Source organism: Thermomonas sp. (genome assembly GCF_023953935.1).
Classification (GTDB): domain Bacteria; phylum Pseudomonadota; class Gammaproteobacteria; order Xanthomonadales; family Xanthomonadaceae; genus Thermomonas.
Genome location: NZ_JAMLIW010000002.1, coordinates 286,743 through 331,803, shown reverse-complemented (window position 1 = coordinate 331,803; position 45,061 = coordinate 286,743). Strand labels below are relative to the sequence as shown.

46 protein-coding genes and 1 pseudogene (1 of these 47 running past the window's edge) are annotated in these 45,061 nt (G+C 66.9%); 28 read left to right on the top strand and 19 right to left on the bottom strand.

Annotated elements, in window-relative coordinates:
* The 18 genes from M9902_RS04315 to M9902_RS04230 all read right to left on the bottom strand — a co-directional run.
* Positions 1 to 596 (bottom strand): PHP domain-containing protein (locus tag M9902_RS04315; RefSeq protein WP_297221326.1); only part of this gene is annotated, 596 nt, incomplete at its 3' end.
* A gap of 213 nt (positions 597 to 809) precedes the next feature.
* Complete coding sequence (locus M9902_RS04310; protein WP_297175707.1) at positions 810 to 1,382, bottom strand: ribonuclease HII; 573 nt, start codon at positions 1,380 to 1,382, stop codon at positions 810 to 812.
* 74 nt (positions 1,383 to 1,456) lie between these two features.
* Positions 1,457 to 2,617, bottom strand: coding sequence for a lipid-A-disaccharide synthase (lpxB, locus tag M9902_RS04305; protein WP_297175709.1), 1,161 nt, complete (start codon positions 2,615 to 2,617; stop codon positions 1,457 to 1,459).
* A 98-nt stretch (positions 2,618 to 2,715) separates the two neighbouring features.
* A complete protein-coding gene (gene lpxA, locus M9902_RS04300) occupies positions 2,716 to 3,501 on the bottom strand; it encodes an acyl-ACP--UDP-N-acetylglucosamine O-acyltransferase (RefSeq protein WP_297221325.1) in 786 nt (261 codons plus the stop codon).
* 13 nt (positions 3,502 to 3,514) lie between these two features.
* A complete protein-coding gene (gene fabZ, locus M9902_RS04295) occupies positions 3,515 to 3,982 on the bottom strand; it encodes a 3-hydroxyacyl-ACP dehydratase FabZ (RefSeq protein ID WP_297175713.1) in 468 nt (155 codons plus the stop codon).
* Positions 3,979 to 4,998 (bottom strand): UDP-3-O-(3-hydroxymyristoyl)glucosamine N-acyltransferase, encoded by a 1,020-nt coding sequence (gene lpxD, locus M9902_RS04290; RefSeq protein ID WP_297221324.1) that lies wholly within the window; start codon positions 4,996 to 4,998, stop codon positions 3,979 to 3,981. Before lpxD ends, fabZ begins: the two co-directional genes overlap by 4 nt.
* 13 nt (positions 4,999 to 5,011) lie before the next feature.
* Positions 5,012 to 7,555 carry an outer membrane protein assembly factor BamA gene (bamA, locus tag M9902_RS04285; RefSeq protein WP_297221323.1) on the bottom strand — a complete coding sequence of 848 codons (2,544 nt, stop codon included), beginning with the start codon at positions 7,553 to 7,555 and terminating at the stop codon, positions 5,012 to 5,014.
* Positions 7,556 to 7,623: 68 nt separating this feature from the next.
* Positions 7,624 to 8,982: an RIP metalloprotease RseP gene (gene rseP, locus M9902_RS04280; protein WP_297221322.1), complete on the bottom strand. Its 1,359-nt coding sequence runs from the start codon at positions 8,980 to 8,982 to the stop codon at positions 7,624 to 7,626.
* On the bottom strand, positions 8,979 to 10,148 hold the full coding sequence (gene dxr / locus M9902_RS04275) for a 1-deoxy-D-xylulose-5-phosphate reductoisomerase (protein WP_297221321.1): 1,170 nt from the start codon (positions 10,146 to 10,148) through the stop codon (positions 8,979 to 8,981). The genes rseP and dxr overlap by 4 nt, the downstream gene beginning before the upstream one ends.
* A gap of 2 nt (positions 10,149 to 10,150) precedes the next feature.
* Complete coding sequence (locus M9902_RS04270) at positions 10,151 to 11,002, bottom strand: phosphatidate cytidylyltransferase (RefSeq protein WP_297221320.1); 852 nt, start codon at positions 11,000 to 11,002, stop codon at positions 10,151 to 10,153.
* Positions 10,999 to 11,754: a polyprenyl diphosphate synthase gene (gene uppS / locus M9902_RS04265; protein WP_297171383.1), complete on the bottom strand. Its 756-nt coding sequence runs from the start codon at positions 11,752 to 11,754 to the stop codon at positions 10,999 to 11,001. The genes M9902_RS04270 and uppS overlap by 4 nt, the downstream gene beginning before the upstream one ends.
* A gap of 124 nt (positions 11,755 to 11,878) precedes the next feature.
* The gene (frr, locus tag M9902_RS04260; RefSeq protein WP_297171364.1) at positions 11,879 to 12,436 is read right to left on the bottom strand and encodes a ribosome recycling factor; all 558 of its coding nucleotides are present in this window, start codon (positions 12,434 to 12,436) and stop codon (positions 11,879 to 11,881) included.
* Between the two features lie 55 nt (positions 12,437 to 12,491).
* Positions 12,492 to 13,208 carry a UMP kinase gene (gene pyrH / locus M9902_RS04255; RefSeq protein WP_297171366.1) on the bottom strand — a complete coding sequence of 239 codons (717 nt, stop codon included), beginning with the start codon at positions 13,206 to 13,208 and terminating at the stop codon, positions 12,492 to 12,494.
* Between the two features lie 66 nt (positions 13,209 to 13,274).
* Complete coding sequence (locus M9902_RS04250) at positions 13,275 to 14,171, bottom strand: UbiA family prenyltransferase (protein WP_297221319.1); 897 nt, start codon at positions 14,169 to 14,171, stop codon at positions 13,275 to 13,277.
* A 4-nt stretch (positions 14,172 to 14,175) separates the two neighbouring features.
* Positions 14,176 to 14,889, bottom strand: a complete 714-nt coding sequence (ubiG, locus tag M9902_RS04245) for a bifunctional 2-polyprenyl-6-hydroxyphenol methylase/3-demethylubiquinol 3-O-methyltransferase UbiG (protein WP_297221318.1) — start codon at positions 14,887 to 14,889, stop codon at positions 14,176 to 14,178.
* Positions 14,864 to 16,015, bottom strand: coding sequence for a sedoheptulose 7-phosphate cyclase (locus M9902_RS04240; RefSeq protein ID WP_297221317.1), 1,152 nt, complete (start codon positions 16,013 to 16,015; stop codon positions 14,864 to 14,866). The genes ubiG and M9902_RS04240 overlap by 26 nt, the downstream gene beginning before the upstream one ends.
* A complete protein-coding gene (locus M9902_RS04235; protein ID WP_297221316.1) occupies positions 16,012 to 16,503 on the bottom strand; it encodes an S-ribosylhomocysteine lyase in 492 nt (163 codons plus the stop codon). The genes M9902_RS04240 and M9902_RS04235 overlap by 4 nt, the downstream gene beginning before the upstream one ends.
* A gap of 8 nt (positions 16,504 to 16,511) precedes the next feature.
* The gene (locus M9902_RS04230; RefSeq protein WP_297221315.1) at positions 16,512 to 17,759 is read right to left on the bottom strand and encodes a sugar phosphate isomerase/epimerase family protein; all 1,248 of its coding nucleotides are present in this window, start codon (positions 17,757 to 17,759) and stop codon (positions 16,512 to 16,514) included.
* Positions 17,760 to 17,943: 184 nt separating this feature from the next.
* Here M9902_RS04230 and aroC point away from each other — a divergent pair, with 184 nt between their 5' ends.
* From aroC to pgi, 25 genes and pseudogenes are all read left to right on the top strand, one after another.
* A complete protein-coding gene (gene aroC, locus M9902_RS04225) occupies positions 17,944 to 19,101 on the top strand; it encodes a chorismate synthase (RefSeq protein WP_297221314.1) in 1,158 nt (385 codons plus the stop codon).
* A 108-nt stretch (positions 19,102 to 19,209) separates the two neighbouring features.
* Entirely contained in the window at positions 19,210 to 20,250 is a 1,041-nt protein-coding gene (locus M9902_RS04220; RefSeq protein ID WP_297221313.1) for an aspartate-semialdehyde dehydrogenase, read from the top strand.
* 162 nt (positions 20,251 to 20,412) lie between these two features.
* Complete coding sequence (locus tag M9902_RS04215) at positions 20,413 to 22,413, top strand: FimV/HubP family polar landmark protein (RefSeq protein ID WP_297221312.1); 2,001 nt, start codon at positions 20,413 to 20,415, stop codon at positions 22,411 to 22,413.
* Between the two features lie 17 nt (positions 22,414 to 22,430).
* Positions 22,431 to 23,199, top strand: a pseudogene (gene truA / locus M9902_RS04210) (tRNA pseudouridine(38-40) synthase TruA).
* Positions 23,192 to 23,605 carry a GFA family protein gene (locus M9902_RS04205; RefSeq protein ID WP_297221311.1) on the top strand — a complete coding sequence of 138 codons (414 nt, stop codon included), beginning with the start codon at positions 23,192 to 23,194 and terminating at the stop codon, positions 23,603 to 23,605. The pseudogene truA and the gene M9902_RS04205 overlap by 8 nt, the downstream one beginning before the upstream one ends.
* A 21-nt stretch (positions 23,606 to 23,626) precedes the next feature.
* On the top strand, positions 23,627 to 24,280 hold the full coding sequence (locus tag M9902_RS04200) for a phosphoribosylanthranilate isomerase (RefSeq protein WP_297221310.1): 654 nt from the start codon (positions 23,627 to 23,629) through the stop codon (positions 24,278 to 24,280).
* A 217-nt stretch (positions 24,281 to 24,497) separates the two neighbouring features.
* The gene (gene trpB / locus M9902_RS04195) at positions 24,498 to 25,727 is read left to right on the top strand and encodes a tryptophan synthase subunit beta (RefSeq protein WP_297221309.1); all 1,230 of its coding nucleotides are present in this window, start codon (positions 24,498 to 24,500) and stop codon (positions 25,725 to 25,727) included.
* A gap of 107 nt (positions 25,728 to 25,834) precedes the next feature.
* Positions 25,835 to 26,284: a DUF3144 domain-containing protein gene (locus M9902_RS04190; protein ID WP_297174947.1), complete on the top strand. Its 450-nt coding sequence runs from the start codon at positions 25,835 to 25,837 to the stop codon at positions 26,282 to 26,284.
* Positions 26,284 to 27,090: a tryptophan synthase subunit alpha gene (trpA, locus tag M9902_RS04185; protein ID WP_297221308.1), complete on the top strand. Its 807-nt coding sequence runs from the start codon at positions 26,284 to 26,286 to the stop codon at positions 27,088 to 27,090. Before M9902_RS04190 ends, trpA begins: the two co-directional genes overlap by 1 nt.
* Positions 27,091 to 27,129: 39 nt before the next feature.
* Positions 27,130 to 28,020 (top strand): acetyl-CoA carboxylase, carboxyltransferase subunit beta, encoded by an 891-nt coding sequence (gene accD / locus M9902_RS04180; protein WP_297174953.1) that lies wholly within the window; start codon positions 27,130 to 27,132, stop codon positions 28,018 to 28,020.
* Positions 28,017 to 29,378 (top strand): phosphoglucosamine mutase, encoded by a 1,362-nt coding sequence (glmM, locus tag M9902_RS04175; RefSeq protein WP_297221307.1) that lies wholly within the window; start codon positions 28,017 to 28,019, stop codon positions 29,376 to 29,378. The genes accD and glmM overlap by 4 nt, the downstream gene beginning before the upstream one ends.
* 52 nt (positions 29,379 to 29,430) lie before the next feature.
* Positions 29,431 to 30,384 carry a 2-oxoglutarate and iron-dependent oxygenase domain-containing protein gene (locus tag M9902_RS04170; RefSeq protein ID WP_297221306.1) on the top strand — a complete coding sequence of 318 codons (954 nt, stop codon included), beginning with the start codon at positions 29,431 to 29,433 and terminating at the stop codon, positions 30,382 to 30,384.
* 75 nt (positions 30,385 to 30,459) lie between these two features.
* The gene (tpiA, locus tag M9902_RS04165) at positions 30,460 to 31,203 is read left to right on the top strand and encodes a triose-phosphate isomerase (protein WP_297221305.1); all 744 of its coding nucleotides are present in this window, start codon (positions 30,460 to 30,462) and stop codon (positions 31,201 to 31,203) included.
* Between the two features lie 137 nt (positions 31,204 to 31,340).
* A complete protein-coding gene (locus M9902_RS04160; protein ID WP_297174967.1) occupies positions 31,341 to 31,889 on the top strand; it encodes a GspH/FimT family pseudopilin in 549 nt (182 codons plus the stop codon).
* Positions 31,886 to 32,347: a type IV pilus modification protein PilV gene (gene pilV / locus M9902_RS04155; protein ID WP_297174970.1), complete on the top strand. Its 462-nt coding sequence runs from the start codon at positions 31,886 to 31,888 to the stop codon at positions 32,345 to 32,347. The genes M9902_RS04160 and pilV overlap by 4 nt, the downstream gene beginning before the upstream one ends.
* Positions 32,344 to 33,231 carry a prepilin-type N-terminal cleavage/methylation domain-containing protein gene (locus M9902_RS04150; RefSeq protein WP_297221304.1) on the top strand — a complete coding sequence of 296 codons (888 nt, stop codon included), beginning with the start codon at positions 32,344 to 32,346 and terminating at the stop codon, positions 33,229 to 33,231. Before pilV ends, M9902_RS04150 begins: the two co-directional genes overlap by 4 nt.
* Before the next feature lie 14 nt (positions 33,232 to 33,245).
* Complete coding sequence (locus tag M9902_RS04145) at positions 33,246 to 33,782, top strand: PilX N-terminal domain-containing pilus assembly protein (protein ID WP_297221303.1); 537 nt, start codon at positions 33,246 to 33,248, stop codon at positions 33,780 to 33,782.
* Positions 33,783 to 33,789: 7 nt separating this feature from the next.
* The gene (locus M9902_RS04140) at positions 33,790 to 35,850 is read left to right on the top strand and encodes a hypothetical protein (RefSeq protein WP_297221302.1); all 2,061 of its coding nucleotides are present in this window, start codon (positions 33,790 to 33,792) and stop codon (positions 35,848 to 35,850) included.
* On the top strand, positions 35,829 to 36,287 hold the full coding sequence (locus tag M9902_RS04135; protein WP_297221301.1) for a PilC/PilY family type IV pilus protein: 459 nt from the start codon (positions 35,829 to 35,831) through the stop codon (positions 36,285 to 36,287). Before M9902_RS04140 ends, M9902_RS04135 begins: the two co-directional genes overlap by 22 nt.
* The gene (locus M9902_RS04130; protein WP_297221300.1) at positions 36,212 to 37,063 is read left to right on the top strand and encodes a PilC/PilY family type IV pilus protein; all 852 of its coding nucleotides are present in this window, start codon (positions 36,212 to 36,214) and stop codon (positions 37,061 to 37,063) included. Before M9902_RS04135 ends, M9902_RS04130 begins: the two co-directional genes overlap by 76 nt.
* Entirely contained in the window at positions 37,027 to 37,155 is a 129-nt protein-coding gene (locus tag M9902_RS04125; RefSeq protein ID WP_297221299.1) for a hypothetical protein, read from the top strand. The genes M9902_RS04130 and M9902_RS04125 overlap by 37 nt, the downstream gene beginning before the upstream one ends.
* A 5-nt stretch (positions 37,156 to 37,160) precedes the next feature.
* On the top strand, positions 37,161 to 37,565 hold the full coding sequence (locus tag M9902_RS04120; RefSeq protein WP_297221298.1) for a type IV pilin protein: 405 nt from the start codon (positions 37,161 to 37,163) through the stop codon (positions 37,563 to 37,565).
* A gap of 71 nt (positions 37,566 to 37,636) precedes the next feature.
* Entirely contained in the window at positions 37,637 to 38,491 is an 855-nt protein-coding gene (gene panC, locus M9902_RS04115) for a pantoate--beta-alanine ligase (RefSeq protein WP_297221297.1), read from the top strand.
* 136 nt (positions 38,492 to 38,627) lie between these two features.
* Entirely contained in the window at positions 38,628 to 39,008 is a 381-nt protein-coding gene (panD, locus tag M9902_RS04110) for an aspartate 1-decarboxylase (protein ID WP_297174988.1), read from the top strand.
* Positions 39,009 to 39,010: 2 nt separating this feature from the next.
* The gene (gene pgi, locus M9902_RS04105) at positions 39,011 to 40,516 is read left to right on the top strand and encodes a glucose-6-phosphate isomerase (RefSeq protein WP_297221296.1); all 1,506 of its coding nucleotides are present in this window, start codon (positions 39,011 to 39,013) and stop codon (positions 40,514 to 40,516) included.
* A gap of 95 nt (positions 40,517 to 40,611) precedes the next feature.
* Here pgi and M9902_RS04100 read toward each other — a convergent pair whose 3' ends face one another.
* Positions 40,612 to 41,298, bottom strand: coding sequence for a response regulator (locus M9902_RS04100; RefSeq protein ID WP_297221295.1), 687 nt, complete (start codon positions 41,296 to 41,298; stop codon positions 40,612 to 40,614).
* A gap of 33 nt (positions 41,299 to 41,331) precedes the next feature.
* On the opposite strand from M9902_RS04100, the gene M9902_RS04095 reads away from it, so the two are divergent.
* The 3 genes from M9902_RS04095 to M9902_RS04085 all read left to right on the top strand — a co-directional run.
* The gene (locus M9902_RS04095) at positions 41,332 to 43,362 is read left to right on the top strand and encodes a hypothetical protein (protein ID WP_297221294.1); all 2,031 of its coding nucleotides are present in this window, start codon (positions 41,332 to 41,334) and stop codon (positions 43,360 to 43,362) included.
* Positions 43,363 to 43,395: 33 nt separating this feature from the next.
* Entirely contained in the window at positions 43,396 to 44,037 is a 642-nt protein-coding gene (locus tag M9902_RS04090) for a YdbL family protein (RefSeq protein WP_297221293.1), read from the top strand.
* Between the two features lie 70 nt (positions 44,038 to 44,107).
* Positions 44,108 to 45,061 carry the 5' portion of a patatin-like phospholipase family protein gene (locus M9902_RS04085; protein ID WP_297221292.1) on the top strand. It continues 201 nt past the right edge of the window, so only the first 954 of its 1,155 coding nucleotides appear in the window; the start codon lies at positions 44,108 to 44,110; its stop codon lies beyond the right edge, outside the window.

The following is a 45,061-nucleotide window of genomic DNA, read 5'->3' as shown; positions in this document are numbered from 1 at the left end:
GCGTGCAGGGCGAAGTGGTTGAAGGCCTCCTCGCCATCGCGGCCGGTACGGGTCAGCTCCAGATGCAGGTCTTCGCCGAACACCGTGCGCAATTCGACCAGTGCGGCCTCGGCCTGCTCGTGGCGGTGGGCCAGCGCCAACCGGCCGGCGTGGCTGTGGCGGCCGGCGATCGCGAACAGGCCCGCGTGGTCGCCGGCCAGCCATTGCGGATCGATGGCCACGCAATCGCCGCGCTGGCCTTCCAGCCAGGCCCGGCTGAGCAGGCGCGACAGGCTCAGGTAACCATCATGATCGCGGCACAGCAGGGTCAGCAGCGACGGCGCGTTGCCGCCGTCGGCGATCATCACATCGGCACCTGCGATCGGCTTGATGCCGACGCTTTCGGCCGCCTTGTAGAACTTGACCAGCGCGAACAGGTTGTTGCGATCGGTGACGGCCAGCGCCGGCAATTGCAGCTCGACCGCGCGGCTGAGCAGGTTGGGGCGATCGCCGGCTTTTTCCGGGCGCGCGTAGTCGGGCTTCTCGGGCACGCGGATGGTCGAATCCACGAGCGAGAACTCGGTGTGCAGATGCAGGTGGACGAAACGTGCGGGCATCGCGATGTCGCGGGTTGAATCCGCAGGTTAGGGCGCGATCGGGATCGGAACAAGGCTTGACAACCGGGAACGCAGCCAAATGTCCCTGCAGCGCCTGTTGGAGCGCACCGCAGGGGCGCGAATCTGTTGTTGGAGCGCACCGCAGGGGCGCGGTGCTGCTGCGGAAAATTGGCAATGCATTCGCGTCCCTCGGCCTGTGGCCTCGGTGCGCTCCTACAAACGGAATGCCTCGATGACGGCGCGTACCGGCGCGAAGCTGCGCCGATGCTGCGGGCAGGGGCCGAACTCGCGCAGGGCGGCCAGATGGGCCGGGCTGGGGTAGCCCTTGTGACGGTCGAAGCCGTACTGCGGGTACTGCGCATGCAGTTCCAGCATGCGCGCATCGCGGGCAACCTTGGCGAGGATCGAGGCGGCCATGATGCTGCGATCGCGGGCATCACCGCCGACCCAGGCTTCGGCGGGGCAGGGCAGGTTCGTGGGCAGGCGGTTGCCGTCGATGCGCGCGCAGGTGGCGACATGGGCCACGCCCAGCAGCGCCTCGCGCATGCCGTGCAGGGTGGCCTGCAGGATATTGCGACGATCGATTTCGTCGGCTTCGACAAACACGATCTTCCAGGCGAGCGCGTGTTCGAGGATGCGCGGGTACAACGACTCGCGTTTCCTTGCGCTGAGTGCTTTGGAATCGTCCAGCCCGTTGATCGGTGTGCGCCCCGCTGAAAAGACCACTGCAGCCACCACCACCGGCCCGGCCAGCGGGCCGCGTCCGGCTTCGTCGATACCGGCCACAAAGCCCCTCTCCCCTCGGGAGAGGGGTTGGGGTGAGGGTATGGCAGTGCGGTGGTCGCTTGGCATCCGAACCCTCACCCCAGCCCTCTCCCGGAGGGAGAGGGGGCGGAGCCGAGCAATTCAACCACGGCCTCCGCGGCGCGTTGTGACGCATCGCGGCGGAGTGTTTGATGGATCTCGAGGAATCTAGGCTGCAGCGCGGCCACCGCATCGGCATCGCGGAACCAGCGCAGCAGCGCGGCGTGCAGCGTGTCCGGCGTGCAGTCGTGTTGCAGCAACTCGGGCACCAGCGTTTCACCGGCCAGCACATTGGGCAGGCTGACGTGCCGGGATTTCAGCAGCCCGAACAACTTGACGATGTGATAGGTCAGGGGCGCGATGCGATGCCCCACCACCATCGGTCGCTTGCACAGCATGGCTTCCAGCGCGGCCGTCCCGGAGGCCAGCAGCACGCAGTCGCTGGCGATAATGAGCCGTTGCGCCTGGCCGTCGATGACGCGAAAGCCGGGCGCATCGCCAAGAATGGCGTCGATGGCAGCGCGGCACTGCGCATTCGCCGCCGGCACCAGCACGCGCAGGCCCGGAATGTCCGCGACCAGGCGACGCGCCGCTTCCGCAAAATCCGGCAGCATGCGGCGGATCTCGCCGAGGCGGCTGCCCGGCAGCAAGGCCAGCAGCGGAGCGTCGACAGGTTCATCCAGCACCGCGCGCGCCGCCGCCTGATCCGGCTGCAAGGGAATCGCGTCGGCCAGCGGATGGCCGATGAAGTCGGCAGTCACGCCGTGTTTCGCGTAGATCGGCGGCTCCATCGGGAACAGGCAGAGCACGCGATCGGCGCTCTGGCCGATCTTCGCCGCGCGCCCCTGTCGCCAGGCCCAGATCGACGGACTGACGTCGTGCACGGTACGCACGCCGCGCTGCTTCAGCCAGCGCTCGACGCCAAGGTTGAAGTCCGGGGCGTCGATGCCGATGAAAACATCCGGCTTCCAGCCCAGCACGCGCTGGCGAAAGGCGCTGCGCAGTTTCAGCAGGCGCGGCAGGTGGGCCAGCACTTCGAACAGCCCCATCACCGCCAGTTCACCGGCATCGAACCAGGTGTCCATGCCAGCGGCGCGCATCGCATTGCCGCCGATGCCGGCGAATTGCGCATCGGGGAAGCGTTCGCGCAATGCGTCGATCAGGCCGGCGCCGAGCTGGTCACCCGAGGTTTCGCCGGCGCAGAGGGCGAAGCGCATTTGAACGTGATTCGTGATTGGTGATTCGTGATTGGAAAAAGTGGAGTCCACGTCGTTCTGCTCTTCCGAATCACCAATCACCAATCACCAATCCCGGATCACCGCAACAACGGCCGCTCGCCGGCTTCGATGAAATCAAGGAAGGCGCGCACGTCGTCGCTGCCGCTGGCGATCTCGGCCAGCTCGGCCTTGGCTTCGTCGAGCTTGGCATCGCCCATGTACAGCGCACGGTAGGCGCGCTTGATCGCGGCGATGCGTTCGCCGTCGAAGCCGCGTCGTTTCAGGCCTTCGGCATTGATCCCGCGCGGGCGTGCGTATTTTTCCTGCGCGATCATCAGGAAGGGCGGCACGTCGCCGTTGACGAATGCCCCCATGCCGATGAAGGCGTGATCGCCGATCCGGCAAAATTGATGGACGCCGGCAAAGCCGCTGAGGATGACGTTGTTGCCGACGGTGACGTGCCCGGCCAGCGTGGCGTTGTTGGAGAACACGCAGTCGTCGCCGACGCGGCAATCGTGGGCGATGTGGCTGTAGGCGAGGATCCAGTTGCGGTGGCCGATGCGGGTGATGCCGCCGCCGTCGCCGGTGCCACGGTTGATGGTGACGAACTCGCGGATCACGTTGCCGTCGCCGATCTCCAGCTCGACCCGCTCACCGCGGTACTTCTTGTCCTGCGGCTCACCACCGATGGCGGCGTGGCCATGGAAGACGTTGTCGCGTCCGATCCGGGTCGGCCCTTCGATCGTGCAATGCGCGCCAATGCGGGTGTTGTCCCCGATCTCGACCCCTGCACCGATCACCGCATAGGCGCCAACCTGCACGCCGGTACCCAGCGTGGCATCGGCCGCAATCACGGCGCTGGAATGGATGCGACTGGTGGTCATGGCAGGCGCAGGTTCAACCGCGCGCCGCGGCGCACAGGATCTCGGCACAGGCGACCTGCTGGCCGTCCACGCGCGCGATGCCGAGGTACTGCGCCATGTTGCGGATGCGACGCTTGAGTTCGACATCGAGATCGAGGCGGTCGCCCGGCCCCACCATCCGGCTGAACTTCGCGTTGTCGACCTTGACCAGGTAGAAGGTTTCGGTCAGCGGGTCGGACGGATTGCGCGAAAGCTGCGACAGCAGGCCGCCGGCCTGCGCCAGCGCTTCGATCACCAGCACGCCGGGCATGACGGGTTTGCCGGGGAAGTGACCCTGGAAGAACGGCTCGTTGATGCTGACGTTCTTGTAGGCCAGCACGCGTTTTTCCGGCTCGAGCGCGACCACGCGATCCACCAGCAGGAACGGGTAGCGGTGCGGCAGCAGGTGCTGGATGCCGGCGATGTCGAGCGGCAGGGACAGATCGGGCGGATTCGTGGTCATTCTGGTTCCTTGGCAGCGCCAGCGTTGCGACGGGCGATGCGGTCGAGTTGTCGGAACCGCGCGGCATTCTTGCGCCAGCTGCGGTTGTCCATCAGTGGGGTCCCGGAGGAATACTCGCCGGGAACGTGGATCGAATGAGTCACCAGCGACATGGCGGTGATGACCACACCATCGCACAGTTCCAGATGCCCGAGGATGCCGGCGCCGCCGCCGATCAGGCAACGGCGACCAATGCGGGCACTGCCGGCCACCGCCGAGCATCCGGCCATCGCCGTGTGCGCGCCGATGTGGACGTTGTGGCCGATCTGGATCTGGTTGTCCAGACGCACGTCCTCTTCCAGCACGGTGTCCTCCAGCGCGCCACGGTCGATGGTGGTGTTGGCGCCGATCTCGCAATCGTCGCCGACCCGCACGCCGCCCAATTGCGGCACCTTGATCCAGCGCCCGGCATCCATCGCAAGGCCGAAGCCGTCGGCGCCGAGCACGGCGCCCGGATGGATCAGCACGCGCTCACCCAACCGAATGCGGGTGACCAGGGTGACCCGCGCAACCAAATGGCAGTCTGCGCCCACCTCGCAGTCGGGGCCGATCACGCAGCCCGGGCCGATCACGGCGCCAGCACCAATCCGGCTGTGTGCACCGATGCTGACGTGAGCACCGATGCAGGCCGTGGGATCGACCTGGGCCGAAGCGTCGATGACGGCGCTTGGGTGGATGCCCGCCACGGACGGCGCTGGTTCGGAAAACAGCGCGGCGATCCTGGCGAAGGCGACATAGGGGTTGTCTGCCAGCAAGGCGGTCCCTGCATGCTGATCCGCGTCGGCGGCGCGCAGCACGACCACCCCCGCGCGGGTCGTGCCGAGCTGGGCGCGGTAGCGCGGATTGGCCAGGAAGCCAAGCTGGTCCGGAGTCGCGGACGCAAGCGTCGCGACGCCGGTGATTACCCGGTCTTCTCCGCGCAGGTCCAAGCCGAAGCGTTCGGCAAGTCCGGACGCGGTGATCGCCGGGGATTTCATCTGGACACGCGCGTCAGAGCTGAGCGCCCGCGAAGGTGAACTGCAGACGCTCGATCTGGTCACCGGGACGGGTGTGCACCGGAAATGCGTAGCTGATCGAGATCGGACCCATCGGTGAGCGCCAGAGCAGGGCGACGCCGACCGACGCGCGCAGTTCGTTGGCCTTGAAGTTCTTCCAGCCGTCGTAGACGTTGCCGACGTCGAGGAAGGCGGAAACGCGGGCCTGCGGCGAATCGAACAGCTTCGGGAAGATGGCTTCGATCGACCCGGCAAGCAGCAGCGAACCGCCCAGAGGCTGCCGGTATCCGGTGAGCGTCGTGTAGACCGGGCCAAGCGTATTGTCCATGAATCCGCGGACGCGACCACTGGAATTGATGCCGCCGGCGTAGAAGTTCTCGAAGAACGGCAAACCGGTGGCAACGGCCACCCTTCTGAAGTCAGGAGACGTCGTCAGGCAGGGATCGCTGGGTGGAGGCAGCGGTGGCGGTGGCGGCGGTGGGTTGTTGGGGTCGGGCGGTGGCGGTGGGTTGTTGGGATCGGGCGGTGGTGTTGGCGGTGGCAGGCTATAGCAGACGTTGCGTGCGTAATCCTTGCCGAACGAATCGCCGAACCCGACGCTGCCGGCGGTTTTCAGAACCAGGCTCGGGTTGATCGGCCAATATCTCGAATAGTCGTATTGCAGCTTGTAGTAGCTGACCGTCGAACCGGGGAGCGTGATTTCGGCGTTGAACGAGTGGGTGCTGCCAACAATGGGCGTGAGGTAATTGTTGCGCGTGTCGCGCGACCAGGCGCCGTTTACGCGCCAGGAGACGAAAGTCCTTTTGCCGATGGCATATAGATAGTCCAGCAGCGGCGGTGGCGTGGTGCCGGAATAGGCGTTGATCTGGTTGGAGTCGACGCCCATCATCAGCTGCACCCGGTCGCTTTCACTCAGCGGAACGCCAAGCAGGACCTGCACGGCGCCGCTGTTGGACGAGTACGACGCGACGTTGAAGCTCGAGTAGTCGAACTCCCGCCACCAGACGTTGTAGCCCAGCGAGAGGCCGTCGTCCGTGAAATAGGGATTGACGAATGAAAAATCGTAGCGACGCTGGTAAGTACTGCGCTGCAGCGCGATCGACACGCGGTTGCCGGTGCCGAGGAAATTGTCTTCCGACATCATCAAGGACAGGTTCACGCCAGTCAGCTGCGAGTAGCCGATGCCGGCCGAGATGCTGCCGGAATTCGTCTCCTTGACGGTGTAGGTGACGTCAACCTGGTCGGTCGTTCCCGGGACAGGAGTTTTCTCGACGCTGACCTCCTCGAAATAGCCCAAGCGGTCGAGGCGCGTTTTGCCGCGATCGATCGCCGCCTGCGAATACCAGCTGCCCTCGAACTGGCGCATTTCGCGGCGAAGTACCGGGTCCGCGGTGCGGCTGTTGCCCTTGAAAATGATGCGGCGCACCGTCACGCGTGGCCCGGGCTGGATCTGGAAGTCGATCGCAACGGTTCGCTTGTCTCGGTCCAGGGTCGGCACCGGATTGACCCTTGCGAAGGCGTAGCCGATGTTGGCGAGGCGCAGGGAAATTGCCTTCGTCCCCAACTCGAGCGCGGCGCGTGAGAAGGTAGCACCGGGACGAATGAATGCGATCATCGCCTGGATGTCTTCCTTCGGCAGGACGGTGTCGCCGGAGACGGTGGTCTCGGAGAAATTGTAGATTTCTCCTTCAGTGAGTCCGGCGGTGATGTACATTTCCCGCCGGTCACCGCTGATCGACACCTGGGTGGAATCAAGGCTGAAATCGATGTAGCCGCGGTTGAGATACCACGCGGTCAAGCGCTCGATGTCGCCGGACAGCTTCTCGCGCGAATACTGGTCATCGCGCTTGTACCAGCTCGTCCAGTTGGTGGTGTGCGATTCCCAGTTCTCGGTGATGTCCTCGGTGGGAAAGCTGTCGTTGCCGATCAGGTTGATGTGGCGGATCTGCGCGGCCTTGCCTTCCCGGATGGTGATGGTCAGGTTGACGCGATTGCGGTCCAGCCGCTCCATCGAAGGGATGATCTCGACGTTGTACTTGCCGCGGTTGTTGTACTGGCGGTTGAGTTCCTGCGTCACGCGGTCGAGATTGAGCGGGTTGAAGGTATCGCCCTCGGTCAAGCCGATCTCTTTCAGGCCCTTGAGCAGGTCCTCGGTCTTGATGTCCTTGTTGCCGGTCAGGGTCAGCCGGTTGATCGCCGGGCGTTCGACCACGGAGATCACCAGGATGTTGCCCTGGCGATCCAGCCGCACGTCCTCGAAGAACCCGGTCTTGTACAGCGCGCGCAGCGCCTCCGCGGCCTTGCCTTGGTCCAGCGTGTCGCCGCGTTCGACCGGCAGGTAGGTGAACACGGTACCGGCGCCGATCCGCTGCAGGCCGTCGATGCGGATGTCCCCGATCGTGAACGGCGTGAGCGCGGCATTCGGTGCCGGTGCCGCGGGCGCCGGGGACGCCGGGGATGCCGATTGCGCCCAGGCCGGAAGCGACAGCGCCGAGGCCAGCGCGACGGCCAGAAGACGGCGGGATGGAGCTCGGGTCATTCGAAACATCCTGTTTGAGATACGGCAAATTCGGGAGCCCCGCCCGAGAGCGGCGCGAAGCGGGCGGATCACGACACCAGGTGCAGGATGTCGTTGTAGAAAGCCAGGCCCATCAGTCCTGCGATCAGCGCAAGACCGATGTATTGGCCCACGGCCTGCGCGCGTTCACCCAAGGGGCGACCGGCGGCCAGCTCGATAAGGTAATACAGGAGGTGCCCCCCGTCCAAGACCGGGATCGGCAGCAGGTTCAGCAAACCGAGGCTGACCGACAGCAGGGCGAGGAATTCCAGGAACCAGGCCGGGCCGCGGGCCGCGAAGTCATTGGCCGCACGCGCGATCGTCAGCGGTCCGGAGACGGTGTTCTCGACCGCCACCCGGCCGCTGAAGGCGCGGGCGATCATTTCCACGATCTGCCGGCTCTGGAACAGGGTTTCCCGGGCGGCAGCCGGGATCGCGGCCAGCGCGCCCAGCCGCAGCACCGCGTCGTGCGGGGCTTCCACGGGGCTGGCGGCGGTGATGCCCAGAATCCAGTGGGGCGCCCCGGAATCGTCGATGTAGCGCTGTGGCGCCAGGTCCAGGGCGAGCCGCTGGCCGTCACGCTCGACTTCGACCATGCCGTGGTGGCCGGTTTCGCCCAGTCGCGCCACCAGCGGGGCGATGTCCTCGAAACTGGACACCGGTTGGCCGTCGATGGCGGTGATCCGGTCGCCCTCGGCCAGCACGCCCCAGGCCGGGCTGCCCTCGCGCACGCTGCCGACCACGGCCGGCAGCAGCAGGTGGCGCGGGATGAGCCCGATGTCGGCCAGTGCGCGGGTCTCGTCACGCTGTGCCGGCAGGTTCTGCAATGGCAGCACGCGGGTGGATTCCTGCCCGTTCGGCTGGCGCACGCCCAGCGGCACCGGCTTGTGGTCGAGAGCGGCGATCGACAGGGCGATGCCCAGCTCGCTCCAGGTCGGGGTTGCGCGCTCGCCGACCTTCGTGATGACGTCGCCCGGATGCAGGCCGGCTTGGGCGGCGATGCCCTGGACATGGCCGACGACCGGGGCGTAATCCGGCCGGCCGATCACCAGCATCGCCCACAGCAAGCCGAAAGCCAGCAGCAGGTTGGCCAACGGCCCGGCCGCCGCGATCGCCATGCGCTGCAAGACCGGCTTGCGGTTGAACGCCTGCGACAACTCCTTGGGCGAAACGTCACCCTCGCGCTCGTCGAGCATGCGCACATAGCCGCCCAGCGGGATCGCGGCGATCACGTATTCGGTGCCGTCCTTGCCGTGCCAGGTCCACAGCGGTTTGCCGAAACCCACCGAGAACCGCAGCACCTTGACCTTGAAGCGACGCGCCACCCAGAAATGGCCGTACTCATGGAAAGTCACCAGCACGCCAAGGGCGACCAGCAGCCACCAGACCGAGCCGAAGAATTCGTTCATGGCCGGGGTCGTCCCTCGATGCGCGCCCGCGCCGTCACCCGCGCCGTGCGGTCGGCGTCGAACAGCACGTCCAATGAATCCGCGGCGTGTTGGGGCAGGGTATTCAGGGTGGCGGCAACCGTATCGGGGATGTCCAGAAAACCGATCCGGCCCTGAAGGAAAGCTGAAACGGCCTCCTCGTTGGCCGCGTTGAGAATGGCCGGAGCGGTGCCGCCCGAGACCAGCGCTGCGGTGGCAAGACCCAGGCACGGGAAAGCATCGAGATCGGGAGGCTCGAACTCCAGCTGCCCACCCTGCGCGAGCAGATCCAGCGGCGGGACGCCCGAGGCGATGCGGCGCGGCCAGGCCAGCCCGACCGCCAGCGCGGTGCGCATGTCGGGCAAGCCCAGCTGTGCCAGCGTGCTGCCGTCGGCGAAATCCACCATCGAGTGCACCAGCGACTGCGGATGTACCAGCACGCGGATGCGCTCGGATGGGACATGGAACAGGTGGTGGGCTTCGATGACCTCGAGGCCCTTGTTCATCAAGGTGGCCGAGTCGATCGAAATTTTCGGCCCCATCGACCACTTCGGGTGCGCCAGCGCCTGCGCAGGCGTCACCGTGGCCAGCTCGGCGCGGCTGCGGCCGCGAAACGGGCCGCCGGAGGCGGTCAGGGTGAGGCGGACGGGCTTGGCTTCGCCACCGGCCAGACACTGGAAGATGGCGTTGTGTTCGCTGTCGATCGGGATCACCTCGGTCCCGAGCGAGCGCACCTCGCGCATCAGCAGCTCACCGGCGAGCACCAGCGATTCCTTGTTGGCCAGCAGCAGGCGCTTGCCGGCGCGCGCAGCGGCCAGGGTCGAAGGCAGACCGGCGGCGCCCACGATCGCGGCGACGACGGTGTTGCAGGCCGAGCTGGCGGCGAGGCTGGCGATGCTGTCGCTGCCGGCGTGGGCTTGGGTAGCCAGCCCGGCCTCGCTCAGGCCGTCGCGCAGGATCGGATACAGGCGTTCGTCGCCGATGATCGCGTGCTCCGGGGCGTGGATGCGACACAGGGCCAGCAGTTCTTCGACCCGGGTGCCAGCCGCCAGGACGGTCGCCCGCAGCGCATCCGGGTGGCGAGCCACCACGTCCAGCGCAGAGGTTCCGATCGAGCCCGTGGCCCCGAGGATGGCGATCCGGCGCATCGTCAGAATCCGAACCAGGCCTTGCCGACCGCAAACACCGGCAGCGCCGCGAGCAGGCTGTCGACCCGGTCGAGCACGCCGCCGTGGCCGGGGATCAGGGTGCCCGAATCCTTGACCCCGCTGTGCCGCTTGAGCAGGCTTTCGAACAGATCGCCGATGACGGAAAACACCACCGTCACCAGCGCCACGCCGATCACCGCCGCCAGCTTGTGGGTGGGAACATCCAGCAACAACGCTCCGGCGACCGCGACGATGGTGGACAGGACCAGACCGCCGAGCAGGCCCTCGATGGTCTTGTTCGGGCTGACCCTGGGCGCCAGCTTGCGGCCGCCGAACCACTGGCCGCCGAAGCGCCGACCGGCGAAATAGGCGCCGGTGTCGGCGGCCCACACCAGCAGCAGCGCCAACAGCAGCCAGAACGGGCCGTTGGGCTGCTGATGATGGATCAGCGCCAGCGCACACCAGGCGGGCACCACCGCGGCGGTGCCCGCGATCAGCTTGTTGATGCGTGCGTTGCCGCCGGGTCTGGATGCGAAGTCGTAATGCAGCAGCCACAGCAGCGCCAGCAGCCACCACGCCACGCCGAGGACGGCCACCACCTCGAACAGCGGCAGCGCGCTGGTCCGGGCCGAGCGCGAACCCCAGACCAGCGCCACCATCAGCGCCAGATTGCAGGCCAGCAGGACATAGCGGGCGAGGTTGTCCTCGATGTCCACCAGCCGGGTCCATTCCCACAGGGCGAACAGGCACAGCAGTGCGCTCGCCAGCATCAGCCAGGCGGTAGGCAGGAGCAGCACCGCGGCGATCGCCGCCGGCGCCATGACCAGCGCTGCCAGAACGCGGGTTTTGGTCATGCCTGGCTCCCTTCGCCCATGGGTCGGAGTTGTGCACTGGTCAGGCCGAAGCGGCGTTCGCGCCTAGCGAAATCATCCAGCGCGGTTTGCAGCAGCGCGGCGTCCACGTCCGGCCACAGCGCGTCGGTGAACCACAGTTCGGTATAGGCAAGCTGCCAGAGCAGGAAATTGCTGATCCGCAATTCACCGCCGGTACGGATGAACAGGTCCGGCAGCGGCAGGTCGGACAGGGCCACGCGCTGCGCCAGCGCGGCGGCATCGATCTGTTCCGGCTGCAAGCGGCCGGCGGCGACTTCACCGGCCAATTCGCGAGCGGCGCGGGCGATGTCCTGGCGGCCGCCGTAGCTCGCTGCGATGTTGAGGTGCAGGCGCGCATTGTCGGCGGTTCGGGTTTCCGCGTGCTGCATGCGTTCGCGAATCGAGGCCGCGAAGCGTTCGCGCTCGCCGATGAAGCGCAGACGCACGCCGAGCCGGTGCAGTTCGTCGACTTCGCGATCCAGCGCGCCGATGAACAGCTTCATCAGGCCGCTGACTTCATCGATCGGTCGCTCCCAGTTTTCGCTGGAGAAGGCGAACAGGGTCAGTGCGCCGACGCCGCGGCGCAGGCAGAACTCCACGCAGCGCTTGACCGCGCGCGCGCCGGCACGGTGACCGATCAGCCGTGGCCGATGTAGCGCCTGCGCCCAGCGACCGTTGCCGTCCATGATGATGGCGATGTGCTGTGGCACCGCGCCGGTAGCCGGACTGCCCACGGCAGCATCGGGCAGCAAGCCCTCTTGCGCTGCGAAAGCGTCAGTCAAGGAAACATCCCCATCGAAGTCCGGCTCGCATCGCTTTCACCAATCACCAATCCCGAATCCCCAATCCCGGCTCCTCTCACACCGACATCAACTCGGTTTCCTTGCCCTTGATGACCTCGTCCACGTCCTTGATCGCCGCATCGGTGATCTTCTGGATCTCGGCCTCGGCGCGGGCGCTTTCGTCCTCGGAGATCTGCTTGTCCTTGAGCAGTTCCTTGACCTGCTGGTTGGCGTCGCGGCGGATGTTGCGGATCGCCACCTTGGCGTCCTCGCCTTCGCCATGCACGACCTTGGTGAGGTCGCGGCGGCGCTCTTCGGTCAGGGCCGGGATGTTGAGGCGGATGGTGGTGCCGGCGGTGTTCGGGGTCAGCCCGAGATCGGAGGCAAGGATCGCCTTTTCAACGGCGCCAACCATCTGCTTCTCCCACGGCACGATCATGATCGTGCGGGCGTCGGACACCGAGACGCTGGCGACCTGCGCCAGCGGCATGTCCGAGCCGTAATAGTGGACCTTGATGCTGTCGACCAGCCCGGTATTGGCGCGGCCGGTCCGGACCTTGACGAGATTGTGGCGCAGGGTCTCGATGCTCTTGCCCATGCGGGCCTGGGCGTCTTTCTTGATCTCGTTCAACATGGCCGCGCGCTCCTTGGATTCCGCAAACGGGCCATTATAAGTGCGTTGGAGCCAATCAACCGCCGACCAGGGTGCCGATCGCCTCGCCGCGCAGGATCCGCAGCAGCACGCCGGGCTGGGCCATGTCGAAGATCCGCAGGGGCAGCTTGGCGTCACGGCACAGGGCGAAGGCAGCGGTGTCCATCACCCGCAGGTCGCGACGGATCACATCGTCATAGCTCAGGTTGTCGAGCTTGACGGCGTCCGCGTGCTTCTCCGGGTCCTTGTCGTAGACGCCGTCGACCTTGGTGGCCTTGAGAAGCAGGTCGGCTCCGATCTCGATCGCGCGCAGCGCCGCCCCGGAATCGGTGGTGAAGAACGGGTTGCCGGTACCGGCAGCGAAGATCGTGATGCGGCCCTTTTCCAGATGACGCACGGCGCGTCGGCGGATGTAATCCTCGCAGACGTCGTTGATCTTGAGCGCGCTCATCACCCGGCACTTGGCGCCGGCTTTCTCCAGTGCATCCTGCATCGCCAGCGCATTGATCACCGTGGCCAGCATGCCCATCTGGTCGCCGGTCACCCGATCCATGCCGCCGGCTGCAAGTCCGGCGCCGCGAAAGATGTTGCCACCGCCGATCACCAGCGCGATTTCAGCGCCGGCTTCATGGGCCTCGATGACTTCGCGACCGAGCCGTGTCAGGACCTTGGGGTCGATCCCGTAGTCCTCGTCCCCCATCAACGCCTCGCCGGAGAGTTTCAACAGCACGCGGCGATAGGCGAGTTCGGACATGGGGCACCGGATTGTGGGAAGGCGCGCGAATTCTAGCGGAAAGCGGCGCCGTGGCGCCCGCGCGGATCAATCGATCAGCACGAACACCGTCACCAGCGCCAGCAACGCAAGCGGATACAGGCTGGCACGGTCGAACAATTTCGCGGCGCGGCGGCCTTCGTGCGAACGGAACAATTGGAAGCCGGGCGCCAGCAACAGCACCACGCCGATCGCCAGCATGCCGAGCTGGAAACGCAGGCCCAGCGCCAGCGGCGACATCAAGGGCAGGAACCAGCCCAGCGCCAACGTCGCCAGCAGGGCGATCAGCACGACCGTGCCGGCGATTTTGGGGCCGAACACCAGCGGGATGGTTCGCGCGCCGACCCGGCGGTCTTCTTCGACGTCGTTCCAGTCGGCGGGAATGTTCTGGCCGCCGATTTCCCAAGCCATCAGCCAAGCCACCATCAGGCCCAGCAGGGCCGGGTCCGGGCGTGGCACCACGGCCAGCACCGCGGCGACCGGCCCCAGCGCCTTGACCACGCCGCTGACCAGCACCCGCCACCAGCTGACCTTGAACAGCAGGCAGTAGACGGTTTCCAGGACCGGCGCGGCCAGCACCACCCAGATCAGCAGCGGATTGAGCCAGTACGCGCCGATCAGGGCGATCACATACCACGCAGCGAACCAGGCGATCCCCTTGCCGAGACTGAGCTTGCCCTGCGCGATCGGATAGCGCAGATCCGAGGCTTCTACCGAATAGCCGGCATTGGGGCCGGCACCGGCGAATTTCTCGCGATCGACCTTGACCCCGATGATGTCGTTGAGCGCGTACAGCGCGGTATAGCCAGCCAGCGCGGTCAGCAGCGCCACCAGCAGCACCGGCCAGCGCGGGAAGTGCCCGAGCCACAGCAGCGCGGCGAAGCCCGGCATGGCGATGTCGAGCACGCCGTGGGTGGAGCGCGACAGGGCGAGGAAGCTGCGCATCGGCTCAGGCCCGCTTGACGTAGCTCATCATGTAATTCACGTCTTCCTTGCCCTCGGCCACCTTGAAGCGCTTGGTCAGCGGATTGAACATCAGGCTGGCGCTGCGCAGGTGGGTGAGGCCGCTGGCCTGCGCCCATTGCCGCAGCTCGCGCGGGCGGATCAGTTTTTCGTACTGATGGGTGCCCTTCGGCAGGATCCGCATCACGTACTCGCCGCCGACGATGGCGAACAGCCAGGCCTTGAAGCTGCGGTTGATGGTCGAGAAGATCACGTGGCCACCGGGCTTGAGCAGACGCGCGCAGGCGGCGATGATCGCGGCCGGGTCGGGCACGTGTTCGAGCATTTCCAGGCAGGTGACGACATCGAACGTGCCGGCTTCCAGTTCAGCGAGTTCCTCGACCCGCTGCAGGCGGTAGTCGATCGACAGGCCGCTTTTCTGGGCGTGCTGGCGGGCCACGGCGAGGCTCATTTCGGACTGGTCGATGCCGATCACCTGCGCGCCGGCCTTGGCCAGGGTTTCGGTCAGGATGCCGCCGCCGCAGCCGACGTCGACCGCCTTCGCACCCTTGATGGTCTCGACGTGATCGAAGGTGAACTGGCTGCGCAGCGGATTGATGACATGCAGCATGCCCATCTTGCCGGTGGGGTCCCACCAGAGTTGGGCGACGCGGTCGAATTTGCTGACTTCGGAACTATCGACGTTCACGGCTTGGTTCATGGGTCACCTTGAGGCGGGCGTGCAGGGCCGGCACCGCGGCGTCGAGCTCGCGGCGGGCGATGTCGTTGAGGAAGGTGCAACTACCAATTCCGTTGGGTACCGGCACGCGCTGCAACCCATTGCGGTGTTCGATGCGGTCGAGCAGGGACTGCCACATCACCTCGGCATCGAGGACGCCGGGATTGAGGTCGATGCCGAGGCTTGCGACCAGCCCGAACACGCGCTCGGCCTGGCGTTGCCCCAGCAGGCCGCGGCTCAGCGCGAGTTCGGTCGAGACCAGCACGTCCAGCAGCACCGCCTCGCCGTGCAGCAGGTGCTGTTCGTGGCGCGTTTCCAGCCCATAGCTGAAGCTGTGGCCGAAATCGACCTTGCGCGCCAGCTGGTCCTCGTGCAGGTTCGGTTCCAGTTCGGTGAGCATGCCCTGGATCGCGGCGTCGAGAATGGCGTCGCCGGCGGCATCCAGGAATGCGGTTTCGATGCAGCGCGCGCCGTCGCGTTCGAGCCGTTCGAACAGGTCGGCGTCGCAGACCACCGCCAGCTTGACGATTTCACAGACGCCGTTGCGCAGGTGGCGCGGTGGCAGCGTGCGCAGGAAGTGCTTGTCGAGCAGGACCGCGGCGGGAGGCTCGAAGCTGCCGAGGCGGTTCTTGTTGCCGTTGAAGTTGATCCCGGCCTTGATCCCGAGCGCGGCGTCGATGTAGCCCATCAGGGTGGTGGGCACCTTGATGTGCGGGATCCCGCGCCGGTAGGTGGCGGCGACGAAGGCGACCACGTCGGTCAGCACGCCGCCGCCAATGGCGATGATGGGTTCATCGCGGCGGTGGATCGGGAAGCCGTCGAGTTCGCGCAGGATGTCCTGGTAGAGGTCTATCGTCTTGTGTTCCTCGCCGCCGGGGAACACCACCACCCGCGCTTCGATGCCTTGGTGGGCAAACCAGTCTCGGATCGCCTTGCCGTGCAAGCGGTCGACATTGGCATCGACCACCACGAAGCGGCGGCCGCCGTCGCAGCGGCCGTAGTCGAGCAGGCGGCGATTGTCGGCATCGAACAGGCCCGCTGCCTTGATCACGTCATAGGCAATCGGGCGCTGGGTGCGCACCTGCCAGCGGTCGGCCCGGGTAATCATGCGGCGTCCAGCCAGTGTGCGCGGCGGGCGAGGATCTCCCGTGCCACCCGCTGCGCGTCGGCGAGGCTGTGATTGCGCCAGTGGCCGCATTGTTCGATGTTGGCGTAAGGCACTTCGGTCGCCGACTGCATCTCGTCGAGAATGCGCACCAGGCAAGCGCACAGCACCTCGCTGCGGCCTTCGTTGACGAAGCCGAGGTAGAAGCCGGTTTGGCAGCCCATCAGGCCGACCGAGACGAAGTGCTCAGGCAGCAGCCGGCTGAAGCCTTCGAGCAGGAAATGTTCGACCGAATGCAGCTCGGTCGAAGTCAGATATTCGTCGGCATTTGGATGACGAATGCGCAGGTCGACGCAATACGTGACGTCGCCGTGCTCGCCCCGCCGCGCCGAGCGCAGCTTGACGCTGGGCGCCTTCAGCCGGCGGTGGTCGAGTTCACCTACCAGCCCTGCGGGCCAGCCGAGGGATGCGACGTCGATCCTGTCGTCCATGTCCGCCTTCAGCGCTCGCCGTTGATCGCAGCCAGATGCCGATAACTGGCGTCCAGCGCCTGCTGCCAACCCTCGACGTGGTGATAGAGCTCGACCGAGCCAAAGCCTTGGAAGCCGCCTTCCTCCAGCGCGCGGAAGCTGCCGGCCAGGTCCAGCGTGCCTTCGCCGGGGATTTCGTGGAAATGCACGATCCCGGTCAGGGTATTGGCCACCATCTTGTCCACCAGCGGCGCATTTTTCGCGCCGCGCAGATAGCCGCAGATCGGGCGCGCGCGCTCCAGCACGTCGTAGCTCAGGCCCGGCATCGAGATCAGATAGGTGAAAATTTCATCGTCCAGCGGCGAGGCCCCGGCGTACAGGCTGGAATACGGCACCTCCTGCAGGTCGCGCGTCACCCCGGCCCGTTGCAGCAGCGCCTCGATCCGCGCCTTGCGGGCGGGCGTGGGCGCCTCGAGCGGGAAGTGGATCGGGTGTTCACGATCCAGCAGAAGGAAATCGGCGGTGTCCGGGAAGTGCACCAGCACGCTGGCGAAGTCCAGGTCCGGCGCGAGTTCGGCGTGGTCGTGGACGATCTTCAGGTTGTAGCCTTCGCGGGCGTCGGAAATATGCAGGTAGCGCGCCTGCGGCGCGGCCAGCCGCAGCGCTTCGAGGTAATTGGTTTCCGAGCAATAGGCGTGGCAGATGTCGATGTGCAGCTTGAATTTTTCCGAGCCGACCTGATCCAGCAAGGCCAGCCCCTGCGCCATCGTCTCGATGTACATGCCCGGTTCGGGCTCGATCAGCAGGGTGATGTCCTCATCGTCGCGGATTTCGCGCAGGCATTCGCGGATCGAATCGACCAGCAGCGCGCCCGGATCGACCTCGGGATGGGCCACGTGGTCGTCGCGGATGAAGCCGCTGCCGAAGGTGACCAGGTTCACCCCCAGCTTGCGGGCGACGTGGATGCCGCGCTTGACCAGATCGATCCGGCGCATCCGCGCGGCCTTCTCCAGCGCCATCAGAGAGGGCTCGTGGGGCCGGTGCGGATCGAAGAAATGCGAGGCGGTGGCCACGCAGCAGGCCTGCACCCGGCGCGCGTCCAGCCGCTGTTTCACCGCGTCCAGATAAGCGTCGTCGATGTTGAACGGATTGAACTGGTCGCGGTGGAAGGAAATCTCGATCCCGGCGTATCCGGCGCGATCCACGGCGTCGATCGCATCGAGAAAGTCGAGATTGGTCAATCCGAACGTGCTGTAGCTGAGCTGGATCGCGGACATGGCGAATTCTGTCTGTGACAGGCCATTTTATACGGTCGCGCCGTGGCTTGCGCTTTCACGCCTGAACCAGAGTGGCCCACCGTTGGCCAAGGAACGAAAAGGCATGGCGGCCGAACCGGGCGTTTGGCCTAGATTGCCGCAACCACCCTCGCGAAGGCTGCGGATGCGCTAAAGTCGCGTCTGGATGTTGCAGTGCGCCATCGGGCGCTATCGTCCGCCTCCGGATGCCTCCTTGAACACCTTCGGCCAGCTGCTGCGCGTCACCACCTTCGGCGAATCGCACGGGCCGGCGATCGGCTGCGTGCTCGACGGCTGCCCGCCGGGGATTGCCATCGCCCCGGAAGATTTCGTCCATGACCTGGCGCGGCGGGCAACCGGCAAGAGCCGCCACACCTCGGCGCGGCACGAGGCCGACGCGGTCGAAATTCTCTCGGGCGTGTACGAGGGCATCACCACCGGCACCCCGATTGCCCTGCTGATCCGCAATACCGATGCGCGCAGCAAGGATTACGCCAAGATCGCCGCGCAGTTCCGGCCCGGTCACGCCGACTACACCTATTGGCAGAAGTACGGCATCCGCGATCCGCGCGGTGGCGGCCGCAGCAGTGCGCGCGAGACCACGATGCGGGTGGCGGCGGCGGTGATCGCCAAGAAGTGGCTGGCCCAGCGCGGGGTGACGGTGCGCGGTTGGATGTCGCAGATCGGGCAGATCGTGCCGACCGGGTTTGATGCCAATGCGATCGAGTCCAACCCGTTCTTCTGGCCGGATTCCGCGCAGGTGCCGGAACTCGAAACCTACATGGACGCACTGCGCAAGTCCGGCGATTCGGTCGGCGCGCGCGTCACCGTGGTGGCCGATGGCGTGCCGCCGGGCTGGGGCGAGCCGATCTACGGCAAGCTCGATGCAGAGCTGGCGGCGGCGATGATGTCGATCAACGCGGTCAAGGGCGTTGAGATCGGCGACGGCTTCGACGCCGTGGCGCAAACAGGCAGCGAACATCGTGACGTGATGACCACGATGGGCTTCCTGTCCAATCACGCCGGCGGAATCCTCGGCGGCATTTCCAGCGGCCAGCAGATCGTGGTGTCGGTGGCGTTCAAGCCCACCTCCAGCCTGCGCCTGCCGGTGGCCGGGCTGGACGTGGACGGCAACGACGTGGAGATCGTCACCACCGGCCGCCACGATCCCTGCGTCGGCATCCGCGCCACCCCGATTTGCGAGGCGATGCTGGCACTGGTGCTGATGGATCAGGCGCTGCGCCATCGCGCCCAGTGCGGGGATGTCGGCGAGATCACGCCGAGGATTCCAGCCGCCAGCGCGATGCCTGATCCAAAACGATAGCGGCGCATCGCCAAGCAGGCCCATTGGGCAGCGACGCGCCGCAAGGATTGTGTGAACCCCCTGACATGCAGGCGCGGTCTGCGCCGCAACTACAAGGCAAACAATCAGATGAGCAATCAGTACAAGGTGGCCGTCGTCGGCGCCACCGGCGCGGTCGGTGAAACCATGTTGTCGATCCTCGCCGAGCGCCGCTTCCCGGCCAGTGCGGTTGTCGCGGTCGCCAGCGAGCGTTCGGCCGGCAGCCGGGTCGCCTTCGGTGACGACGAGCTGGTGGTGCAGGATCTGGCCGAGTTCGATCCAGCCTCCATTGATATCGCCCTGTTCTCCGCCGGCGGCGCGATCAGCAAGGAGTACGCGCCGAAATTCGCCGCCGAAGGCGCGGTGGTGATCGACAATTCCTCGACCTTCCGCTACGACGACGAGGTGCCGCTGGTGGTGTCGGAAGTGAACCCGGAGGCGGCGAAGAACCGTCCGCGCGGGATCATCGCCAATCCCAATTGCTCGACCATGCAGTTGATGGTGGCACTGGCACCGATCCACCGCGAATACGGCATCGAGCGGATCAATATCGCCACCTACCAATCGGCGTCCGGTGCGGGTCGGTCCGGCATGGAGGAATTGGGCAGGCAGACCGCCCAGTTGCTCAATTTCCAGGACATTGAGCCGAAGAAATTCCAGGTCCAGATCGCCTTCAACCTGATTCCCCAGATCGACGATTTCCAGGACAACGGCTTCACCAAGGAAGAAATGAAGCTGGTCTGGGAAACCCGCAAGATCCTGGACGATCCGACCATCGGCGTGAATCCGACCGTGGTGCGGGTGCCGGTGTTCTACGGGCATTCCGAGGCGGTGCATATCGAGACCCGCGACAAGATCACCGCCGACGCGGCACGCGCGCTGCTGGCGAAGTCGCCGGGCGTGGAAGTGGTCGATGAGCGCAAGCCGGGTGGCTATCCCACGCCGGTGACCCACGCCTCCGGCAAGGATGCGGTGTTCGTCGGCCGCATCCGCGAAGACCTGTCGCATCCGCGCGGGCTCGACCTGTGGGTGGTGTCCGACAACATCCGCAAGGGCGCCGCGCTCAATGCCGTGCAGATCGCCGAGTTGCTGGTGGCCGAGGGCCTGGAGCCGAAGGACGCGGCGGCTTGAGGCGGGCTCAGGCGCGATTCAAGTGATCGCGCCTGTCGGGTGCAATGCCGCCGCCCATACGCTGCGGAATCGTGATGGCCATTGCATCGCAGGGCTGGCGCTGTGTCGGAAATGCGCGACAATCTGCTAGAGTCGGCGCGCAGTCGCGATGATGGAGCCCATGTGATCGGAATCTTGCGCAAAGCAGCGATTGCCGCGCTGTTGCTGGCAGCCGGCAATGCATGGGCCTTGGGCCTTGGCCAGATCAAGGTCAAGTCCAGGCTCAATCAACCGCTGCTGGCGGAAATCCCGATCATTTCAACCACGCCGGGCGAACTGGCCGCGCTGCGCACGCGGATGGCGTCGCCGGAAACCTTCCGCCGCATTGGCCTGCCGCCGCCCACAGGCGCGGCCGCAGACCTTCAGTTCAGTCTGGGCAGCGATGCGCGCGGCAATCCGGTGATTCGGGTCACCAGCGTCCAGCCGATTGACCAGGCGATGGTCAATTTCCTGATCGAGGTCGATTGGGGCGAAGGCAAGCTGGTGCGCGAGTATTCGGCGCTGGTGGACGCGCCCAACACGGCCAGCGCGCCGGCTGCCCAGGCGGACGTGCAGATGGCCGCCGTCGAGGCGCCGAACCTCGTCCAGCGTCCGGCGCTGCCGGAAGCGACCGCGGAAGCAGCCGCGGCCCCGGTGACGGCCGAGCCGCTGCCGCCACAACCTGAAGCCAGCGCGCCGGCAACGCCTGCCCCGGTCGCTGCGGAGGCGCCGGCTCCGGAGGCAGCGGTCGATGTGTCCACCCCGCCGCCGGCCGCGCCGGCACCCGAACCGTCCGAGACGGCAGTCGCGACCGCAGAGGCGGCAGCCGCCGATGACGCAAGTCAGTACGGCCCGATCAAGCGCGGCGAAACCCTGTCCGCAATTGCCGGCAGCCTAGGATTGCGCAACACGTTCAGCCTCGACCAGACCATGCTGGCGCTGCTGCGCGCCAATCCCGACGCCTTCATCAGCGACAACATCAATCTACTGCGCCAGGGCGCCGTGCTGCGGGTCCCGGAAGGGGGCGAAGTGGCGCAGATCGACGCCGGCGAGGCCAGCGCGGTGGTGCGCCAGCAGATGCAGGCTTGGCGCCAGTCGCAGCGGCCTGTGCTGCAGCCGGATGCGGTCGCGATGGCAGGCACGGTGCCTGCGAACCGGGCCCCGGCCGCCTCGGCTTCGCCGCCGGTTGCACCGGCTGCCGCCCCCGGCGCCGCAGCGGCGCGGACGGCCGCGGCGTCAGGCGCACGGCGCACCGAAGCACGCCTGCAAATCGTGCCGCCGACGGGCACCACGCCCGCGGCGGGGGCAAATACCGGAACCGGCAATCGCGGTGGGGGCAGCATGTTGCAACAGGAGTTGGCACAGCGCGACGAAGAGATTTCCGCGAAAACCGCGGAAGTCGGGGAACTGAAGGAGCGCGTGGCCGAACTGGAACGGATCCGGGACGAGCAGCATCGCCTGCTGACCATGAAGGACACCGAATTGGCCTCCGCGCAGCACCAGCTGGCCCAGGCCAATCAGGCGGCCGCGCCGGCGACGCCTGCCTCGGAACAGGCCGCCGCCACCCATTCGAACATCAATCCGTATTACATCGGCGGCGGCGTGGGCGTCCTGCTGCTGGGTCTGCTGGTCTGGTTCCTGAGCAAGCGCAACCGGCCCGAGCCGGAGCCCAAGCCGCGCCGCAGTTTCGACCACGACGCCCTGGCCGCGAGCATGCAGCGGCTCGACCAACGGCGTGAGCAAAAGGCCAAGGCGGACGCCGCCCCGGCACCGCAGCCCTCCGCCGCGCCAGCGCCGGGAACACCGCCGGCGTCCGCTGCTTCCGGCAGCGATGCCCCGGCTTGGCATTCAGGCTGGGTCGTGAAAGGCGCCGTGTCGCGTTCCGGAGCCCAGGAACCGCACGATGCAGCGCGGGTCTCCGACCCGGAACCGGCGCCACCGACGGCCCCCGCTGCGCCCACCCCTGCCGCCGGCAACGAGCCGCCGGCGCACGCCAGCGCGGAGCAGCGCTTCAAGCTGGTCGATGCCTTCCTCGACATGGGCGACCGCACCTCCGCGCAGCAGTTGCTCGCCGAATTGCTCAATGACGAAGACGATGCGGTGAGCGAGAAGGCCGGCAAGATGCTGGCCCGAATCATGGGTTGAGCACGGCGTCCACGCCGATGCGCTTCGCGCTGGGGATCGAATACGACGGCAGTGGCTACTCGGGTTGGCAGCGTTTGAGCCAGCCCGGGTCCATGGCACCGGACGGGAGTTTGCAGACCACGCTGGAAGCCGCGCTTTCGCGGGTGGCGAATGCGCAGATCGCGACCGTCTGTGCCGGGCGCACCGATGCCGGCGTGCATGCGCGCTGCCAGGTCGTGCATTTCGACACCGAGGTCGAGCGCAGCCAGCGCGGCTGGGTCCTCGGCACCACCGCCAACCTGCCGCCAACGCTGGCGGTGTACAGCAGCAGGAAAATATTCAGCGCGTGCTTGCGCGGGCGCCGCTACCGCTGGGTCGATTCACCCGCAGGCGTCGGCTGCAGCGCCAGTTCCTGGGTTGGGAGCCGCTGCTGCTGCTACAGCCGCTACGCAATGCGCGGCGCAGGCGCTGCTCGGCGAGCGGGATTTTTCGAGTTTCCGCAGCGCCCAGTGCCAGGCCACCCACGCGCGGCGCAATCTGCAGGATATTTCGATCCTCCGTACTGGCGATGAGGTGGTGGTGGACGTGCAGGCCAACGCCTTCCTGCACCACATGGTGCGCAACATCGTCGGCTCGCTGTTGCTGGTGGGCTGCGGCGAACGACCGGTTGAATGGATCGCTGAGCTGCTGGAACAGCGCGATCGCACCCAAGCCGGCCCAACCGCACCGGCGGCGGGATTGCTCTTCCTCGGTCCGAAATACCCGCGCCACTGGGGCTTGCCGGAGGAGGTTTGCGGCGATGAATGAAATGCAGCCCACGCGCCATCACGGCTCCTGTCTGTGCGGTGCGGTGCGCTTCGTGATCGAAGGCAGGTTCGACCACTTCTACCTCTGCCACTGCGCGCATTGCCGCAAGGACACCGGTTCCGCGTACGCGGCCAATCTGTTCTCGGCGACGGCAACACTGCGCTGGTTGGCGGGAGAAGGCAGGGCGATCCTCTACCGGCTGCCGGCGACCCGCCATGCCCGCTGCTTCTGCGTCAGCTGCGGTTCGGGATTGCCTTATGCAATGGAACAGATGATCGTGGTGCCGGCCGGCGCCCTCGATGTTCCGTTCAACGCCGCGCCGGACGCGCACATCTTCGTCGCCAGCAAGGCGGCGTGGGAGCACGATCTGGATCGCCTTCCTGTGTTCGATGCGTTTCCTTCCTGATTCCGGCAACGGCGACCTTGCATGACCAGTCCCCCCTTTCGCACCCGCATCAAGTTCTGCGGCCTGACCCGTCCGGGCGATGCGCGCTTGGCTGGCGAGCTGGGCGTGGACGCGGTGGGCGTGATCTTCGCCGCGCGCAGCAAGCGCTGCGTGATGCCGGAGAACGCCGGTGCGCTGCGGCAGGCGCTGCCACCGCTGGTCGATCTGGTGGCACTGTTCATGGACAACGGTGCGGGCGAAATACACGCTGCCATCGCCCGGGCGCGACCCACGCTGCTGCAATTCCACGGCGATGAAGACGATGCCTTCTGCCGCCGCTTCGGCCTGCCGTATCTGAAGGGCGTGGGCATGGGCGGCGCGGCGCCGGACGGGCAGACGCTGCGCAGGCGCTGGCCGAATGCGGCAGGCTTCGTGCTGGATGGCCATGCGCCGGGGCAGGCGGGCGGCAGCGGGCAGCGCCTGGACGCGACCAGCATTCCCGCCGATCTCGACATGCCCTGGCTGCTGGCCGGCGGCCTGACGCCAGACAACGTGGGCGAGGCCATCCGCGTCGTGCGCCCGTGGGGCGTGGATGTGGCCGGCGGCATCGAATCCGCCCCCGGCATCAAGGACGGCGTGCTGATGCGCCGCTTCGTCGAAGCGGTACAGACGGCGGATGCCACCGCGATCGGGTAGGCTATGGCCACGCCATGAAATCCCCGAATCGCCAACCCGCACCCTTCGGCCGCTCGCTGCGGCGCTGGCGGCGCGTGCCTGCGGCGGCGGTGCGATAAGCCCGTCAGCGGCGCGTGTCCGAGGCGCGACGCGACCAGCGTCGTTCCCCCGCATATTTCGATTTCTCTTTGCGCCCGTGCATCCGCCGGGTGGCCATGAGTCCATGGAGCGACATCCGATGAATTCCACCTCCTCCCCGGCCCCCGCTGCGGCAATCGACTATCACGCGTATCCCGACGCCAGCGGCCACTTCGGCCGCCACGGCGGCCGCTTCGTCGCCGAAACCCTGATCGGTCCCTTGCAGGAGCTGGCCGCCGCCTACGACGCCGCGCGCGCCGACCCCGCCTTCATCACCGCGTTCGAGAACGATCTCAGGCACTACGTCGGTCGTCCCAGTCCGATCTACCACGCCCAGCGCCTGTCACGCGAGGTCGGCGGTGCGCAAATCCTGTTCAAGCGCGAAGACCTGAACCACACCGGCGCGCACAAGATCAACAACACCATCGGCCAGGCACTGCTGGCCAGCCGCATGGGCAAGACCCGGATCATCGCCGAAACCGGCGCCGGCCAGCATGGCGTCGCCAGCGCCACCGTGGCCACCCGGCTGGGCCTGGAATGCGTCGTCTACATGGGTGCCACCGACATCGAACGGCAGAAGATCAACGTCTACCGGATGAAGCTCTTGGGTGCGACCGTGGTGCCGGTGACCAGCGGCAGCGCCACCTTGAAGGACGCGCTCAACGAGGCGATGCGCGATTGGGTGACCAATGTGCGTGACACCTTCTACATCATCGGCACCGTCGCCGGCCCGGATCCGTATCCACGCATGGTGCGCGACTTCAACGCGGTGGTCGGCCGCGAGGCACGGGCGCAGATGCTGGCCGAGTACGGCCGCGTGCCGGATGCGATCACCGCCTGCGTCGGCGGCGGCAGCAATGCGATTGGTTTATTCCATGCCTTCCTCAACGATCCCTCCGTGCGCATCGTCGGCGCCGAGGCGGCCGGCGAGGGCATCGAAACCGGCCGCCACGCCGCCTCGCTGGCGGCGGGCCGGGTCGGCGTGCTGCATGGCAACCGCACCTACGTGATCTGCGATGACGACGGCCAGATCACCGAAACCCATTCGATCTCGGCGGGCCTGGACTATCCTGGCGTCGGCCCCGAACACGCGTTCCTGAAGGACAGCGGCCGCGCCGAATACGTCGGCGTGACGGATGCCGAGGCGATGGAGGCCTTCCACCGCCTGACCCGCAGCGAAGGCATCCTGCCGGCGCTGGAATCCAGTCACGCGGTGGCGCAGGCGATCAAGCTGGCGCGCGAACTGCCCAAGGACGCGCTGGTCCTGTGCAACCTGTCCGGGCGCGGCGACAAGGACGTGCACACCATCGCCGCGCGCGAAGGTTTCTGAACTGTAGATCACCGCATTCAGGTTCCAGCCGGTTCCCGCATTTGGTGACCGGCGGAATTTGCGCGACAATACGCGATTGACCACTGAACAACCCGCAGGAGCCGGCCATGGCCGAAGACAATCAGGCGCAGCCCGCCGACGCAGCCCAGCAGAACAACCAGATCGACCCGGCGTTCATCGAGGCGGTGAATGAATACCTTGCCGTTGCGGACAAGCAGGCCCAGAAGGTCGGCCCGAACGGCCCGGGGCTTGCCATCCAGTTCGCGGCGGCGCGTTTCAACGCCCACCACTTCCTGTCCGTCGTCAAACCGATCTTCGCCGCCCAGGAGCGCAAACATTTTCTCGATGAGATGTCTGGCATCTATCGCAAGATGCTCAACCAGCATCTGGATGGCATCGGCGAGGAGCGCGGCATCGACGTCGGCGAATCCGAACTGGCCGATGAGTACGCGGCTGCCGGTGTGCAGATCGGCCGTCTGAAGGATGCGACGGCCCAGACCCCGGCCGAAGGCTACGTCGCCGCGGCCCAGCCGACGCCGCCGACCAATCCGGCGTAATGACCCGCTTGAACCAGCGGTTGGACGCGCTGCGCGCGGCCGGCCGCAAGGGCTTGGTGCCGTTCATCACGGCGGGCGATCCCGCGCTCGCCGCCACCGTGCCGGCCATGCACGCACTGGTGCAGGCCGGCGCCGACGTGATCGAGCTGGGCGTCCCGTTTTCCGACCCGATGGCCGACGGCCCGGTGATCCAGCGCAGCTCCGAACGGGCGCTGGCACGTGGCGCGGGCTTGCGATACGTGCTCGATTGCGTGCGCGATTTCCGCGCCCGCGACGCCACCACGCCGGTCGTGTTGATGGGCTATCTCAACCCGATCGAGATCCACGGCATGGACACCTTCGCGGCGGATGCCGCCGAGGCCGGGGTGGATGGCGTGCTGCTGGTCGATCTGCCGCCGGAAGAAGCGGGGGCGTATCGCCGGGCCTTGTCCGAACGCGGTGTGGCCCTGATTTCACTGGCCGCACCGACCACGCCGGCCGAGCGCATGGCGCGACTGTGCGAGCAGGCGCAGGGCTATCTCTATTACGTCAGTTATGCCGGCGTCACCGGTGCGGCGCAGTTGGACGCGGCCGACGTCGGCCAGCATCTGCGCGAAGTGCAAAGCCAGGCCCGGGTGCCGGTGTTTGCCGGGTTCGGGATCCGCGATGCCGACAGTGCCGCCGCAGTGGCATTGCACGCCGATGGCGTCGTCGTCGGTAGCGCCCTGGTGTCCGCGATGAACGCGGCCGATCCGGCCACTGCCGCGGTGCAGGCGGGAAACTTTCTTCGCCCCCTGCGGGCGGCGCTGGACGGCGTTGGGCGCTAGACTTCGCCGCGCGGCTGCAAACAAGGCAGATCGAATCCGATGAGTTGGCTGAAGAAACTGATGCCCGGTACCGGCATCCGCACCGAAGGCGGCAGCGAGCGCAAGCGCAGCGTTCCCGAAGGTGTGTGGGAGAAATGCGCCAGCTGCGGCAGCGCGCTGTACCGGCCCGAGCTTGAAGAGAACCTCGAAGTCTGTCCCAAGTGCGGTTTCCACATGCCGATCCGCGCCCGCGCGCGGCTGGCGGCCCTGCTGGACGACGGCGCAGGCAACGAGATCGGCGCCGGCCTCGGCCCGACCGACGTGCTCAAGTTCCGCGACCAGAAAAAGTATTCCGATCGCATCAAGGCCGCGCAGAAGAAAACCGGCGAACGCGACGCGCTGGTGGTGCTGGAAGGCACGCTGGCCGGGCAGCCGCTGGTCGCCGCTGCCTTCGATTTCGCCTTCATGGGCGGTTCGATGGGCTCGGTGGTCGGCGAGCGCTTCACCCTCGGCGCCGAGCGGGCGCTGGAACGGCGCTGCCCGTTCGTGTGCTTCACCGCCAGCGGCGGCGCGCGGATGCAGGAAAGCCTGTTCTCGCTGATGCAGATGGCCAAGACCGCCGCCGCGCTCGGGCGCCTGCGCGCAGCCGGGCTGCCCTACATCGTGGTGCTCACCCATCCCACCACCGGCGGCGTGTCGGCCAGCTTCGCCATGCTGGGCGATCTGAATCTGGCCGAACCCGGCGCCCTGATCGGGTTCGCCGGCCAGCGCGTGATCGAACAGACCGTGCGCGAAAAACTGCCGGAAGGCTTCCAGCGCAGCGAATTCCTGCTCCAGCACGGCACCGTGGACCAGATCGTCGATCGCCGCGAACTGCGCACGCGGCTGGCGCGTCTGCTGGCGCTGCTGCTGCGGCAGCCGGCGCCGGCGAGCGGTGGGAGCGCGGCATGAGCCGCCGTCGGTATTTCGGCACCGACGGCATCCGCGGCCGGGTTGGTGAAGGCGCGATTTCCGCCGATTTCGTGCTGCGTCTGGGCAATGCCTATGGCCACGCGCTGGCTGCGGCCGCGCGCGCGCGCCAGGAGTGGCGCAAACCGATGGTGGTGATCGGCAAGGACACCCGGATTTCCAATTACATGTTCGAGGCCGCGCTGGAAGCCGGATTGGTGGCGGCCGGCGTGGACGTGCAGCTGATGGGGCCGATGCCCACCCCGGCGGTGGCCCACCTGACCCATTCGATGCGCGCCGACGGCGGCATCGTGATTTCCGCTTCCCACAACCCGCATTTCGACAACGGCATCAAGTTCTTTTCGGCGCTGGGCGAGAAGCTCGATGACGCCACCGAACTGGCGATCGAGTCCGCGCTGGAACAACCATTCCACACCGTCTCCTCCGAACAGCTGGGCAAGGCCGTGCGCACTCGCGATGCCATCGGCCGCTACGTCGAGGCCTGCAAGAATTCGGTGCCCAAGGGGTTCCACCTCAACGGCCTGCGCATCGTCGTCGACTGCGCCAATGGCGCCACCTACCAGCTCGCCCCGCTGGTACTGCGTGAACTGGGGGCGTCGGTGGAGGCCATCGGGGTTGAGCCGAACGGCCTGAATATCAACGATGGCGTCGGATCGACCCACCCCGAAAACCTGGCCCGGCGCGTGCTTGAAACCGGCGCCGACCTCGGCATCGCCTTCGACGGTGATGGCGACCGCGTGCTGATGATCGATGCCAAGGGCCAGGTGCGCGACGGCGACGGACTGCTCTACCTGCTGGCCTGCGACTGGCAGGACAGCGGCCGCCTGCGCGGGCCGGTGGTCGGTACCTTGATGAGCAATTACGGGCTGGAGCAGGCGCTGGCGGCGCGCGGCATCCCGTTCCTGCGCGCCAACGTCGGCGACCGCCACGTCCACCAGCTGCTGCTGGCGCACGCCGGCGTGCTCGGCGGCGAAGCCAGCGGGCACCTCCTGTGCCTGGACCGCGGCAATACCGGCGACGGCATCGTCAGCGCCCTGCAAGTGCTGGAAGTGCTGCAACGGCGCGGCATCACGCTCGACGCCGCGCTGACGGGGCTGGCCAAGGTGCCGCAGAAAACCGTGAACGTGCGCTGTGGCGCCGGCAGCCGGCCCGTGGAAGCCGACGGCGTCAAGACCGCATTGGCCGCGGCGCAGCAGGCCGTGGCCGGGCGCGGCCGCGCCTTCCTGCGCCCGTCCGGCACCGAGCCGGTGGTGCGGGTGACGGTCGAGGCCGACGATGTCGCCCTGGTCGATTCGACCCTGTCCGCGCTGGCCGATGCGGTGCGCGCCGCGGTGGCTTGAGCTTCGTCATTCCCGCTGTTGCGAAACTGATGAGCAAAGAAGAGAGTCCGCCATGACTTCGCAAATCCCCACCCTCGACATCCGTCGCTTCACCCATCCGGCTTCCCCGGAAGATCGCCAGGCTTTCGTCGATGCGCTCGGCGCGGCCTACCGCGAATGGGGCTTTGCCGGCATCCGCAACCACGGCATCCCGCAGGCGCGAATTGATGCGGCCTATGCCGCATTCCGCGAATTCTTTGCGCTGCCCGATGAAGCCAAACGGCGCTACCACGTGCCCGGCGGCGGCGGCGCGCGCGGCTACACGCCGTTCGGAATCGAGACCGCCAAGGGGTCGCAGCATTTCGACCTCAAGGAGTTCTGGCACATCGGTCGCGAAATTCCGGAGGATTCGAAGTACCGCAGCGTGATGTCGCCCAACCTGTGGCCCGAAGAAGTGCCGGCGTTCCGGGAAGTCGGATACGGCCTCTATCAAGCGCTGGACGCGCTCGGATCGCAGGTGCTGTCCGCGCTGGCCCTGCACATCGGCCTGCCGGAGGACTGGTTTGCCGACAAGACCGACAGCGGCAACTCGATCCTGCGGCCGCTGCACTATCCGCCGATTCCCGACGGCGACGTGCCCAACATCCGCTCCGGCGCGCACGAGGACATCAACCTGATCACTCTGCTGGTCGGCGCCAGCGCCGAAGGCCTGCAGGTGCTCTCGCGCAAGGGGCAGTGGGTGCCGTTCACCGCTGACGCCGACACGATTGTGGTGAACATCGGCGACATGCTGCAGCGTCTGACCAACCACGTCTATCCATCGACCACCCACCGCGTGGTCAATCCGCCGGGGCCGAAGGCCCGCGAGCCGCGCTATTCGGTGCCGTTCTTCCTGCACCCCAACCCCGATTTCCTGATCGACGCGCTGCCGTCGTGCATCACGCCCGACAATCCCAACCGCTATCCCGAGCCGATCACCGCCCAAGGCTATCTGGAAGAACGGCTGCGCGAGATCAAGCTGATGTAGCCCGCCGGCGCCGGGGTCCCACTGCGGCCCGGCCGCGCTTGCTAGACTTCGGTTTCCCCATCATTGGAGCGTTGCATGCGTCGCAGGATCGTCGCCGGAAACTGGAAGCTGCACGGCAGCCGCGTTTTCGTCCAGTCGCTGCTGTCGGAGATCATCAGCGCCGCGCCGGACGGGGTTGAATTGATCGTGCTGCCGCCGTTTCCCTATCTGGCCGAGGCCGCGCAGCGCTGCGCCGGCAGTAGCGTCGCATTCGGTGCCCAGGACGTGAGCGAGCATGCCAAGGGCGCCTACACCGGCGAGGTGGCGGCGGCGATGCTGGCCGACATGGGCGCCCGCTATGCCCTGGTCGGCCATTCCGAACGCCGCCAGTACCACGCGGAAAGCAGCGCACTGGTGGCGCGCAAGTTCGTGGCCGCCCATGCGTCGGGTGTGGTTCCGATCCTGTGCGTGGGCGAAAGCCTGGAAGCGCGCGAGGCCGGGCAAACCGAAGCTGTCATCGCCAGCCAGCTGCAACCGGTGCTGGCACTGGCCGGCGCGGCGGCGTTCGCCAACGCGGTGGTGGCCTACGAGCCGGTCTGGGCGATCGGCACCGGGCGTACCGCCAGCCCGGAGCAGGCGCAGGCCGTCCACGCCTTCATCCGCGCCCAGGTGGCCATCGGTGATCCCGCCATCGCCGCTGCGCTGCCGATCCTGTACGGCGGCAGCGTCAAACCCGACAACGCCGCCAGCCTGTTCGCCCAGCCCGACATCGACGGCGGCCTGATCGGCGGCGCTGCGCTGGTGGCATCCGACTTCCTCGCCATCGCCAGCGCGATCTGACGCCAGCACCGGCCACGCCGGGGCCGCGTTCCCGCCGCATCCGACCGCTCACGCCCGCGTTCGGCCCGCCTGTCGCCGATCCGTGGCATTGGTGCATACTCCCCGGTAGTGTGCCAAGTGCCTGAAATGGGGGCGGTATGTTGCAACGCAATAAAAATCCGTGGGATTCACCAGGGAAGTCGCCGGGACGCGCCTCCGCGCGCGGCTTCACCTTGGTGGAGCTGATGGTGACGGTCGCCGTCATCGCCGTGATTGGCGCGGTGGCGGTACCCAACATGCGCACGATCATCCTGCGGAATCGTCTCAAGAGCCAGACCGAGGACGTGGCGGGCACCATGCAGCTGGCGCGCTCGGAGGCGATTCGCACCAATGCCCGGGTGACGGCCTGTGTCTCCTCGGGCGGTATCACGTGCAGCACCAGCGCACAGCGTTTCGTCGTATTCAACGAAGCAAACGAAATCCTGCGTGAAGTGGCTCTGCCTGCGGATGTGCAGGTCAGTGGGCCGGCGGCGGGCATCGTGTTCCGTTCCTCCGGGCGGATTGACTCCAGCCTGCCCGCGGCGGACCGCGTTGTCGTCGTCTGCATTCCCGATGCCAACCTCGGCGAAAACCAGCGGGAAATCACGGTGGCCCTGGGCGGCGCCTCCACGAGTACGCCCAAGAACGGCGGAGGGAGCTGTCCATGAAGATGCCGGTTTCCTTGCCACGCCCGCAGCGTGGCATCAGCATGATCGAGGTGCTGATCTCCGTGCTGGTGCTGGCCCTCGGCTTGATGGGCATGGCGGCGATGCAGTCGCTGGCGCTGCGCGGCGGCCAAAGCTCGCTGGAATCCTCGCAGGCCGTCATGGCCAGCAATTCCATCATCGAGGCCATGCGCGCCAACCGTACCAATGCCGCGAGCTATGTTTTCGACGGTACGGCCTCCTGCGGCACGGTGCCCGCGGCCGGGCTGTCGCTGGCATCCTGGGACATCCACCAGTGGACGCTCCAGCTCAAGACCGCGATCGGGAATGACCCCGCGGATCCTGGAACCTGCGGGAAAATCGAGCAGGCAGGCGGTGTCTATACCGTCACCGTGCAGTGGGATGACCGGCGCGCGGGTGGTAGCCAGACCAATCAGGTGGTCACGAGGGCCAGACTATGAGCCGGTTCCATTCCAAAGCCGCGGCCCAAGGCTTCAGCCTGATCGAAATGATGATCGCCCTGATGCTGGGGCTGATCGTTCTTGGCGCTGCTTTTGTCCTGTTCGTGGGAAACCTGCGGACCTTCAATTCCAACGACGGACAAAACCGCGTTCAGGAAAATGCCCGCGTGGCCTATGAAATGCTGGCGGCGGATGTCCGCTCCACGGGAACCACGGCGTGCACCAGAGAATCGTCGGTGCGCGGCGTGGACGCCAACAGCGCCGCCTTCCGCGCGCCGCTGGATGGAACCGCCACCAGCCTCACCGCGGTAGGGGTCGATGAAATGGCCTATCGCGTCGATCCGAACAACAGCGATGCCAATCGCGTCACCCTGCTGGAGGCGTCACCGGCGGCCTCGGACATTTTCAACGTCAACGATGTCGTGATGGTCTGCAATGGGTCGATGACCGGCTTTGCGACGGTTGGCTCGATCAGCGGTCAGCAGGTCAATTTCAGCGCCAAGCTGCCGTTCAATCCCGCCGATACGGTTGGCGCGTCCCCGGCCAGCATCTCGATTGGCCGTCTGCGCACGACCACATGGTCCGTTGCGCCCAACGGCGGCCCGACCGGAAGCTCGCTGTACGTGGATCTCAATGATGGCGCCGGCAACCAGGAAGCCGCGGTGGGCATCCAGCCGTGGACGTTGCTCTTCCATCAGGCCCAAGGCGGCAATGCCAGCGTGTATGCGCCGGCCACCGGAGGCTCATTCAGCTACCAGAACGTGGATGCCGTGAACATGCTCATCCCCATCCGCGCCATCATTCCGGGCAATGCGCCGGGTGAGTCCAATCAGGTGAATCGAACCATTGCTGCCACGGTTGCAATCCGCAACCGCACTCCGTAGGCCACAGGTGTGCCATGAACAAATCGCCCAAAAAGCAACAAGGTGTTTCCCTGCTGGTCGTGCTGATCCTGCTGGTGGTGATGTCCGTGCTGGGCATTGCGGTCATGCGCAGCGCGGTCATGCAGGAGCGCATGGCGGCCAATCTGCGCGACCGCAGCCTGACCGACCAGGCCGTCGAAAATGCCTTGGCGCAGGCCATTTTGACCTTGCAGGGCGATCCGCAGAATGGCGTCACCAGTGACCCACCGGAAAACTCGACGGATTGTCCGATTTCCGGGTCAATCATTTGTGGACCTCTCGCGCCCGGGCCTGCGGATGGCACCGCGGCCTGGGTCAATGGCCCCACTCTCAATGGGGTGAGGACCGAGTACTGGATCCAGTACCTGGGCCGGAACCAGGCGTTCCAGGAGAGCGGGGGCGTGACCCCCAACCCGAGCAGCCAGCAGACCGGCCCGTTGTTCCGGATCACCGCGCAAAGGCACCACAACCAGCCGGAACGCGCCGCTGTCACGCGGCAGACCGATGTCATCTACAGCATGCCCCGCTTGTGAGTTCGTCATGAAAACGAAGACCATGGCCCGCACCAAATCCCGCACCGGCTATTCCTGGTGGAGCTTCCCGCTCGCCTGCCTGGCCACCCTGCTGTCGATGCCGGTGACGGCGGCGACGCTTGCCGTGCCCATCCCCGGCGATCCGCTGACGGCCGGCGCCAGGGTGCCGCCCAATATCCTGTTCATCCTCGATGACTCGGGGTCGATGGCATTCAACTACATGCCCGACAGCGTGCCGGCAGTCAGCGTCATCAGCAAGAACCTGACCTATACCCGCAATTCGCTGTCCTACAACCCGAACATCGACTATCTGCCGTGGACCAAGTCCGACGGCAACCGGATGACCGGGGGCACGAGCTACTACGCCGCCTATGGCAGCTTCAATCTGGTGGGCGGCAGCACGATCGACTTGTCCAATACCAGCAGTTGCAGGCAGTTCAACTACAACAGCAATTCCACCACCGATGAAGGCGTCGGCACGAATGTCTGCGGCGGCGTGCAGACCTTCTACGTGCCGAAAGATCTGACGGACACTTCGGAAACGTATTTGAGCAACGGCTACAACTACTACCGCTACCAGATCCACACCGACGGCGTGATTGTGCGCAGCTGGTACGGCGCGCGTTCCGGATCTTCTCCCAACTACAATCGAGGTCTGAACGGCCGCGGTTGCAGAACGAATACGGGCAACCAATGGCGCGATTGCACCCAGGTGACCCCGACCGGCCGCAGCGAAGCCGATGAGCGCAGCAACTATGCGACGTGGTTTTCCTACCACCGCACCCGCATCAAGGCGGCCAAGGCCGGCGCCAGCGCCGCGTTCTCGCCGCTGACGCGCGACGTGCGCGTCGGGTTCCGCACCATCTGGGGGCGCGGTCCCAACCATTCCAACCCGATTCCGGTCACCAAGGACGAGGGGCGTTTTGCCAACGACAACGGCTCCACCAACCGCAACGACTGGTATGCGTCCCTGTTCTCGATCATCGGCTACAACGGCACCCCGCTGAAGGGGGGGCTCTACCAGGCCGGCAAGTATTTCGAGAACCAGACGGCCACCGGACCTTACGGCCCCGAGCCGCAGGCAGACCAGATCAGCTGCCGGCAGAACTTCACCATCCTGACCACCGACGGCTACTGGAACAACGACAGCGGCTATACCGCCGTCAATGAGCAGGACGACAACAACGGTTCGACCATCACCGGGCCGGGCGGCAAGACCTACACCTACACGCCCAAGACGCCTTACAGCAGCGACGGCAATACCCTGGCCGACGTGGCCATGTATTTCTGGAAGCGCGACCTGCGCACGGATCTGACCAACAACGTGCCGACCAGCACCACCGACGACAGCCACCCGAAGCTGGGTGACCCGGCGTTCTGGCAGCACATGGTGACCTTCAGCATTTCCATTGGTCTGGCCGGCAGCACCGGCTGGGCTTCGGTGGATGACGTCCCGCAAAACGCCGCCTGGCCCAATCCCAACGACAAGGAAGACAACGACCGCATCGACGACCTGCTGCACGCGGCGGTCAACGGGCACGGCACCTTCGTGGCCGCCACCAGCCCCGACGAGTTCACCCAGGGCCTGCAGTCGGCGCTGGCCACGATCGCGCAGCGCACCAGCGCGGCCTCCAATGTGGCCACCAGCGCCTTCCAGATCCGCTCCGGCGGCAAGGTCTTCAATGCCGCCTACATCGCCGGCAAGTGGACGGGCACCATCAACGCTTGGAATCTGGATGCCAACAACACGCCGTCCTCGCTCGCCTGGGCCAGTTCGGTGCCGAACTACAACGTGCGCAAGGTGTTCACCCGCGAGGGCGGCACCGGCAGGACCTTCCCGACCTCGACCCAGACCACCGCGCTGGCCCGTACCGGCGGCCCGGTCAACTTCCAGGTGACCGGCGTGAACAACGCCAATTACCACCGGGCAGTGATGCTGGTCAGGAGAAGCGCAACGGCGGCCTGCTGCGCGACCGTCCCAACAATTCACTGGGCGATATCGTCAACTCCTCGCCGTTCTACGTGGATGACACCCAGACCCTGTACGTGGGCGCCAACGACGGCATGATGCACGCCTTCAATGTCGCCGACGGCAAGGAACTGTTCGCCTATGTGCCCGGCTTGATCAAGATGGCTGATCTTTCCATGCTCAGCCGCGGTGACTACGAAAACTCCCATCGCTGGTACGTGGATGGCCCGATTGCCGTCACGGATCGCAAGCTGACGCCAAGCGCCAACTACCTCGTCGGTTCCCTCGGTCGCGGCGGCAAGGGCTTGTATGGGTTGAATGTCACCAATCCGGCGTCGTTCGGGACCAGCAATGTGCTTTGGGAGCTCGCCGAGACCGCCGGCAACAACATGGGCATGGTGACCGGACGCCCGGCGCTGGCCCTGGTCCAGACCTCCCTGACGACCAAGGTCGCGCGGCGGTGGTCGGCAACGGCGTCAACAGCACCAACAACAAGGCGGTGCTGCTGGTCGTCAATGCGCAGACCGGCGCCGTGATCCGTGAAATCGATACCGGTGCCGGCAGTGCTTCCCAGCCCAACGGGCTGTTTGCACCGACGGCGATCCTGGGCGCGGATGGCAAGTCGATCGCCTATGCCTATGCCGGCGACCTTCTGGGCAACGTCTGGAAGTTCGACATGACCGCGACCAATCCGGCCAGCTGGACCGTCAAACGGCTGTTCCAGGCGAAGTCCGCCGATGGCACGGGCGCCCCGCAGCCGATTACCGGCGGCGTGACGATTGCCACCAACCCCGTCACTTACCAGCGCTGGGTGTTCTTCGGCACCGGTCGATTCATGACGGTTTCGGATACCAACGACAAGGCGCCGCTGATGCAGGGGCTCTACGGATTCGAGGACACCGACGCGCAGCTGCAATATTCGGATCTGGTCAAGCGCACGATCATCAACACGGGTGCGAGCCAGAGCGGGTACCCGGTGCGGACCTTCGAGCCCAAGGCCGACCTCAACCCGGGGGCCAAGGGCTGGTATGTCAGCCTGCCCGCAGGCGGCGAGCGCATCATCCAGGACGCGCAGCTGGTTGCCAACGCCTTGGTGACGGCGAGCATGATCCCGGAGACCAATATCTGTGACGCCACCGGGTCGGGCTACATCAATGCCGTGGATGCGTTCACCGGAACCAGCCTGGGCACGCTGTTCGACCTCAACAATGATGGCAGCACGGCGGACAACAATGTCGGCGGGGTTGCGCGTTGGCTCCGTGGATGTAGGTGGGCATGCCGACGCTGCCGATCTTCATCGACGGGCAGATGATCGTCACGGGCTCGGCCGGCAGTCTGGCGACCACCCGCACCCACCGCAGCGTCTGGCGCACGGTGTCGTGGCGCGAATTCAGGAAGGATTGATGGACATGACCAAGCAACGTCCGGCCCAGAGGCACAGCGCGGGTTTCACCCTGATCGAGTTGTTGGTGGTGGTGGCGATCATTGGCGTCCTGTCATCGATCGCCTATCCCTCCTACGTGGATCATGTGCGCAGGACGCGCCGGGTGGCGGCGGAGGGCTGTCTCTCCGCCCTGGCCCAGCAGCTCGAGCGTTTCTACACGACCAACATGACCTATGTCGGGTTCGCCGGCGCTCCCAACTGTGATCCCAAGATCACCTCCGATTTCTACAATATCCCGGCACCGGTTGTGACGGCCCGGGCCTACACCCTGACGGCGGCGCCGAAGGGTTCCCAATCCGGCGATTCCTGCGGAACGCTGACGCTCGATCAGGCCGGCACCAAGTCTCCGTCAACGGCGGGCTGCTGGTAAGCAACAAAAGGGGCAGGTTCATTTCCATCGTGAAGTGAACCTGGTTCCCTCCTGTCCAGCCCAATCATTCCGTGATCGAAACCATCACCCAGCTTGCGCGGCTGCGCGCCGCCGTTGCCGCTTGGAAGCGGGAAGGCTTGCGGGTCGGCTTCGTGCCGACCATGGGCAATCTGCACGCCGGACATCATTCGCTGATCGCGTTGGCGCGGTCCCGCGCCGATCGGGTGGTGGCCAGCGTGTTCGTCAACCCCACCCAGTTCGGGCCCGGTGAGGACTACAGCCGCTATCCGCGCACGCCGGAAGCGGACGCCGCCGGATTGCAGGCCGCGGGCTGTGATGTTCTGTGGTTGCCGGATCTGACGACGATGTACCCGTTCGGGCCGGCGGCGGCGGCCCGGATCCACGTCCCCGGCCTGAGCCAGGTGCTGGAAGGCGCGCACCGCCCCGGCCATTTCGATGGCGTGTGTACCGTGGTCGCTCGCTTGTTCCAGCAGGTGCAGCCGGACGTGGCCGCGTTCGGGCGCAAGGATTACCAGCAGCTGCTGGTGGTGCGGCGGTTGGTCGCGGATCTGGCGTTTCCGATCGAGCTGCTGGCGGGGGAAATCCTGCGCGAGGACGACGGTCTGGCGATGAGTTCGCGCAACCAGTACCTGTCGCCGGACGAGCGCGCCACCGCGCCGGAATTGCACCGCGTCCTGCTGCGGATGCGGACAATGACGCTGGAGGGCGCGCCGCGCGCGCAGGTCGAAGCCGAAGCCCAGGCCACCCTGCACGCGGCCGGCTTCGTGCCCGATTACGCCGTGCTGCGCACTCCGGAGTTGCAGGAACCCGCCGACGGTCAGCCCGGCCCGCGCGTCGCCCTGATCGCCGCCCGGCTCGGCAAGACGCGGTTGATCGACAACCTGGAATTCGCTCTCGCCGATTGAGTGGAGCGCTTGGCGACTGGGCGCTGCCGCATCGGGGCGGGGCCATCCGTGACGAGGCCATCTGTGGCGAGGTCATATGTTGCAGTGCGCAATCTGCGGCCTATACTTCCAGCGTTCACCGCTTCGGAATGTCACGATGTTGTTGACCCTGCTCAAAGCCAAGATCCACCGCGCCACCGTCACCCACGCCGAGCTGCATTACGAAGGTTCCTGCGCGATCGACGGGCGTTTGCTGGACATCGCCGGGATCCGCGAGTACGAGCGCATCGACATCTACGACGTCACCAGCGGCGAGCGTTTTTCCACCTACGCGATTCGCGCCGACGAGGGCAGCGGGGTGATTTCGATCAACGGCGCGGCGGCGCACAAGGCGCGGGTCGGTGATCTCATCATCATCTGCGCCTACGGCCAGCTCGGCGAGGCGGAAGCCGCGCTGTACAAGCCCACCCTGGTCTATGTCGATGCCGACAACCGGCTGACCCACACCACGCGTTCGACGGCCAAGCAGGCGGCCTGAGCGTGACCGGGCGGCTGGGAAGCCTGGACGAACACGCCCGACGGCTTTCCGGCACGACGCTTGCGCGGCTGATCGCGGACGATCCGGCGCGTTCAACCGATTTTGCGCTGCGGGCGGGCCCGCTGTATGCCAATTTTGCCCGCCAGCGCTATGACCGCACGGCGCTCGATGCGCTGTTTGCCATCGCCGAGCGTGCCGACTTGGCCGGTGCGTTGCAGCGCCTGTGCGGCGGCGAAGCGGTCAATGCCACCGAAGGCCGCGCCGCCTTGCATCCCGCGCTGCGTGGCGACGCTGCGATGACGGCTCCGGCGCGCAGCGCGCACGCCCAGGCGCGCGCGGCGCTGGCGCAGATGCGTGGCCTGTACGCACACTTGGCCGACAGCGCCGTCACCGAAATCATCAGCATCGGCATCGGTGGCTCCGACCTCGGCCCGCGTCTGCTGGTCGATGCGCTGGCGCCGCCCGACGCCCGCTTCCGGGTGCATTTCCTGTCCAATCTCGACGGCCATGCCGCCCAGCGGCTGCTGGCGCGGCTGGACCCGCAGCGCAGTGCGGCGGTGATTGTCTCCAAGAGTTTCGGCACCCGCGAAACCCTGCTCAACGGTGCCATCGTGCGCGCCTGGCTCAAGGACGACGCGCGCCTGTACGCGGTCAGCGCGGCGCCGCAGCGGGTGGCCGGATTCGGCATCGCGCCCGCGCGCAGTCTGCCGATGTGGGATTGGGTCGGTGGCCGCTATTCGCTGTGGTCGGCGGTGGGCTTTCCCGCCGCGTTGGCGCTGGGGATGGAGGCGTTCGAGGCGCTGCTGGCCGGCGCCGCCGCGATGGATGCGCACGCGCTGTCCGCACCGCTGCGCGAAAACCTGCCGGTCTGGCACGCGCTGACCGCGGTGTGGAACCGCAATGCGCTGGGTGCGGCGACCCAGGCGGTGCTGCCCTACGACGAGCGCCTGCGGCTGCTGCCCGCGCACTTGCAGCAGCTGGTGATGGAAAGCCTCGGCAAGTCGGTGCGGCTGGACGGCACGCCAGTCGAGGCCGACACCGTGCCGGTGTGGTGGGGGCGGGTGGGCTCCGATGCCCAGCACAGTTTCTTCCAGACGCTGCATCAGGGCACCCAGGTGGTGCCGGTCGACTTCATCGGCGTGATCCGCGCCGACCATCCGCACGCCGCCAACCATTCCGCCCAGCTGGCCAACCTGCTGGCGCAGGCCGAGGCGCTGGCGAACGGCAAGGACAGCGACGATCCGCACCTTCGGCATCCCGGCAACCGGCAAAGCACCCTGCTGCTGCTCGACGCGCTCACGCCCGAGGCGCTGGGCGCGCTGGTGGTGCTGTACGAGCACAGCGTCTATCTGCAATCCGTGCTGTGGGGCATCAACGCGTTCGACCAGTTCGGGGTGGAACTGGGCAAGACCCTGGCCGACCGCCTGCTGCCGGCGATCGAAGGGCAGGGCGCCGCCGATGACCCGGTGACGCGGGCGCTGCTGGCGCAACTGCGCGGGCGTCCGTAACCCCGCACTTCGGCAGTTTGGCATCTGTCGCGGGCAGGGCGCGCTCCCACAGGGTGCGATGCATCCTTGCAGTGGGAGCGCGCCCTGCGCGCGACTTATTGCGCCAGCAGCACATCGATGGCTGCTTCCAGCGTGCCCAGTACCGCTGCGTCCGTCGGCGCGGCGCGCAGCCGCTGCACCACCGCGGCCAGCTGCGTGGCACCGACGAAACCGCAGCTGGCGCTCAGCCGGTGCAGTTCGTCGCGGATCGTGGTGACATCACCGCGCTGGACTGCCGCAGCGATCCGCGCGCGCTGTCCCGGCAATTCGTCGAGGAACATGCCGCGCAGCGCGGCGACCTGTTCAGGTCTGCCGCCCAGCACCGCCAACGCCGCCGCATCGTCCCAGACGGGAGCAGTGCCTGCACCTAGATGCCGACGCAGCGCGGCGTGCAGCTCGGCTATCGGAAGTGGCTTGCACAGCACTTCGCTGAATCCGGCGGCGTGCAGCCGCTGCCGCAAGTCGGCATCCGGCGCGGCGGTGTGGGCCAGTGCGGGCGCGTCCTGGCCGGCTTCGCGCAGCGCCATCAGCACATCTTCACCCGGTCCGTCCGGCAGATGGGCGTCGATCAACAGGAGATCGAAGCGGTCCGCGCGGCCGGCCGCACGCGCGCTGGCGACGTTGGCGGCGCGCTGCACGTCGAGTTCCAGCAGCGCCGCACCTTCGGCCAGAAAGGCGGCGCTGACCGGGTCATCTTCGACCAGCAGCAGGCGTGGCCTGGCGGGAGAGGGGGAAGTGTTCATCACGGGACCTTCGGCTCTTTGTATCCTGCGCGGATGCGTCGTTCAATCCCGTGCCTGTGTCTGGCCGCCGCCTTGCTGGCGCCGGCCGCCGTGCAGGCGCGGGTGGCGCAGGCGCGGATCGCGCGGATGCACACGCCGGTGGCGACGCTGGAACAGGTGCAGGTGCGCCTGGACTGGGCCGAGAACGCCGACAGCGGGCAGTTGCGGATTCGTGCGGGGCGCGTCGATGCGCCGGCGCTGGGCTACCACTTTCGCGACCTGACTTGGACCTGCCCGCTGCGGCGAACGCCGGAGGACGGCTGGCAGTGCGAGGGTGCGCTGCGCGGCGACGGCGCTGCGGCGCTGCGGCTGGGGATCCATTTCGACGTGGATGCGCTTACCGCCACCCTGGCGCAGGGGCAGGCGCGGCTGGCGCTGGAGCGGCGCACGGCGACGCCCGATCTGACCACGCTGATACTCACGCGGGTGCCGCTGGTCTGGGCGCAGGCGCTGCTGGCGCAGGCGTGGGAAGGGGCCAGCTTCGGCAAGGGCACGCTGGACGGACGGCTGGCGATCGTGGCGCCCGCCGCTGCGCCGCTGCGGGTGTCGGGGCCGCTGCGGCTGCACGCGGCGGCCTTGCAGAATGCCGACAGCAGCATCGTCGGGGAAGGCCTGGGCGGCGACTTCCAGCTGGCTTACGTGGGCAGCGCTGCCGCGCGGGTGACGGTCGCAGGCGTGCTGCACGGCGGCGAGTTCCTGGTCGGCTCCACCTATGTCGCGCTGCCGCCGGCGCCGGTCGGCCTGCACATCGAGGCGGACAGTGCCGGCGCCGAGGGCTGGCGGCTGCCGCGGATCGAATGGCGCGATGGCGACGTGCTGGCCGGCAGCGGCCGTGCGCGGTTGGCGCCGGATGGCAACGTGCGGGAACTCGAACTGCAAGCGCACAGCGGCGATCTCGGCCCGTTGGCGCCGCGCTACTTGTCCGGCTGGCTGGGCGTGCTCGGGTTGAGTGGTGTGGAATTGCGGGGTGGCGTCGACATGACCACCCGCATCGAGGATGGCGCATTGGTCGAAGTGACCGCCGTCGTGCGCGATGCCGGCCTCCACGATCCGGCCGGTCGCTTCGGCTTCGACGGGCTGCGCGGCGACTTGCGCTATTCGGCCGAGGCGCCGGTGGACAGCCAATTGCAGTGGACCGCGGGCGAACTCTACGGGCTGGAATTCGGTGCCGCGGCAATTCCCCTGCGCAGCGGCGACGGCACCCTGCGTTCGCGCGCGCCGTGGCGCGTGCCGATGCAGGGCGGCAGCCTGACCCTGAGCGATGTGGCGATCCGTCCCGCGCGCGAGGATGCCGGCGCCGACATCCGCTTCGGCATGGCGCTGGAAGGCATCGATTTCGGACGAGTCTCGAAGGCGCTGGGCCTGCCGGCGTTCACCGGCGTGCTCGGCGGCGAGATTCCGAGCGCGCATTACGCCAACGACCGCATCGATTTCGACGGCGGCCTGACCCTGCATTTGTTCGACGGCACGGTGCGCTTTTCGGAGCTGGCGCTGGAGCGCCCGTTCGGCACCGCGCCCAGCCTGACCGCCGACATCGCGCTGAAGGGCCTGGATCTGGCGCGGCTGACCGAGGTGCTGGGCTTTGGCACGATCACCGGCCGGCTGGACGGATCGATCGAGGGCCTGCGCCTGGTCGATTGGACCCCGGTGGCGTTCGATGCCCGCTTCGCCAGCTATCCGGCGCCGGGGGTCAAGCAGCGGATCAGCCAGCGCGCGGTGCAGGACATCGGCAGCGTCGGCGATTCCTCGTTCATGGCCAGCCTTCAGGGCCAGCTGATCGGGCTGTTTTCGGACTTCGGCTATCGCCGCCTGGGGATTGGCTGCCGGCTGGAAAACCAGATCTGCACGATGAGCGGGCTGTCGGGTTCAGCGGGGGCTCAGGACGAAAACGCCTTTACTATTGTCGAAGGCAGCGGCGTGCCGCGGCTGGACGTGATCGGCTTCAATCGCGCCGTTGATTGGACGACGCTGGTGCAGCGACTGCTGGCGGCGGGCAAGGGCGAGGTAGCGCCGGTCATTGAATGAATGGAACGAGTCAGCCGGAACGGAGTGAATGTGATGCGCAAGTGGATGGGTATACCGATGGCCAGCGGGCTGCTGCTGACGGCCTGCGTGACGATCAACGTCTATTTCCCGGCGGCCGAGGCGCGCGACGCCGCGCGTGAGTTCGTCGAGAAGGTCATCAGCGATCCGAACGCCCCGCCGGCGCAGGAACCGGCGCAGGAGCCGGCGCCTGCGGGCGGCGGCATGGCGCTGCAGCGGCGGCTCGATTTTGGCGGCGCCAACGCCGGTGCACGCTTCGATCCGTGGATGCTGCTGGGCATCGGCAGCGCGCAGGCGCAGTCGGCGCCGGACATCACCATCAAGACGCCGACCATCCAGGCGATCCAGGCGCGCATGGAGGCCCGCTTCGGCGCCACCCTGCGTGCCGGGTTCGACAGCGGTGCGCTGGGCTTTACCGACGACGGGCTGATCACCGTGCGCGATCCGTCGAAGATCGAACTCAAGGATCGGGTGGCGATGAACGCGGCGGTGGCCGACGACAATCGCGACCGCAAGGCGGTTTACCGTGAAGTCGCGGTCGCCAACGGCCACCCCGAGTGGGAAGCCCAGATTCGCGGCGTGTTCGCCAAGCAGTGGATCAGCAGCGCGCGCCCGGGCTGGTGGTACCAGGTGGGCGGGGCCTGGAAGCAGAAGTGACGCGGACGTTCACGCGTTCGCGGCGCACGCCGCGCTAACTTGAACGGGTCCGATTCGCAAACATTCATTCATGCCAAGGATCAAGGCAAGTCACCCGCCGGCGGCAACCGATCGGCCCTTCACCGCACTGGTGCTGCAAGGCGGCGGCGCGCTGGGGGCCTATCAGGCCGGTGCGTTCGAGGCGCTGGCGGCGCGCAGCGGCGACATCGACTGGGTGGCCGGGGTGTCGATCGGCGCGATCAACGCCGCGCTGATCGTCGGCAATCCGCCTACGCGCCGGGTCGAGCGGCTGCACGCGTTCTGGGAGCGCGTGAGCCTGCCGTTCGTCGAGCCTGCGGTCAAACACCCGGATGCCCTCCTGCGGCCGTGGATGAATACCGGCGCCGCGCTGTGGGGCGTCTGGATGGGCGTTCCGGGGTTCTTCAGCCCGCGCCCGTGGTGGGAATGGTGGCCACACCCGCCGGCCAGCGTGTACGACACCCAGCCGCTGCGCGAAACCCTGCTCGAGCTGGTCGATTTCGATCGCATCAACGACGGTGCGGTGCATTTCTCGGTGGATGCCGTGGATGTGGAAACCGGCAACCTGGTGCATTTCGACAACCGCAGCATCCGCATCCGCCCCGAACACGTGATGGCCAGCGGTGCGCTGCCGCCCGGGTTTCCGGCGATCGCGATCGACGGTCGTCACTATTGGGATGGCGGGCTGGTTTCGAACACGCCGTTGGCGCGGGTGATGGAACAGCTCAAGGGTCGGGCGGACGGGCGCGCGACGATCTTCCAGGTCGATTTGTTCAGCGCGCGCGGCGCGCTTCCGGAGGACCTCGAGGCGGTGGCCGAGCGCCAGAAGGACATCCGTTTTTCCAGCCGCACGCGCCTGGTCAGCGATCTGGTGCGCGAGCGCCACCAGCTGCGGCACGATCTGCACCGGATGGCCGAGCTGTTGCCGAAAGACCGGCGTGCCCGCCCCGAGGTGCGGGCGCTGCTGCAAGCCAGCCAGATGCCGGCGGTCACCCTCGTTCACGTC

Excerpts from the sequence above, each read along its gene's own strand:
- tpiA (WP_297221305.1), top strand. The coding sequence starts at position 30,460 with ATGCGTCGCAGGATCGTCGCCGGAAACTGGAAGCTGCACGGCAGCCGC.
- ubiG (WP_297221318.1), bottom strand. The coding sequence starts at position 14,889 with ATGAACCAAGCCGTGAACGTCGATAGTTCCGAAGTCAGCAAATTCGAC.
- M9902_RS04170 (WP_297221306.1), top strand. The coding sequence starts at position 29,431 with ATGACTTCGCAAATCCCCACCCTCGACATCCGTCGCTTCACCCATCCG.
- accD (WP_297174953.1), top strand. The coding sequence starts at position 27,130 with ATGAGTTGGCTGAAGAAACTGATGCCCGGTACCGGCATCCGCACCGAA.
- M9902_RS04240 (WP_297221317.1), bottom strand. The coding sequence starts at position 16,015 with ATGATTACCCGGGCCGACCGCTGGCAGGTGCGCACCCAGCGCCCGATT.
- glmM (WP_297221307.1), top strand. The coding sequence starts at position 28,017 with ATGAGCCGCCGTCGGTATTTCGGCACCGACGGCATCCGCGGCCGGGTT.
- pilV (WP_297174970.1), top strand. The coding sequence starts at position 31,886 with ATGAAGATGCCGGTTTCCTTGCCACGCCCGCAGCGTGGCATCAGCATG.
- M9902_RS04160 (WP_297174967.1), top strand. The coding sequence starts at position 31,341 with ATGTTGCAACGCAATAAAAATCCGTGGGATTCACCAGGGAAGTCGCCG.
- M9902_RS04120 (WP_297221298.1), top strand. The coding sequence starts at position 37,161 with ATGACCAAGCAACGTCCGGCCCAGAGGCACAGCGCGGGTTTCACCCTG.
- M9902_RS04150 (WP_297221304.1), top strand. The coding sequence starts at position 32,344 with ATGAGCCGGTTCCATTCCAAAGCCGCGGCCCAAGGCTTCAGCCTGATC.
- fabZ (WP_297175713.1), bottom strand. The coding sequence starts at position 3,982 with ATGACCACGAATCCGCCCGATCTGTCCCTGCCGCTCGACATCGCCGGC.
- pyrH (WP_297171366.1), bottom strand. The coding sequence starts at position 13,208 with ATGTCCGAACTCGCCTATCGCCGCGTGCTGTTGAAACTCTCCGGCGAG.
- lpxD (WP_297221324.1), bottom strand. The coding sequence starts at position 4,998 with ATGAAATCCCCGGCGATCACCGCGTCCGGACTTGCCGAACGCTTCGGC.
- M9902_RS04230 (WP_297221315.1), bottom strand. The coding sequence starts at position 17,759 with ATGTCCGCGATCCAGCTCAGCTACAGCACGTTCGGATTGACCAATCTC.
- trpA (WP_297221308.1), top strand. The coding sequence starts at position 26,284 with ATGACCCGCTTGAACCAGCGGTTGGACGCGCTGCGCGCGGCCGGCCGC.
- M9902_RS04270 (WP_297221320.1), bottom strand. The coding sequence starts at position 11,002 with ATGACCAAAACCCGCGTTCTGGCAGCGCTGGTCATGGCGCCGGCGGCG.
- dxr (WP_297221321.1), bottom strand. The coding sequence starts at position 10,148 with ATGCGCCGGATCGCCATCCTCGGGGCCACGGGCTCGATCGGAACCTCT.
- panD (WP_297174988.1), top strand. The coding sequence starts at position 38,628 with ATGTTGTTGACCCTGCTCAAAGCCAAGATCCACCGCGCCACCGTCACC.
- bamA (WP_297221323.1), bottom strand. The coding sequence starts at position 7,555 with ATGACCCGAGCTCCATCCCGCCGTCTTCTGGCCGTCGCGCTGGCCTCG.
- M9902_RS04145 (WP_297221303.1), top strand. The coding sequence starts at position 33,246 with ATGAACAAATCGCCCAAAAAGCAACAAGGTGTTTCCCTGCTGGTCGTG.
- M9902_RS04090 (WP_297221293.1), top strand. The coding sequence starts at position 43,396 with ATGCGCAAGTGGATGGGTATACCGATGGCCAGCGGGCTGCTGCTGACG.
- M9902_RS04125 (WP_297221299.1), top strand. The coding sequence starts at position 37,027 with ATGCCGACGCTGCCGATCTTCATCGACGGGCAGATGATCGTCACGGGC.
- M9902_RS04095 (WP_297221294.1), top strand. The coding sequence starts at position 41,332 with ATGCGTCGTTCAATCCCGTGCCTGTGTCTGGCCGCCGCCTTGCTGGCG.
- M9902_RS04100 (WP_297221295.1), bottom strand. The coding sequence starts at position 41,298 with ATGAACACTTCCCCCTCTCCCGCCAGGCCACGCCTGCTGCTGGTCGAA.
- M9902_RS04200 (WP_297221310.1), top strand. The coding sequence starts at position 23,627 with ATGACCAGTCCCCCCTTTCGCACCCGCATCAAGTTCTGCGGCCTGACC.
- M9902_RS04235 (WP_297221316.1), bottom strand. The coding sequence starts at position 16,503 with ATGGACGACAGGATCGACGTCGCATCCCTCGGCTGGCCCGCAGGGCTG.
- M9902_RS04250 (WP_297221319.1), bottom strand. The coding sequence starts at position 14,171 with ATGCGCAGCTTCCTCGCCCTGTCGCGCTCCACCCACGGCGTGCTCGAC.
- M9902_RS04190 (WP_297174947.1), top strand. The coding sequence starts at position 25,835 with ATGGCCGAAGACAATCAGGCGCAGCCCGCCGACGCAGCCCAGCAGAAC.
- M9902_RS04205 (WP_297221311.1), top strand. The coding sequence starts at position 23,192 with ATGAATGAAATGCAGCCCACGCGCCATCACGGCTCCTGTCTGTGCGGT.
- lpxB (WP_297175709.1), bottom strand. The coding sequence starts at position 2,617 with ATGCGCTTCGCCCTCTGCGCCGGCGAAACCTCGGGTGACCAGCTCGGC.
- aroC (WP_297221314.1), top strand. The coding sequence starts at position 17,944 with ATGTTGCAGTGCGCCATCGGGCGCTATCGTCCGCCTCCGGATGCCTCC.
- trpB (WP_297221309.1), top strand. The coding sequence starts at position 24,498 with ATGAATTCCACCTCCTCCCCGGCCCCCGCTGCGGCAATCGACTATCAC.
- frr (WP_297171364.1), bottom strand. The coding sequence starts at position 12,436 with ATGTTGAACGAGATCAAGAAAGACGCCCAGGCCCGCATGGGCAAGAGC.
- lpxA (WP_297221325.1), bottom strand. The coding sequence starts at position 3,501 with ATGACCACCAGTCGCATCCATTCCAGCGCCGTGATTGCGGCCGATGCC.
- M9902_RS04220 (WP_297221313.1), top strand. The coding sequence starts at position 19,210 with ATGAGCAATCAGTACAAGGTGGCCGTCGTCGGCGCCACCGGCGCGGTC.
- M9902_RS04140 (WP_297221302.1), top strand. The coding sequence starts at position 33,790 with ATGAAAACGAAGACCATGGCCCGCACCAAATCCCGCACCGGCTATTCC.
- rseP (WP_297221322.1), bottom strand. The coding sequence starts at position 8,982 with ATGAACGAATTCTTCGGCTCGGTCTGGTGGCTGCTGGTCGCCCTTGGC.